Source organism: Tritonibacter multivorans, from assembly GCF_001458415.1.
GTDB classification, from domain to species: Bacteria; Pseudomonadota; Alphaproteobacteria; order Rhodobacterales; family Rhodobacteraceae; genus Epibacterium; species Epibacterium multivorans.
Map to the genome: position 1 here is coordinate 276,184 of NZ_CYSD01000042.1, position 55,399 is coordinate 331,582.

Below are 55,399 nucleotides of genomic sequence, written 5' to 3' on the forward strand. Positions count from 1 at the left end.
GGCCTTTACATCGAAATAACGCTGCTGTTCGGTGCGCGAAATGGTGGCGAGCTTGGGCACCGGCTGGCGGGTGACAAAGTTCGACAGCGGCACAAGCCCTTCGGACGTGCGCAGTTTCAGATTGTCCAATGTGGACAGCACACGCTGGTCTTCCGGAAGGCGCAGGCGGATTTCGATTTCCTCGTCCGAGCTGTCGACCCGCATGGTGTCCAGCAAGATCCCACGGGTGACAAGCTGCACCATTGCCCCAACAGAGGCCACGTCAGAGCCGTAACGACCCGCTTTGGCCACATCGACGTCGATTTCCCAGTCAATGCCGGGCAGGGGGAGGCTGTCTTCGATCTGCACCAGACCGGCGGTCTCCTCGAACTGAGTGCGGGCCGCAACTGTGGCTTCGGTCAGGGTTGCCCAGTCGTCGCCTTTGATGCGCAGATGCACCGGTTTGCCGGACGCAGGGCCACCTGCGATGGCGCGGACTTCGACTTCGAAGCCCGGCAGGCTGTCGACAGCGGCCTGCAGCTGCTCCAGCACCAGATCGCCATCGTAATCGTCTGCGGTCACTTCGCGCGACATCAGACCGCCGAGGATGGGTTCTTCCTGTGTTGGGCGATCTTCCCATGGGATGATCTCGAACTGGACCTGACCAATGGTGTCTGGCGGTGTGCTGGCGCCAGAGCTGTCTGTGTTCAGACCGCCATCGCCCGCAAAGGAGAACACATTGGTGACGGCCTTATGTTCCATGATCAGGTTTTCAGTGGCCCGCACCATGGCGTCTTTTTCGCGCAACGACAGGTTGCCGCGGACGTAAGCCGTGGCCTGTTCGGGTTCCTGTTCGACAAAGAATTCAACGCCATAGTTGTTCTGGCTGAAGGTCTGGAACACGGTGGCAATACCAAAGCCAACAACCGCGAGGGTCACCAGCGGCATGATCGGGTTGCCCGCGATCATTTTGATGATCCAGCCAAAAAGACCCAGGCGATTGCGCGCAGTGACGGTGTTTTCAGTGCGGCGCCATTCGGCCGCGCCCAAGGCCACAGAAGCAAAAAGAGCGGAAAAGATGAACAGGGCGATGCCAGCGATCATCGGGCCGACGCCTTCGGCCTCGGTGAACAGATAGTTGGGGTTCAGCATCTGCATTGCACCGGTAAACATGCACCACAGGGCCAGCGGCACCAGAGCGGCCCGCACGACCCACGGGAGGCTTGCCCGCAATGCGTCCGAGATATAGCCGATGGTGCGCGAGATGCGGCCCGTCACACCGCCCATCACGGGCAGGTAGACCAGTGCCACCACCAGTGAAGCCGACAGAACAAAGATCAGCGTCACCGGCAGCATGCCCATGAATTCGCCCGGAACGCCGGGCCAGAACAGCATTGGCAAAAACGCACAAAGTGTGGTCGCGGTGGAAGAAATAATCGGCCAGAACATTCGTTGCGCGGCCTCGACATAGGCATGCATCGGGCCGGTGCCTTCAGAGATGCGCTTATCGGCGTATTCCACAACCACAATCGCGCCGTCGACCAGCATGCCGACCGCAAGGATCAGGCCAAACATCACGATGTTGGAGATGGAGATATCCATCAGCGCCAGAAGGGCGAAACACAACAGGAAAGAGGTCGGGATCGAGAAACCCACCAGCAGCGCGGCGCGGCTGCCAAGGGCGGCCAGTACAACGATCATCACCAGCGCAATCGCCGTCAGGACCGACCCCTCAAGCTGGCTGACCATCGAGCCAACAACGCGGCTCTGGTCGTTGGAGGTGCCAAGCGTCACGGCCGCCTGAAGCTCCGGCGGCCATTTGGCCTGTGCGGCGGCAAGGGTGGCTTTGACCTCGTCCACGGTGTCGATCAGGTTGAAGCCTTTGCGTTTCACCACCTGCAGTGCCACGGTATCATTGCCGTCAAACCGGGCGGTGCCTTCACGGTCTTCAAAGGTGAAATTGATCTGCGCCAGTTCGCCCAATGTGACCACGCGGTCGCCATTTGTTTTGACGGGCAGGGCATAGATGTCTTCGACACTGTCGAAAGACGAGGGGATCTTGACCGAGAAAGCGCCCTGATTGCTGTCCACTTCGCCCGCGGCGATCAGCTGGTTGTTGTTCTGAACCACGGTGATCAGTTCGAGCGCGGTGACGTTATAGGCCTCGAGCTTCAGCGGATCGATCAGCACTTCGACCATTTCGTCACGGTTGCCCGCGATCCCGGCCTCCAGCACGCTGTCCAGCGCCTCGATCTCGTCCTGTAGGTCTTTGGCCAGACGCGCCATGGTCCGTTCGGGGACCGGACCGGTGAGGTTCACAATGACAATCGGGAACTCGGAAAAGTTGATCTCGGTGATCGAATATTTCTCGGCCCCTTCCGGGAACTCGGCTTCGGCGGTGTCCATCGCGTCACGCACTTCGGCGAGCACGGCAGCCTTGTCCCAGCCAAAATCAAACTCCAGCGCCACACCGGCATAGCCTTCGGCAGCGGTGGCGGACATTTTGTCGAGCCCGTCAAGATCGGCAAGCTCGGTCTCCATCACCTTGACCAGCAGGGTTTCGCTGTCCTCGGCCGAGATGCCAGGGAAAGAGACAGAGATGAAGAGCGCGGGGATTTCAATGTCCGGCTCGCCCTCTTTGGGCAGGCTGACATAGGCGAAACCGCCGACCAGCAGGGAAATGGCGATGAACGCCAGAACCATCCGGGCGCGCGAGGCGGCCCAGTCGACGATGCCCATCATTGGTCAGATCCTTCCGCCAGAGTGCGATAGGTGGCCTCGACCGGGACACCAGCGGTGACAAAATCCTGCCCGACGACGATAACATCGGCTTCTTCCGGCAAGCCGCCGAGCCAGACACCTTCGGCGGTGTCGCGCAGCATCTCGACGGGCACAAAACCTGCTGTCTGGTCGTCGTTTACAATGCGCACACCCAGACGGCCGGCATTGTCAAGGGTCAGGGCCGATTGCGGCAGTTGGTGCGCCTTGGTGCCTTCGGCGCCGATCATGATTTCGGCGGTCTGACCGTCGCGAATGGCAAGATCCGCGTTTGGAACGGTGATTTCGACCTCAAAGGTGCGGGTGTTCTCATCGGCGGAGCGGCTGATGAAGGTCACATTGCCCTGAACCTGCTGGCCGGTGGCCAGACGGGCACCCGCCAGCGACCCCAATGTGACGCGGCTGACTTGGGTTTCAGGCACAAAGCCCACCAGTTTGATGGTGTCCAGCTGGATTACGGTGGCACAGAGGCTGCCGGGCTGCAGCAGGCTGCCAATCTCGGCGGTGTCGCTTTCCAGAAGGCCAGCAAAGGGCGCTTTCAGGACCAGATGCTCCATCTCTTTCTTGGCGGCGGCCACTTCGGCGCGGGCGCTTTCGATGCCGGCCTTTGTGGTTTCCAGACCGCTGAGCCCCGAAGCGATCGATGCATGAGCCGCGCGTTCTGTGGCCTGTGCAGCCGCCAGACGGGTTTCCGACGCATAGCCCCCTTCGGACAGTTTCGAGGCGGCGGTCAGGTTGATTTCCGCCTCATGCAGGCGGGCCTGCGCTTCGGCGATGCGGGCCTGCGCTTCGGGGACGCGGGCTTCGGCTTCTTTCAGGTGCGCTTCGGCTTCCAGCAGGGCCGCAGGGCGGGTGCCGGGGTCCAGCTCGCACAGGATGTCGCCTTTATTGACCGCAACACCCTTGCGCAATGGTTCCGAGATAACGGTCGAAGAGGTCTCGGCGCGCACGTCCACTTCGCGCATCGCGCGGGTCTGGCCCCGCAGGATCACCGCATTGTCGATGTTGCGGGCGCTCGACCGCAGCGCCACAACGCCCACGCGGGAAATCGCCTCTGCCTCGGTCGCGACCTCTGCCTCTGTAGCCGCTGTTTCGGTTTCACCTGCGGAGGCGTCTTCGCCACGGGCAAAGGCCATCAGGCTGTCGCGTTCCATAATCAGGCCGAACAATAGGGCGCTGACCGCAACGGCGGTGAGGGGTGGAATGATACGCATGACGGTCTCCGTCTGAATGACTCGTCTAAATAGACGTCTTTTTCGATCAATACCCTGTGAAGTGCAGGTGATACTGTGATTTAGGTCACAGAAAGGTGACCTTACGTCGCCAATTGCCCTGCGTTTGCGCATTTTCGGCGCGCTCTGGTGTTGGGCGGGCAATGGCAGCGCTGTGCTCTCCCTCTGATATAGGGCGAAGCTGGGCGCGTGCCAAAAGCCCAATGGTCGCAGGCCCGAGAAAGTTTCGAAACATCAGGCAGATGTTTCCGGCGCGCAACGGTTTTACGCAGCAGGACCGCCCAGCAGGACCAGACGCGCGGCAGATCAGCGGTGATCCCCGTTTGCTAAGGCTTGGCTTGCGACGGTCAAGCGGCTATGACAAGCCGGAGATTAAGTTTTTCAGCGCGCCTGCGCGCCGGAAATGAAAGACGTTTGGCGACTGCCAACACGAAGTTAAGGGCCAAAGACATGAGCGATACCGACAGTTTCATCGAAGAGGTGACCGAGGAAGTCCGGCGGGATCGCCTGTTCCTCATGCTGCGGCGCTATGGCTGGATTGGCGTGGCCGGTGTTCTGCTGATTGTGGGCGGGGCCACCTGGCGTGAAATTCAGCGCTCTGCCGATCAGGACGCGGCGCAGGCGCTGGGGGATCAGATGACCGCCGCGCTGGAACAAAACAGCCCCGAAGCCCGCGCCGCCGCGCTGGCCGAGGTTCAGGCCACAGGCCCTGCCGCCCAGGCACTTCTGCGCATGGCGGAAGCGGGCGCCTTGGTGGAAGCTGGCGACAAGGCCGCGGCCGCCGACATGCTGAAGGCGCTGGCGTCAAACGGCGCGCTGGATCAGGTCTACCGCGACCTTGCTGCGTTCAAGGCGCTGGGTCTGCAATCTGATATCCTGAGTGTCGATGAACGCCGCCTTGCCTACGAGGCGCTCGCCCGTCCCGGTGCCCCGCTTTACCTGCTGTCGCAGGAACAGCTGGCGCTCCTTGAGATTGAAACCGGCGACATTGACGCAGCTGTGGCGCGTCTGCGTGAAATTTCCCTCTCGGCTGGTGTGTCTCGGGACTTGCAAGACCGTGTTCGGCAAGTGATTGTAGCGCTTGGTGGTTCGCTGGAAAGCGGGTCTGAGGCAGAGGTCTCTCAGGACGGCTAATACACGCTGACCAGCCGGTCGGAACGGGGGGATTGACGCCCCGCCGACGGCGGATGGGAAGATCAAAAGTAAGGGCAGGGGCATGGCGACAATGTTCGCGGGACAGATTTTCAAAACCAGCGTGAACGCGCGCAAAGGGATGCGGGCGGTGCTGATGGCAACGGCCCTCACGGCACTGGTTGCAGGCTGCGCAGAAGAAGAAGAGATCCTGCGCGGCGTGCGCGAAGAAATTCGCCCCGATGCCCTTTTGGAAGTCGAAAACAAATCCGTTGCCTTCGCCGCTCCGAAACAGGTCGCGAACCGCAGCTGGGCGCAAAGCCCGGGGCAGGCGGATGCGCGCACCGACAATGCCGCCCTGTCGCAGGCCCCGGCGCTGCTGTGGTCGGTGAACATTGGCCAAGGCGACAGCCGCAAACAACGGATCACCGCAGCGCCTATTGTGGCGGGCGGTTTGATTTACACGCTCGACAGCGGCGCGCGGGTGAGCGCGGTTTCCCCCGAGGGGGCGGTGGTGTGGCAGAAACTGGTTTTGCCCCCCAATGACGATGAAACACAGGCCACCGGCGGTGGCATGGCCTATGCGGATGGCGTGATTTACGTGTCTTCGGGCTTTGGCCTGTTGACGGCGCTGAACGCAGAAACCGGCGCACAGATCTGGCAGCAGAAACTGGGCGGTACCGGGTCGGGCCAGCCAACCGTCCACGGCGGGCTGGTGTATCTGGTATCCGGCGATGCCAAGGGCTGGGCAGTCAATACCAAGGATGGCCGCATTGCCTGGCAGATCGAAGCGACCGAGACCCCGTCGAATGTTCTGGGCGCACCAGCACCGGTTGTGACCTCGGATCTGTCGATCTTTGCCTTTGGTTCGGGTGACATTGTCGCGACCTTCAAGCGCGGCGGCTTCCGTCGCTGGGGCGCGGCTGTGTCCGGGCGCCGCGAAGGCAGCGTGATCGCGCAGGTGGGCGATGTCACAGGCGCGCCCTTTGTGCAGGGCAGCCGCATGTATGTGGCCAACCAGTCGGGCCGCACGGTGGCCTTTGATGTGGACAAGGGCACCCGCATCTGGACCGCGCCCGAAGGCGCCACGGGTCCTTTGTGGGCGGCCGGCGACAGCGTGTTCCTGGTCAGTGACCTGAACAACCTGCTGCGTCTGTCGGCGTCGACAGGGGAAATCATCTGGTCCCAGCCGCTGGCGCGGTTCCTGAAGGACAAGCCCGGCAAGCGCGCCGCGATTGTGGCCCATCACGGGCCTATTCTGACCGGTGGTCAGTTGGCGGTGGCCTCGGGCGATGGGGCGCTGCGCTTCTTTGATCCCAAAGATGGCAGCCTGACTCATAGTGTCGCGGTCAAAGGCGGCGCCACCACAGAACCGGTTGTGGCAGGACGCACGCTTTATGTTGTGACCCGCGACGGCGATCTGGCGGCCTATCGCTAAGGGGCTTTGACGGCCCAATAAATTGCGAAATCTCTGGCTCTGCAGCGCAGGTTGCATAGCTCCTTTGTGCAGAAAACACTGGCCCCTTGTCCCGAGATGCGCTATGCGCGCGTCTCAAATCACGGAAAGTCGTACCCATGTCTTTTACCCTCGCCATCGTTGGGCGCCCCAACGTGGGCAAGTCCACCTTGTTCAACCGTCTTGTCGGCAAGAAGCTGGCGCTGGTCGATGACCAGCCCGGTGTAACGCGCGACCTGCGCGAGGGCGAGGCACGTCTGGGCGATCTGCGGTTCACGGTTGTGGACTCTGCCGGTCTGGAAGATGCCACCGACAACAGCCTTGAAGGCCGCATGCGCCGCCTGACCGAGCGCGCGGTGGAAATGGCTGATGTCTGCCTGTTCATGATCGACGCGCGTGTGGGGGTGACCCCAACCGATGAGATCTTTGCCGATATCCTGCGCAAGAAGAACTCTCATGTGATCCTTGCTGCCAATAAATCCGAAAGCAATGCTGCGGATGCAGGCGTGCTGGAGGCCTGGAACCTTGGCTTGGGCGAACCCATCCGCCTGTCGGGCGAACATGGCGAGGGTCTGAATGACCTCTACTCCCAGCTGCTGCCGATCTCCGAGAAGTTCGAAGAAATGGCCGAAGAGACCGGTCCAGAAACCGATGTGAGCCTCGACGACGACGACTTTGAGGATGACGAAGAGGTCGAATACGAAATTCCGATGCCCACCGACCACAAGCCGCTTCAGGTGGCTGTGGTGGGGCGTCCGAACGCCGGGAAGTCCACGCTGATCAACAAGATCCTTGGCGAAGACCGTCTGCTGACCGGCCCCGAAGCCGGGATCACCCGCGACGCGATTTCTTTGCGGATCAACTGGAACGACACGCCGATGCGGATCTTTGACACCGCCGGCATGCGCAAAAAAGCCAAAGTACAGGAAAAGCTGGAAAAACTATCGGTCTCTGACGGTCTGCGCGCGGTGAAATTTGCTGAGGTTGTGGTGGTCCTGCTCGACGCCGCAATTCCGTTTGAACAGCAAGACCTGCGTATTGCGGATCTGGCCGAACGCGAAGGCCGCGCGGTGATCATCGCCGTGAACAAGTGGGATATCGAAGACGAAAAGCAGGAAAAGTTGAAGAACCTGAAAGAGGCCTTCAACCGTCTGCTGCCACAGCTACGTGGCGCGCCGCTGATTACGGTCTCTGCCAAAACCGGTCGCGGTCTGGACCGCCTGCATGATGCGATCATGCGCGCTTATACCACCTGGAACCGCCGTGTGCCGACCTCGGCACTGAACCGCTGGCTCGCAGGCATGCTCGAACAGCACCCGCCGCCCGCGCCGCAAGGCAAGCGTATTAAACTGCGCTATATGACCCAGGCCAAAAGCCGTCCCCCGGGGTTTGTGGTGATGTGTTCGCATCCCGACAAAATGCCCGACAGCTATTCGCGGTATCTGGTCAATGGCCTGCGGGAAAGCTTTGATATGCCCGGTACGCCCATTCGCCTCTATATGCGCGGGCAGGGGGATCAGAACCCCTACAAGGGCAAAAAGAAATCCACGCCCTCGCGGCTGCGCAAGCACCTCGAAGGGCGCAAGTCCTGAACAAGACCCCTCTCGGATGACAATCCGGGAGGGGTTTTTCTTGTGCGCTTGCCCTTTGCGGGATGTTGCGCAACACTTATCTCTGTGTAGCGATTTTCGGCCCCTTTGCACAAAAGGCATAGTTTGTGTTTTCACGACGGTGTCACAGTAGCATTCTAGGGGGGTATTCAGTTTATCAGGGACAGGACATGGATCTAAGGACCTATACCCGTCAATACGCCACGCCCGACAACCGTCTGGCGTCTCTCAGCTATTTTGGTACGTTTGCGGTTTATTTCACCGCGCTAGGGGTGGCCATTTCCCAGTCGGACACATGGTATCTGATGTGGCCTGCGGGGGTGGTTTTTGCCTTTGCGGCGGTGCGGCTTTACGTTTTGCAGCATGACACCGGGCACCACAGCCTTTTTGAAACACGGCGCCAGAACGAATGGGCGGGCCATGCGCTGTCGCCGTTTACCTTTGCGCCGTTCGAGGTGATGAAGCAGAACCACAATCTGCACCATGCCAATGTCGGCAACCTAGAACATCGCGAGACCGGTGAGATCCACACAATGACCGTGGCAGAGTGGGACCGCGCCGGGGTGGCGGAACGTCTGTTCTACCGCTTGTATCGCAACCCTTTTGTGCTGGTACCGCTTGGGGCGGCCTTCACCTATTTCATCCGCTATCGTTGGCCCAAGAACACGGTTCAGTTCGGTATGTGGCAGGTGCTGGCGCATAATCTGGTGATCATTGCGCTGCTTTATGTGCTCTATGTGATTGCAGGCAGCGAAGGGCTGCTGATCTGGCTTGGGTTCTCGTTCCTTGGGGGCATGATCGGCGTTTTCCTTGTCTATCTGCAGCATAATTTCGAGGACACCTACTGGGACCGCCGCCCGGATCTGAAGCCTCAGATCGCAGCCCTTCAGGGGTCATCCTGTCTCGATTTTGGCTGGTTTTTTGATTTCGCCGTGGCCAATATCACCTTGCATGACATCCACCATTTCAACGCCCGGATTCCGTCCTATCGCCTGCGCCAATGTCATCACAATATGCCAGAAGACTGGGGCCTGCGCCGGATCAAATTCGCAGAAGCCATCCGTGCTTTGGGGCTGAAACTTTGGGATGAAGAGGCAAAGCGGCTGGTTCCCTTTCCGAAATAGACAAAGTGTATATACAGTGTTAGATGTATGTATTGATAAACAAAGGAAAAAGAACAGGAAGATTGAATGACCCCAATTCTCAGACTGACAGGTGTAGGCCCGGCACTGGCCAAAGCCCTGCAGAGTAATGGCATCAAAGCCGTTGAAGACATTGCAAAACTTTCCGCTGAGGACCTGTGCAAGGTCCCCGGAATTGGGGTCAACCGAGCGGCGAAATTACTTGCGGCGACTCAGGTTATGATTGGCACTGTGGCCAAGGCGGATCCTGTTGCACCGGCCGCGAAAACCACGCCCGCGGCACGCAAAACCACAAAATCTTCCACACCGTCGCCCAAGACCGCCAAAGCGGTGACAAAACCAGCCGCCAAAGCCGCATCTCAACCCGCTGCCAAGCCAGCCGAGCCAAAGGTGGCTGAGCCCAAACCCACCAAAGCCGAGCTGAAAGCCGCCAAGGTCAAAGCCAAGGCGAAAAAATCTGCAAAGAAAGCGGAAGAGCTGGAAGCCGAATTTGCCGCGGCCAAGGGCAAGGCCAAAGAAAAGGCCAAAAAGAAGAAAGCCAAGGCCAAGAAGGAAATCGCCAAAGAGAAGCTGCGCGAAAAGAAGATCCTTGCGGCGAAAGGCAAAAAAGACGGCAAAGGGAAATCCGAAAAGCCGAAGGGCAAAAAGGGAAAGTAACCCTTACCCTGAATTGAAAAAACCGGCGCTGCGGGATCGCCCGAGCGCCGGTTTTCTTCTGTCTGGCAGGGACGGCGTTTAGGCCAGTTTGCCCTCTGCGGTCAGGGTCAGCTTGCCGCCCAGATAGGGCGCCAGCGCTGCGGGCAGTTTCACCGATCCATCCGCCTGTTGGCCGTTCTCCAGTACCGCAATCAGGCAGCGCCCCACAGCCAGGCCAGAGCCATTCAGCGTGTGCACAAACTCGGGCTTGCCGCCACCTGCGGGTTTGAAGCGGGCGTTCATACGGCGCGCCTGGAATTCACCGGTGGTCGAAACGGAAGAGATTTCGCGGTAGGTGTTCTGACCCGGCACCCAGGCTTCGATGTCATAGGTGCGGCGCGCGCCAAAGCCCATGTCGCCGGTGCAAAGCACGACCGTGCGGTAAGCAATGCCCAGCTTTTCCAGGATACCCTCGGCGCAGCCCAGCATGCGTTTTTGTTCTTCGTCGGAATTGTCCGGGTGCACGATCGACACCATCTCGACCTTCTCGAACTGGTGCTGACGCAGCATGCCCGAGGTGTCCTTGCCCGCAGACCCGGCCTCCGAACGGAAACACAGCGTGTGCGCGGTCATGCGGATCGGCAGGGCGCTTTCTTCCAGCGTGTCACCGGCAACCGAATAAGTCAGCGGCACCTCAGAGGTCGGAACCAGCCACCAGCCATTGGTGGTCTGATAGCTGTCTTCGCCGAATTTGGGCAGCTTGTCGGTGCCATACATCGCCTCATCGCGCACCAGCACGGGAGAGTTCACCTCGGTCAGGCCGTTCTCGTCCACATGGGTGTCGATCATGAATTGCGCCAGTGCGCGGTGGATACGGGCCACGGCGCCCTTCAGCAGCACAAAACGCGCGCCCGAGATTTTGGCGGCGGTTTCAAAATCCATCGCCGCGGCAACGCCAGCGATTTCAAAATGCTCTTTCGGCTGGAAGGTGAATTCGGGCTTTTCGCCCCAGACCTTCACCTCGACATTGTCGTCCTCATCTTCACCCGCGGGCACATCGTCGGCGGGCGCGTTGGGGATCCGTGCAAGCATATCTGTCAGCTTCGCGTCCAGTTCCTTGGCTTCTGTCTGCATGGCAGCGACTTCAGCCTTCTTCTCGGACACAGCGGCCCGCAGGCGTTCGAATTCGGCGTCATCGCCTTTGGCCTTGGCCGCACCAATCGCCTTGGCGGCGCGGTTCTGTTCGGCTTGTGCCTCTTCGGCGGCCTGGATCTTGGCGCGGCGCTGCTCATCAAGGGACAGAACAGAGGACGACAGGGCAGCATCTCCACGGCGGGCGAGGGCTGCGTCAAAGGCGGCCGGGTTTTCGCGGATTGCACGGATGTCATGCATGGGTCTGCTCCTGTGTCATGCAGTTGGTGTTCAATGTGTCTCCTATGCCCCAAGGCGGGGGCGAGGGGAAGGGGAGAGGCCCCTGAAAACCACTTCAAGTGGCAATCTGACGGGGATGTTGCACTCGGGTCGCCGCTTGTCTTGCATTGGCCTGTGTCAACGCATAGGTTCCTCAGCAAAATCCGGGCACAAATCCTTGTGCCTCAATGACGAAAAAGGAACTCGTTTAATGGACGGCAACGCAATCGCCCAGTTTATCCCTCTTATTCTGATCTTTGGTATCATGTACTTCCTGCTGATCCGCCCGCAGCAGAAGAAGATGAAAGAGCATCAGAACATGGTTGAAGCCCTGCGTCGTGGCGACCAAGTCGTGACCCAAGGCGGCATGATCGGCAAGGTTGCCAAGGTCAAGGAAGACGGCGAAGTTGAGGTGGAAATCGCAGAGGGCGTCAAAGTCCGCGTTGTGAAATCCACCATTGCCCAGGTTCTGAACAAGACCGAACCCGCGAAGTAACTTCGCGCGTTAAGCTATTATAAAGGCAGGGTAATGCTGCAAATTGATACCTGGAAAAGGGTTCTCATCTGGCTCGCCTGTGTGGCGGGCCTTTTGGCTGCCCTGCCCAACGCGTTTTATACGCGTGTGGAGCAACACAATGATGCCGTCGCCGCAATCGAACTGGGGGCGGATACGTCCGAGAACCAGGCGATGGCGGGCCAATGGCCAAACTGGATGCCGTCGGGCCTTGTGAACCTTGGTCTGGACCTGCGCGGCGGTGCGCATCTGCTGGCCGAAGTGAAGGTCGAAGACGTCTATGAGGCGCGCATGGATGCGCTCTGGCCCGAGGTGCGCAACAGCTTGCGCGGGGAACGTGCCACCATCGGCACCTTCCGCCGCGATCCAGAGGCCCCGGTGGATCAGATTCGTCTGCGGATCTCCAAACCCGAAGGGCTGGATCAGGCGATGCAGATCCTGCGCGGTCTGGCCAATCCGATCCAGACGCTGACAGGCGCGGGCGCCAATGACATTGAGATCACCGGTTCCGGCAACACCATCACCGTGCAGCTGTCGGACGCGGAAAAGATCGCCACCGACGACCGCACCGTGCGCCAGTCGCTGGAAATCATCCGTCGCCGGATTGACGAGGTTGGCACCCGCGAACCCACGATCCAACGTCAGGGCGCGGACCGCATTCTGATTCAGGTGCCGGGCATTGGCTCTGCGGCGGAACTGAAGGCGATCATTGGCACCACCGCACAGTTGACCTTTAACCCGGTTGTGGGCCGTGCCTCCAGCGCCGAGGAACGCGCAGGCGTCGGCAACAAAGTGGTGCCTTCGCTCGATCAGGTTGGCACCTTCTACGTGATCGAAGCTGCGCCGGTTGTGACGGGCGAAGAACTGGTCGATGCGCAGCCTGCGTTTGACCAGAACGGCCGTCCGGCGGTGAACTTCCGCTTCAACACCTCGGGTGCGCGCAAGTTTGGCGACTACACCCTTGAAAACATCGGCCAGCCCTTTGCGATTGTGCTGGATGACGAGGTCATCTCCGCGCCCGTGATCCAATCCCATATTCCGGGCGGGTCGGGTATTATCACCGGCAACTTCTCGGTCGAGGAAAGCACCAATCTGGCGATCCTGCTGCGGGCTGGCGCCCTGCCGGCCGAGCTGGAATTCCTCGAGGAACGCACCATTGGCCCGGAATTGGGTCAGGACAGCATTGAGGCAGGCCGTGTAGCCACCGCCGTTGCTTTTGTCGGCGTGCTGGTCTTTATGGTGCTGAGCTATGGTCTGTTTGGCATCTTTGCCAATGTGGCGCTGATCATCAACGTCTGCCTGATCTTTGGTGTGCTGAGCACCATTGGCGGCACGCTGACCCTGCCGGGCATTGCCGGTATCGTCCTGACGGTCGGTATGGCGGTGGATGCCAATGTGCTAATCTTTGAGCGGATCCGCGAAGAGATCAAAGCAGGCCGTGGCCCGGCGAAGGCCATTGACGAGGGCTACAACAAAGCGCTGAGCGCGATTGTGGATGCCAATATCACCACCTTCATCACCGCTGTGATCCTGTTTGCCATGGGCTCTGGCCCGGTGCGCGGCTTTGCGATCACGCTGGGGCTGGGGATTGTGACGTCGGTCTTCACTGCGATCTTTGTAACGCGCCTTTTGGTGGTGATGTGGTTTGAACGCCGCCGCCCGAAAACGATCGAGGTTTAAGACATGCGACTGAAACTAGTACCTGAAAAAACCTCTTTCGATTTCTTCAGCCGCTGGAAGCTGTGGCTGGGCCTGTCGGCGGTTCTGATGGTGGTGGGCTTTGTGTCCTTTGCCATTCAGGGGCTGAACTTTGGCATCGACTTCCGCGGTGGCACCACCATCCGGACCGAGGCCACAACAGCCATTGATGTGGGCCAGTACCGTGACGCCATTGCGCAGCTGGATCTGGGCGATGTGTCCATCACCGAGGTCTTTGACCCCTCTTTTGCCGCCGACCAGCATGTGGGCATGATCCGCATTCAGGCCCAGGCCGGTGGTGAAGCCCTGAGCAGCGACGTGATCGCTGCGGTGCAATCGGCACTGGATGCGGTGGCGCCGGGGATCAAATTTGTCTCTGTCGAAAGCGTTGGACCGAAGGTCTCGGGCGAACTGGTGCAAACCGCTGTTCTGGCTGTTCTGCTCGCGATTGGCGCGGTTCTGGTCTATATCTGGCTGCGGTTTGAATGGCAGTTTGCCGTCGGCGCTGTGGTGGCGCTGGTGCACGATGTGATCCTGACCATTGGCATCTTCTCCGAACTACAAATCAAATTTGACCTCGCAATTATTGCCGCACTGCTGACCATTGTTGGCTACTCGCTCAATGACACCGTGGTTGTGTTTGACCGCGTGCGCGAAAACCTGCGCCGCTACAAGAAAAAGCCACTGGCCGAGGTTCTGAATATCTCGATCAATGAAACCCTCAGCCGCACGATGATGACATCTGTGACCACTTTGCTGGCGCTGATCTCGCTTTATGTGCTGGGTGGGGATGTGATCCGGGGCTTTGTCTTTGCAATGATCTGTGGCGTGGTCTTTGGCACCTATTCCTCGGTCTTTGTTGCCTCCACCATCCTGTTGTGGCTGGGCGTCAAACGCGACTGGTCGAAACCCACGACCCCCACCGGCAACCAATTTGCCAATGTGGATGCATAAATGATCAAGGGCCGCGGCGAACACCGCGGCCCTTCTTCTTTTGGCCCAAAAATACTCTGGAGCCACCGGTTTGAAAAACGGGGCAGAGCCTCGCATTTCGCCCCCCAAGATGCTAGGTCGAACAAAAGCCAAAGGAGAGCCCCATGCGCCTGAACGAGGTCCAATACACTGACGCCAAACCAATTGACGGCTATGGTCCGGGGTTCTTTCGTGTGGGCGGGGACCTGTTTGAAGGCGCCATGCTGACCGACACCACCGGCACGCGGGCTTGGGGCGGTTACGGGGATGCTGAGACCCTGCTTGCCTTGGCCGGTCAGGTCGATGTGCTGTTCATCGGCACCGGCGCTGAGATCGCCCATATTCCCGCTGACCTGCGCAGCGCGCTCGAAGCGGCCGGGCTCGGGGTCGAGATCATGAATTCCCCCGCCGCCTGCCGGACTTACAATGTGCTGCTCTCCGAAGGGCGCCGCATTGCACTGGCGGCACTGCCGGTTTGACCCCTTCCAAAGGGCAGGCAAAAATGTGCCTTTTCCTTTGGCCGCGACCTGTGGTTTGATCCAGCGCAAGGAAAGACGCGTCGGTTTCAGCTTTTAAGGCGCTGCAACAAAGGGATAAGCCGGTTTCATGACATTGCAGATCACCGATCTGAGCCTTGCGCGCGGCGGCGTGCCGGTGCTGGCAGGGCTGAGCTTTACGCTCGGACCGGGGCGCGCGCTGATCCTGCGCGGTCCCAATGGTGTGGGCAAGACAACCCTGCTGCGCACCGTGGCCGGGCTGCAGCCGCCCTTGGCCGGCACGATCACCGGGGCCGAAGACCAGATCGCCTATGGCGGCCACTCTGATGGGCTGAAGCTCGGCCTGACTGTGACCGAGAACTTGCGGTTTTGGGCTCAGATTTTTGGGCAGCGTGATTTTGAACCCGCGCTGGAGGCGTTCAATTTGGCTGAGCTGCGCGACCGGCCCGCAGGCGGCCTGTCGGCAGGGCAGAAGCGCCGCCTGTCGCTGGCGCGGCTGATGGTCACCAGGCGGCCGATCTGGGTGCTCGATGAACCCACCGTCAGTCTGGATGCGGCGTCGGTGCAGCTGTTCGCGGCCAGCGTTGAGGCCCATCTTGCAGCGGGCGGTTCGGCGCTGATGGCAACCCATATTGATCTTGGCCTCGACGGGGATGTTCTGGACCTTGGGCCGTTTAAGGCCAAAGCCACAGCGCCCGTGGCCGATGGGTTTGACGAGGTGTTCCTGTGATTGCGCTGCTTCTTCGGGATCTGCAACTGGCGTTCCGGGCAGGCGGGGGCTTTGGCCTTGGGCTGGCGTTCTTCTTGATCGTCACAGTGATGGTGCCGTTCTCGGTCGGGCCAAATTCGACCACATTGGGCACCATCGCTCCCGGCGTCCTATGGCTTGGTGCGCTCTTGGCCTGTCTGTTGTCATTGGACCGACTGCTGGCGCTGGATTGGGAAGATGGCAGCCTTGATCTGCTGGCCACGGCACCGCTGCCGCTGGAGGGGGTGCTGGCGGTAAAAGCGCTGGCGCATTGGATCACCACCGGCTTGCCCTTGGTCCTTGTCGCACCGGTTCTGGGCGTTCTGCTGAACCTCGCACCGGCGGGGTTTTTCTGGATCACCCTGTCGCTCTTGATCGGCACACCGGCGCTGTCGATGATCGGCACCTTTGGCGCGGCGCTGACCGTCGGCCTGCGGCGCGGGGGGCTGTTGCTGTCGCTGCTGGTCATGCCGCTCTATGTGCCGACTTTGATTTTTGGCGCCGAGGTTGCGCGCCGGGGCGCTGCGGGCTTTGCGACGGAGACACCGCTTTTGATGCTGGCAGGTATTACCGCGGGCACCCTTGCGTTTATGCCGTTTGCCGCCGCCGCCGTCCTGCGCGTCAATTTGCGCTAGGGCGGGCATTGAGATGACACTTGGGGAGAGCTAAATAGCCATCATGTCGATCTGGGAATACGCTAATCCGACCAAGTTCCTGCGCACCTCCGCGCGGGTGATGCCGATGCTTTGGGTGGCCTCTGCGGTGTTGATCATTGGCGGGCTGATCTGGGGTTTTTTCTTTACCCCGGATGACTACCGGCAGGGATCCACCGTGAAGATCATCTATCTGCATGTGCCTTCTGCGTTGATGGCGATCAATGCCTGGTTCATGATGCTGGTGGCCTCGCTCATCTGGGTGATCCGCCGCCATCACGTGAGCGCGCTGGCGGCCAAGGCCGCAGCGCCTGTGGGCATTGTGATGACGCTGATTGCGCTGATTACCGGGGCGATCTGGGGGCAACCGATGTGGGGCACCTGGTGGGCCTGGGACCCGCGGCTGACATCCTTTCTGGTGCTGTTCCTGTTCTACCTTGGTTATGTCGCGCTGTGGGAGGCCATCGACAATCCTGACACCGCTGCAGACCTGACGTCGATCCTCTGTCTGGTGGGGTCCGTCTTTGCGGTTCTGTCGCGCTATGCCGTCAATTTTTGGAACCAGGGTCTGCATCAGGGGGCGTCGCTTTCCTTGGACAAGGAAGAGAATGTCGCGGATATTTTTGCCTACCCCTTATGGACTTGCATGGCGGGTTTCATTCTGTTGTTCATCGTTTTGGTTCTGTATCGCACCGGAACCGAGATCCGCCAGCGCCGCATTCAGGCGCTGGTCGCACGCGAAAGGCTGGAAGCATAATGCCGGAACTTGGGAAATACGCTGACACGGTTCTATCGGCCTATGGTGCATCGCTGACGCTGTTGATTGGCCTTGTGGTCTGGACGCTGGTGCGGGGGCGCCGCGTGCAGTCGCAGTTGAAAGAGGTCGAGCAAAGGAGACGCTCTGATGGCTAAGGTGTCGCCACTGATGGCTGTGCCGCTTCTGGTTTTTTCGGGCTTTGTTGGCCTTGCTGTGATCGGCATGGGGCGTGATGACCCGGATGCCTTGCCGTCGGCACTGGCAGGGCGCGCAGCGCCGACCATTGCCTTTGACGCCTTCCCGGAAAAAGCAGGATTTGACGATGCCACATTGCGCAATGGTCAGGTCAAGCTGGTGAATTTCTGGGCCAGCTGGTGCGGTCCCTGTCGGGTAGAACACCCCAATCTTCAGGCTCTGGCGGACGAAGGCATTGCTGTCTACGGCGTCAATTACAAAGACCAGCTGGGCAATGCCGCAAGCTTCCTTGAGGAACTGGGTGACCCCTATGCCGGGCTCATGCGCGACGAAGGCGGGCGACGATCTATTGAATGGGGGCTTTATGGCGTGCCCGAGACCTATGTGATCGACGGCGACGGCAATGTGGTGCTGCGCCACGCCGGGCCTGTGACCCAACGCGTCATTCAGGAAACCCTGCGCGCGGCACTGGAAAACGCGGCGACGAACTGATCGCTTAGCCGCCTTTTTTAACCCGAGTGGTCAGCGCGCAGGCTTCTGCGCTGTCCTGCAGGTCGTCCTGCGCAAAAGTTTTGAACGAGGGCTCATCCATGAGCCATCTCGAAAAGAAATCAAAATCACCGCTGCTCGCTCTGGTTTCGAGGTAGTGGTCAAGCGCCGCGATGCTGTCCCAGTTATGGGTCACGAAAATCTGGTAGCTGCCGATGTCGCGCGTCATAGACGCCCCAAGGCAGCCGGGAAAAACCTTTGTTTCCTCAATCATGTCCGCAATATGCGCGACCACGTCCCCGTAATGTTCGAGCTGGGGGCGCACAGTCACTTCTACAACTTGGGGCAATATTCCGCTTCTCGATGGTTTTACGATGCTGACCTTACCTTATGGTAGGAACAGGCAACACCAATCCAACTTTCGCAGAAAACTGACTCTGTGACTCTTTGGTCAGCTTTTTGCTTACTCAAGGTTGAGTTTAGTCTTCTCCCAAAGGTTCCGGTGCGAAGACCTGCACCTGCATTTCCTGTTCCAGAACGCGGCCCTGATCGGCAAAAGCGCCTTGGTCAATGGCGGCATTCATGAAGGCGTAGAAGGCTTCTTCGTTGGTCCAGGTGCTATAGGCGCGGATCAGACTTTCGTCGCGGTTCGAGAACAGGCGCGTTTCCAGCCGGTCAGGGTTCTTAAGATCCGCCGAGATAAAGGTTTGAATGCGTTTTAGGACATCGTCGAAGCATTCTTTGACCGGATTATATGTGATGTGAAAAGAAACAGTCATTGGATGTAATACTTTGTGGAGGAGGGCGCATCCGGCTTTGAAACGGATAAGGAATCACCGAATGAGCTGGATATATTGTCTTCTTTTGCTAAGTGCACTTACCTTATGACGTTAAAATTCAGTAAAATAGGGGATGTCTTCAAAAATCAATCCCATTCTGAGTGGTTCCAATCAGGAAACAACGCTGTGGTCAGCCGCCCTGTGACAGGCGGGATCACCGGCTCTCAAGAATGATTGATTGGCCAGTGCGACACAGAATGCTTAAACCAGAAGCCCTAACAAAAGGGTAGCAACGCATGCGACGTACTGGACAATCCTTGGGCCTGATTTTGGCAGCGCTGACCGCGAGTTTTGCCGTCCCATCCTGGGCCGAGCCGACGCGTCATGGCCCGGTGGTGGTAGAGCTTTTTACTTCGCAGGGCTGTTCGTCCTGTCCGCCTGCGGATGCGTTGCTGCATGATTTGCAGGACAGCCCCGATGTGCTGCCGCTTGCGCTGCATGTGGACTACTGGGATTACATTGGCTGGAAAGACAGTTTTGCGCGCCCCGCACATGCGGATCGGCAGCGGGTCTATGCCCATCACGGCGGCCGCAATATGATCTACACACCGCAGATGGTGATTATGGGGCAACAGGACGTGGTCGGGGCAGATGTCAGGGCGCTGCGCGCCGCGATAGCGGTCCACGACGGGCAGGCCGCTCCTGTCGCAATGGAGCTGAAGGGCGCCAGCAATGAGCTGCTTCTGACCCCTGCGCCGGGCGCTGCCGCATTGCCGGCTCTGGACGTTGTTCTGGTGCGGTATGCCCGCGCCCAGAGCGTCAAGATCCTGCGCGGAGAGCTGGCCGGCCACGAGCTGAGCTATGCCAATATTGTCACCGATATGGTTCCACTGGCCCGCTGGGATGGGCAGAGCGACCTGTCAGTGGCATTGGAGCCCGCGGCTGATGGGCTGGAAGAGGCCGTTTTCATTCAGGAAGCAGGGGGCGGGCGCATTCTTCTGTCCGCGCGCCGCTGATCGGGCTTAGCCCGCTTTGCGTTGCGCGGCTTTCCAGCGGCGGTGGATCCAGAACCATTGCCCCATATGGTCCCGCGCGACCTCTTCGAGATCCTGAAGCACGGCACGGGTCATGGTTTCAGCGTCCGATGCCGGGACTTCGGCATTCATGCGCACCTCAAAGTCCAGACCGTTTTCCTTGCGGATGCCATAGACCGGGATGAAAGCCGCATTGTACTTGAGCGCCAGCTCTGCGGGCACCAGCGAGGTTTCGGCCGCTTGGCCAAAAAACGGAAGCTCCACCCCGCCATAGGTATGCACATCGGCGACAATGGCGATAATGCCGCCTTTCTTGAGGTGGCGCACCAGCTCCACCATCCCGCGTTTTCCCTGCTCAAACATGGGCTTGCCGGTGGCTTCAATGGCTTCCACGTAATGTGCGTTGAAATAGGGGTTGGCCATACGCCGATACAGCGACCCCATGGGGTGCCCCATCTGCGTCAATTTAGAACGCGCCGCGTCGTAGTTGCCAAAATGTGCCGTCACCAAAACCACAGGACGCCCCGCCGCGCGCGCGGCCTCGAAGGCTGCGAACCCGTCACCGGTGATCTGCGCCTGCGCTGCACGTTTGCGAAAGGGCGCGCCTGCATAGAGCTCGGACAGGGTGCGGCCAACATTGTCGCAGACTTCAGCTGTGATGCGATTGACCTCTGCCGGGCTCAACTGCGGAGACGTCAGCGCAAGGTTTTCACGCACCCGTTTGTCGTAACCCGCAACCGGGGCCGCAAGGCGCATAATGCGTCCCATCATTGGAACACGCCATTCATAGGGCAGCAGGCCAATCCCGCCAATCAAGGTGCGGAGGGCAAGGTTCTCCACATAATAGCGGGCCTTTTCCTTGCGGGTCAGCAGGGCGGGATCTTTGGGCATAGGGACGGCCTGGTTCGTTTGTGAAAGTCAGGCGTTTTTACAGGGCGCGCGTGCCCGGGTTTCGGCCTGTTCAGGGGCTGCACAATAAGCGCAAGCTGTCCGGTGTACAAGAAACCACAGCGCCAATTTTGCGACCTGCGCCGATGTGCGCGCACCACAAAGCCGCGCGCTCCGGACCGCAAGGGCCCGAAGCGCGAGAGGCTTATTCTTCTTCTTCTTCGTCGGACTTCAGTTCGATGTCGCCATTGGTGACCAGTTCGCGCAGCATCGACACGATCATCGCAAAGGCCGCTTCGCCCGTGGCTTTCTTCACCTTGCCCAGCTGGCCTGCTTCTTCGCGCAGGTTGGCGGCCATACGACCCGACATATTGGCCAGCAGGAATTCGCTGGTGGCAATGTCTTCTTCGTCGGTGGCATAGGCAATGGCAGTGGTCAGATCCTGCGGGGTAACCGCGCGGATGACCTTCTGGACGTCCATCTTGTCGACCTTCTTGGCGATCAGCGCATAGGTGAAGACGGATTTGCGCACGTCGGCGGCGAATTCTTCGTCTTCTTCGTCCAGCGCGGTCAGCACTTCTTCGCGCTTTTCCGACTGCGACTGGGTCAGGATCGATCCCAAACGCTGGCCCGGTGTTTCGTCAAAGGCGATGTCAGGACGGGCCTCGACCTGTGCGGCCAGTGCGGTGCCAATCTTGTCGACGGTGTCCGGGCTGACACTGCCGGTCTGGCTGACCGCATAGGTGATGCGGCGGGCAACCGGGCCAGGCAGGGACTGCAGCATCAGGGCCGCTTTGCCGGTGTCCAGTTTGGACAGCATGACGGCGGCAACCTCGGTGCTTTCGGCCATGGCGATTTTGGCCAGTTCTTCGGCATCCAGTTTGCGCAGGCGATCCCATGGGTCGCCAAACTGGCGCACGCCCGCTTCGCGGCGCAGCCGTGAATAGGTGTGGCGCGAGATTTTGCCTTCCATCGCATTCAGCGCACCGGCCAGACCGTCTGGAAAGGACAGGCCCACATTGTCCAGTTGGCTGGCAAATTCTTCGGCAACTGCATTCAGGGTCTGACGATCCACAAGGCGCATTTCGCCCATTTGTTTGGTCAGTTCCAGTTGCAGGTCTTCAGGCAGAGACTCCAATGGAATCTCTGCGCCGTCGTTTAGAAGCAGACGCACGACGATGGCGGCTTTGGCTTTGCCGGAAAGCTGTGTACTGCCACCAGAGGTGGCAGGTAGTCCGGGAGAGGCAGGCGCCAGATCCGGAAGGCCCCCAAGATCGGGGCCCCCCATGGGCAGCGCCAGGGCTGTAGATTGTTCCATTCTTGAACCTTATCCCAAAAAGATTCTCTTTCTGTCAGGGTTCAAGATAGACAGGCAGCCGTAAAGAAAGGCTGAAGTTAGTAGTTAATTGTCTGCCCAGTTTCGATTGCCTGACGCAACGAGACCTCGGCCCAGGTTCCCTCACCGCCGCGGGCGCGAATTTCTTTCCATTCACGCAGGGCTTCGACGTATTTACCTTCGGAAACAAACCCTTGCGCCATATAGCTGCGGGCAAGGATATTGTCGGGGTTCTGGGCGATGGCCTGCTGGTAGAACCCGTTCGCAAGGTCAGTGCGACCCAGCTTTCGGTTGGTAAATCCCCAATAGGTCAGGACGCGGTCATTCTTTTGATCCGGGTGCGCCGCCAGCACGGCCTGGGCGTCTTCGAACCGGTCCAGATAGGCCAGCTCGCGCGCGGTTTCCAGCAGTTCGTCGGCGTTCATCGAGGACTTCTCGGGCTTCACACATTTGCCGAGTTCTTTGTCAAAGACACGTTTGCCCCAGCATTTTTTGGTGTCAGCCGACGGCTTGGGCGGGGTGGAGGTGTCGCCACCGGCGGCAAATACCGGCGCGGCAACAGTCAGCGCGGGCAGGACAAGGGCCAGTGTGGCGGCATGAGCAAAGGCTGAAATACGCATGGGGTCAGATCTCCAATGAGTTATCTAAGTTGCTTGTACTTAGTGAACACGGCAAATTGGAAAAACCAATCATCACGGGTGCGTGATTTCGTAAAAAAACCTGCCGCGTGTGCGGCAGGCTTCTGTTTTCTGGCAAGAGGGGCGAAATTATTCGCCGAACACGCGTTTGAAAATCGTGTCCACGTGTTTGGTGTGATAGCCCATGTCGAACTTTTCGTTGATGCCATCGACACCCAGCGCTTTGACGACGTCTTCGTCACCCAGCAGCTCTTCGCGGAAGTCGGTGCGGAATTCCCAGACCTTCAGGGCGTTGCGCTGCACCATGACATAGGCGTCTTCGCGGGAAACGCCAGCTTGGGTCAGCGCCAGCAGCACGCGCTGCGACATCACCAGACCGGGGAACTTGTTCATGTTGTCGAGCATGTTTTCCGGGAAAACCAGCATCTTGTCGATCACACCGGTCAGACGCGCCAGCGCAAAATCCAGCGTCACACAGGCGTCCGGGCCAATCGCGCGCTCAACCGACGAGTGCGAGATATCACGCTCATGCCAGAGCGCGACGTTTTCCATCGCCGGGATCACGGCTGCGCGCACCAGACGGGCCAGACCTGTCAGGTTTTCGGTCAGAACCGGGTTCTTCTTATGCGGCATCGCCGAGGAGCCTTTTTGGCCCATGGAGAAGAACTCCGCACCTTCCAGAACTTCGGTCCGCTGCATGTGGCGGATTTCAATTGCGACGTTTTCAATAGACGACGCAATCACGCCGAGCGTCGCAAAGAACATCGCGTGACGGTCGCGCGGGATCACCTGGGTCGAGATCGGCTCTGCGATCAGGCCCAGTTTTTCGCAGACGTGCTGCTCAACTGCCGGGTCGATATTGGCAAAGGTGCCAACCGCGCCGGAAATCGCACCGGTGGCGATCTCTTCGCGGGCCAGTTTCAGACGCGCAAGGTTGCGGTCCATTTCAGCGTAGAAACGGGCAAATGTCAGACCCATGGTGGTGGGTTCGGCGTGGATGCCATGCGAACGGCCAACACGCACGGTGTCTTTGTGTTCGATCGCGCGCTTCTTCAGCGCCGCCAGGAGGGCGTCCATGTCCTTGATCAGGATGTCAGCAGAGCGCACCAGCTGCACGTTCAGGCAGGTGTCCAGCACATCTGAGGAGGTCATGCCCTGATGCACAAAGCGGGCTTCTTCGGAGCCTACGTGTTCGGCGAGATGCGTCAGAAACGCGATGACGTCGTGCTTGGTGACCGCTTCGATTTCGTCAATGCGGGCGACGTCGAACTCTACGTCCTTGGCTTTCCATACCGCTTCCGCGTTCTCGCGCGGGATCACGCCCAGATCGGCCTGAGCGTCGCAGGCATGGGCCTCGATCTCGTACCAGATGCGGAACTTGGTTTCCGGGGACCAGATGGCCACCATTTCGGGGCGGGAGTAGCGGGGGATCATGGGTGTAATCACCTCTCTGTGAAGGAACAGCAGATGCGTGGCGTCTTAGAGGTTATGGGGGTAAGGGGCAAGAGACAGCTTTCGGAGGAATTTGAAAATGCGGCTTTTCCTTGCATCCCTTTTGGGTTTCTGCGCCGTTTCCGTCCATGCCGATGACTGGCAACGGTTGGAAGGGGCAGCCATCTCTGCCGCGCTGACCGGGCGCACGGTCGAATATAGCAATGGCGCAACCCAGCGGTTCTCGGAAACGGGCTTTACCGAATACGACCATGGCGAACCCAGCTTTGGCAGCTGGGCCGTGCGCGGCGACCGGTACTGTTCGGTCTGGCCGCCCTCGGATGTCTGGGCCTGTTTTGACGTGGATGTCGCGGGTGAACGGCTGCGGTTCATGGGCGACCACGAAGATGTCACCGAAGGGGTGTTTATTGCGCAGTGACCCTATGCCGGTGCAACAGGCGCAGGCATGGCCATCAGTTTGGTGGCCACCTCTGACTCGCGTTCAAGGGTGCGGTGCACGGGGCATTTGTCCGCGATTTCCAGTAGTTTTCTGTGCTGTTCTTCGGTGATGGCGCCTTCGATATGGATCTGACGTGTAAAGCGGTCCACCTGCGCGGGGCCGGTGGGTTGGATATCCTGCGCGTGGACCTTGTCATGGCTGACCTCGACGCAGATCTTGCCGATCCGCCAGCCTTTGCGGCGGATATACATGCGCAGGGTCATCGAGGTGCAGGCGCCAAGCCCCGCCGCGACGAACCCATAGGGCGACATGCCCTTGTTGGTGCCCCCGTAAGCACGCGGCTCATCCGCATAGGTGTGATGCTGGGGGCCGTGCTGCACATCCTGCAGGAACCCATCAGGGTCGGCTTCGCTGACGCGGATGATGCCCTCTGGCGCGCCGGGCGGCGGCGCGGGGCGGCGCATGGGCACGTAACGGCCGGCCCAGGCGGCAATCACCTCGGCGGCATATTCCGCATCCGCCTGATCGCTGATTAGGTGATCGGCATCATCCAGCGTCACAAAGCTCTTGGGGTGGCGGGCGCATTGAAAAATATCCGAGGCATTGTCGATGCCCACGGTGGCGTCGCGCGGGCTGTGCAGCACCAGCAGGGCGGCGTCTAGATTGTGGATCGCATCGCGCAAGTTCACACTGCGGATATCCTCAACAAAGGGTTTGCCAATCACAAAGGGTCGCCCGCCCAGCGAAACCTCGGCTTGGCCCTCCGCCATGATCTGATCCAGCGCGCCTTCAAAGTGATGCGCCACATGGCTGGGGTCAAAGGGCGCACCAAGGGTCGCCACGGCCTTCACACTGGGCAAACCCGCCCGCGCGCGCAGCACCGCCGCACCGCCCAGTGAATGGCCGATCAGCAGGTCCGGTGCCATGCCGCGCCCGGCCAGATATTGCCCGGCCGCAATCAGGTCTTCGACGTTGGATGTGAAAGAGGTATTGGCAAATTCGCCCTCGGAATGACCAAGCCCGGTGAAATCAAACCGCAGCACAGCAATCCCCATGCCCGCCAGACGCGCGGCAACCCGGCGCGCGGCGGGGATGTCCTTGGAGCAGGTGAAACAATGGGCAAACAGCGCGGTCGCCAACACCGGGCCTTCGGGCAGGTCCAGCCGGGCGGCAAGCTGATGGCCCTTGTGGCCGGGAAAAGAGATCCGTTCGGTGGTGGACATGGCGGTCTCCTTTGAGCTGAGAGAGGGGCAAACGGTGGCGCGGGTGCGGTGTCTGTCCTATAGAGTGGGCGGCCTCTGTGCAGGGTGCAACCTGCGGCTTTGGTTTTGACGAAAAGGTGATAGGCCTGCGCCTGCGGTTCACGAAATTCGCCTTTTGAATCGCACAAGTGTGTGCCTCGATGCGGGGATGGGTTTTTGGCTTGAGAATGCAATGAAAGACATTGAAGAAATTGGATATTTCTCCGCAGATGACGATGCGGACCACAGCCTCTGGGCCGCGCTGTCTGGGTTTGTGGCAACCGCAACGGATCCCTTTGGTCGCGACCCACAGGTGGGTCATGTCACCGGTTCGGCTTTTGTGCTGTCGCCGGATCGCGAGGCTGTGCTGCTGACCCATCACGCAAAGCTCCACATGTGGCTACAGCTGGGTGGCCATTGCGATGGCATTGCGGATGTGCCCTTTGTGGCCCTGAAAGAAGCCTACGAGGAAAGCGGATTGCGCCGGATCCAGCCTGTGGGCGATGCGCGCCGGGTGCTTGATATTGATATTCAGACGATCCCTGCCACAGCAAAAGAGCCAGAGCACCTGCATTACGATGTGCGCTATCTGTTTCTGGCGTCGGATCTGGACTTCACGGTCAGCGCGGAAAGCAACGCGCTGCGCTGGGTGCCGCTGGGAGAGCTGGAGGCTTTCAACAACAGTGAAAGCCTGCTGCGGCTGCGCCAACGCACCCTGGACTTCTTGTGCTAACCCGCCCAGAGGGGCGGGCGCTGTTTTTCATGCTCGCCGTTTAGGTTTCGCCCATCAGCGCCGGGTCAAACGGATAGCTGATCAGGTTCTCATAGCCGTCTTCGGTGATCAGAACCTGCTCTTCCAGTTTGATCGAGAAATCACCGCCGACCTCGCCCACGCAGGCTTCTACGCACAGGACCATGCCGGGCTCCAGCGGGTAGTCATAGGCGCCCGCGACGGCCTCATCCGGGTAGGCAACCAGCGGCCATTCATCGCACAGGCCCACCCCATGCATCAGGCAGCTGTATTTCTGCGCCTGATATTTGTCGGCCAGCACATGGGCGTTTGCGGTCAGATCGGGGATCATGACGCCGGGCTTCAGCATCTCCATATTGGTCATGATGTGTTCGTGGGCGTGTTTCATCGCCTCGACCATATCGGGACGCGGCGCCTGATCGCCGATCCACCAACTGCGCGAAATATCGACACAGATCCCGTAAGAGCCGATCAAATCGGTGTCGAAAGAGATGATCTCATTGCGCTGCACAACCCGCGGGCCGCATTCCTGAAACCACGGATTGGTGCGCGGTCCCGAGGCCAGAAGCCGGGTTTCGATCCATTCGCCGCCGCGACGGATGTTTTCGGCGTGCAGCACCGCCCAGATGTCATCTTCGGTGGTCTGACCATCGCCTGCATTGGCGCGGGCGAAATCCTCCATCGCCTGAACAGCGGCTTCGCAGGCATGAACCGCGCAGCGCATCGCCTTGATTTCATCCACACTTTTGATGGCGCGGGCTTTTTCCGTCAGCTCTTCGCCGGGCAGAACAGTGAAGCCGACGCCCTCCAGCGACCGCAGCCCGTGCAGCATGATCTTGTCGACGCCAAGGCGCATATTGTGGCCGCCGTGTTCGGCGATCAGATCCCGCACCTCTCTGGCAAAACGGTCGGCGGCATCCCCGATTTTATCCCCGCGATCAAAGTAAAACAGATCCGCCCCCGACCGCCGTTCGCGCACCAGCGGGTTAAATTCCGACAGGAAGGGCGCCACCTTATAGTCCCAGATCACCATATGCCCGTCGGCACAGACCAAGAGCGCCCGGAACGGGTTATGCGCGTTCCAAAGCTGCATATTGGTGCTGTCGGTGGCATAGCGAATGTTCAGCGGATCAAACAACAACAGCCCGCCCCAGCCGCGTTCGGCAATGCCTGCCACCAGCCGCTGCCAGCGATAGCGGCGCATGGTGTCCAGATTGGGCAGGTCCAGCCCCACAGCCGCCCATTCGCCAAGCGCCAGCGGCGTTGGCCCGATCTCCACGCGGTCATTGTCATTTGGGCTACCGTCAGCCAGAACCTCTCCGCGCGTTGGGTCAATTTTGCGCCGGTCGCGAAAAGGGGACGGAAAAACTTGCTGCATGGCTCTCCTCCTTTGCCATGGTTGCTGTGTTTCCACACGTCCCCTCAGGGTCAAACAATTGGTGCCATCTGACCAATCCAGCGGCGACATCCGCGGGCTGAATTTATGTCGCAAATGAAACCTAAGCGGCGGTTTCGGGCCCGGATGTCAGGTATTCCATCGCCAAAAAGCGCGCCGCTGACCGCAGTTTGTCGGTTGATTCCCTAACATAAAGCGCAGCAGACGCAAAAAGCGCCCGGTGGGGCGCTTTGAGATTTCGATGTGGGTTTTTGCTGCGCTTACTGCAAGGCGGCCTGGACGATGCCGGTGCCCTGGATCAGGGCCACTAAAGACAGCACCACCAGCATCTGCGCCCCATAGCGCAGGTCGCGGCTGCGCAGCAGGGTGATGGCCACGGTGGTCAGCGCCAACGGCACAGACACCAGCCCCACAACCAAAGTGGTTGCCCAGGTTGCAACCTGATCCAGACGGTTGCCACGGTTTGCCCCAAAGAAAGACGCGCGCAGCGACGTGCCCTGTGTCGGCTCGCCAATTTGGGCCTCTGGCGGCGTCAAAGTGCTGGCCAGTTTTTCGCAATGCGCAGCAAGGTCATTAAAGGTGGCATCCACCGGCGCAAAGCGGGCGCGTTTCTTAGGCTGCTGGACGCGGTCAGTCGCCACTGGCGCCATATCGAGCACCAGCTCTTCGATCTCGCGACCTTCGGCGGCAACGGTATCCACAAAGGCGTCATAAGCTGCGATCGGGGTTGTGTTGTCTTCCAGCAAAGGGGCGTTCGTCTCATCAGAGGCCGCCACACCGGGCGCTTCAAACGCCGACATAAACATGGCGCAATCAATTTCTGCGGCGTTGTCGATCCAGGCAACAGTGGTCGCGGTCTCCATCTCGCAGATCAGATTGTGCAGCATCATAGCCAGCAGAAGTTCGGTGATTTCCTCGTCCAAGTGATCGGGGAAATGGGGGTTCACCAGGATTTCCAGCTGGCTTTTGCAGGCCTCGCCATCCGCTTGACGCAGGGGCGTGGGGCTGCGGCGGTGACGCAGGTCCAGACGGAAGCTGTCACAGTCCAATTCGACCCGGTGACCGGTCCGTGCATGGAACTGATCAACGTCATGGCCGTATTCTTCCAGCGTCCGCATAACAATAGCCGAGGCGACCGAGAGGGTATTCGTGGCCCTATCGCAAAAGCCCAGCTTGACAGAAATTTTGTCAGCGGCGTCGCGTCGCGAGAGCGTTTCAAAATTAGCTTGTGCTTTTGTCTCTGTAGTCACCGCTAGGATCCTCCTTCGGCTGTCGATACAGAGAAACTTAAAATTTGATCGAGTTTAAAGTTGGGCGGCTTTCGTGCAATCGCGGCCATCCTGTGAAAAATACTTTAAAATCCTGACGTCGGTAAAATTAATTTAAAAACAGATGGTTATGGGGATTTGTTGCTGCAAGATTACCGGAATGGGGCCAAAAGGCGGCGGGGGTTTGTCGAAAGCGGCTTACCGAACGGTGAATTCAATACAACAATGGTCAAGATTGCGGCGAGTCAGTCAAATGCGGTTTCCGAGGCAAGCGCAAGACCGTCTGCAACCGCTGTCATTGCGCGCTCGTCCTCCAGATCTGCGGCAGGACACAGGCTGCTGAGCGCCGCGCGTACATCGCCCAAAAGCCCAGAGCCGCCGACCATTACGCAGCGGGTGATGTCTGACGGTGACACTGAGGCCGCGCACAGGGTCTCTGCGGCGTGGCTGCGGATGTCCGCGACCATGGGCGCAAGCGTCCTGCCCATTTTCTGCTGATCCAGCGGCGCAGACAGTCCACGGCGCAGGACAGCAAGATCAATCCCCGTATGGCTGTCAGAGCCATTGGCGCGGATCTTGCCTTTCTCCACCGCAAAGGCGAGGTCATGGCCAAGTTCGTCTTCCAGCACGTCGACCAGCAGGTTCAGCTTGTCCGGCTCTACCGCGTGTTTGGCCAGATCCTGAGCGGTGCGGCGGCCTTCTGCACTGTAGAGAAAGGGGATCATCTGCCATGTGGCCAGATCATTGAAGATCCGGTTTGGCGCGGGCAGGGTGCCACCGCCAAAACTGTTGCGGATGTCACTGCCACGACCCAGCAGGGGCATGGCGTGGTCAATCGACAGCTGCCGGTCAAAATCGGTGCCGCCCAGACGCAGGCCGTGGCTGGACAGGATTTCGGTTTTGCCCTCTGCGTTCTGATGGAAGCAGGTGAAGTCCGAGGTGCCGCCGCCAATATCGACAATCAGCCCAAGACCAGCCCGGGGCCGTGCGGCGCGCAAGGCGGCTTCGGGTTCGTTCATGAACGTCACGTCCTGAAAGCCTGCCTTTATATAACAGGTGCGCAGATCAACCTCGGCCTGTGCATTGCGGGCCGCGTCAGCAGAGTGGAACCGCACCGGGCGCCCCGACAGGGCATGGGTGAATTCCATCCGGGTGGTGTCCTCGGCGCGGCGTTTCACTTCAGCGAGGAAACGCGCGATGATATCGGTGAAATCCAGAAGTTCCCCGCCAAGGCGCCGCTTTTCGTGCAGCAGCGATGTGCCCAGCAGGCTTTTGAGCGCCCGCATAAAGCGGCCTTCTTCGCCATCGATCAACGCGCGCGTGGCGCTGCGCCCGATCCGCAGACTGCGGCGGTTGCTGTCAAAGAAAACCGCCGTCGGCAGCGTGGTTTCGCCGGGTTCCAGCGGCACCAGAAACGGCGTCCCCCCCACAGCCACACCGGCGGCAGAGTTCGAGGTGCCAAAATCGATACCAAGGGTGCGGGGCTGGGTCATTGCAGCATGCTCCTGCGCGGGAAGGGGGAGGCGTGGCGTACCCTATGTCATGTCTTGCTGCAACAGCAAAGGGGCGCCCTGTGGAAGGCGCCCCTAAGATCTCACGTGGTTGGTTTTCGGGGACCGGTACGTGAGTTTTCGTGTGAGTGGTTAGCAGCTTTGCGCCATTAAAGGCCGAGTTGCGCCTTCATGCCACCGATAAAGGCCTCGTCATCGAGGTTTTTACGGTTGGTGAGAAGTTCCTCTGCATCCGCACCGGCACGGTAGCGCAAAGTGGCAGTGCCATCGGTGATCGCCGTCCAGATCACGTCGGACACAACCGACGGCTGAGACACGGTGGTCAGGTTTTCGGGGCTCCAGGCTGCGAACAGTTTTTGCACAACCGGCTGGTATTCGGTCATCGATTCGTCGTTGACGAAGTCGAAGGACCGGCCGCCAAAGTCGGTGGCAATAATGCCGGGTTCAACGATGGCAACTTTGATGCCAGCCGCTTCAAGCTCGTAGTGCAACGCTTCGGACAGGCCTTCAACGGCGAATTTGGTGCCGTGGTACAGGGTGCCCAGCGGGAAGGTCATCTGACCGCCGATGGAGGAAATGTTGACGATGCAGCCGGTGCCACGTGCACGCATGTGCGGCACAACTGCTTTGGTCACTTCCAGCAGGCCGATCACATTGGTGTCGAACTGGCGGCGGATCCGCTCCAGCGGGAAAGCTTCGAGCGGGCCATAAGCGCCGTAACCTGCGTTGTTCAGCAGGGCGTCGATCGCGCCGAACTTTTCGATGCCTGCAGCAACGGCGGCTTCGATCGATGCTGCGTCGGTCACATCCAGACGGGTGACCAGTACATTGTCGAGCTCTGCAAGCTCTGCGCCGTTTTCAACGGTGCGCATGGTGGCAATCACGTTCCAGCCTTTGGATTGGAACAGTTTTGCGGTTTCGCGGCCAATACCTGTGGAGGCGCCGGTGATGAGGATCGTTTGTGCCATGGGAAGCTCCTTTGCGTCTTGAGGAGCAAATGGCGCTGATCGCGGTCAATATCAAACGCAGATCGTGCCAACTGACTTGCGGAGCGTGCCAATCCTGCCGTTGCGGTGCCAGGGCAGGCGCGTTTTTGGCTGAGGACAGCTCGAAAACCGGTCACCTCGCGGCAGAACAAACTGTTCCCCTCACGGTGGGCTTACGTTATCGTGGGGGTGTGTGTTGTTGATGAATTGGGTTTTGGAGTTTTGGAAACAGCAAGTGACATCTCTCTGGCGCTTCTGCGAAACAGCGCGCAACCCTTGATGAATGGCGATTTTGCCAGTTTCTCGGCCTGTTTTAAACTTCCCCAGACCATCACAACCCCGCAAGGCATTCGAATGCTTAAAACAGCCGAAGATCTTCGTGTTCTCTTTGAGGAGGTGCGCGGCTATTTTGACAGCGAAGGGGTGAAGATGATCACCCGCAATTGCGTCAAGGCGGACTTCTCGGGGGAAGGGACCATTCTTTCGGTTCACGAAAGTTATCTGCTCAGTCCCAAAGGGCTGCTGCGTCCGCCCTATCAGGTTTTTTCCATCCTGCAGCGCCATGCCGAAGGCTGGCATATCGCCTTCTCGGACTACGCGCTTGGTGACAGTCTTGAACATTGTCGCGCGCTCAGCACAGCGGGCGGCCCCCCAGAACCGAAGCCAGTCGCACCACATCCCCTCAGCCAGCAGAGCAGACGCTAGGGCGGGCAAAAAATGCGGGCAAAGTCGTCGGGGATAGGGCCAGTTTGTCGAAACTTTCGGTCTAGACGCAGACGGTCGTCGAAAACCTGACCCCAAAGCTGTATCTTTGCGAGATGAATTTTGGTTCCAAATCAACAGGCGATTCAGCGGATGATATTGCGCTCGCGCTTCTCCATCGAAGCGCCGGCCCGTTGATTTCCGGAGATTTTGAAAGCTTCGCGGCCTGCTTCCACCTGCCTCAGGCGATGGCAACGCCGTCTCGAATTCGAATTTTGAAAACCCGCGCGGATCTGCGCGAGCTCTTTGATGATCTGATGCAGTATTATCAGGTCAATGGCACCAAAATGGTCAGTCGCAGGTTGGTCAAAGCAGAGTTTATGGGCGAAGCCAGCGTGATCTCGATCCACGAAAACATCCTGATCGGGAAGACCGGCGTCATCGCGCCCCCCTTGCAGCAGACGTCGGTGCTGCAGAAGAAAAACGGCAACTGGCGCGTGGGCTTCTGTGAATACACCCCGGCGGATGATCTCGATTTCTGCCGCGTTCTGGTCGGTGCGGCGGATGGCATGGCGCGGTCTTCGGCGCTGATGATTTAGGTTTGGGCCCGCGGCCTGACCTGAAAACACATGCGTTTTTCAGGAATTACCTGGGTATTGGCGTCATTCCAGCACTGGTAAAAGTCGCGCAGATGGCGCAAACTTTCACCATTGGTTGTATCGATGACTGTGTAAAACGTGTTGAACGAGTGCGACATGAAGATGAATTTTGGACCGGACAGTGCAGCGGGTATCGCGCGGGGGCTTTTACACAAGAGTGCGGGGCCCTTGATTTCGGGTGATTTCGAAAGCTTCGCCGCCTGTTTCCATCTGCCGCAATCTTTTTCGACACCAGCGGGCATTCGCATTCTGCGCACGCGGGCGGATCTGCGGTTGTTCTTCGACGATCTGGTGGATTTCTATCATCTCAGTGGCGCAAAGGTCATAAACCGCAAGCTGTTGCAGGCGGATTTTCTTGGCGAAGGCAGCGCGGTGTGCCTGCACGAAAACCGGCTGATTGGCAGCCGGGGCGTGATGCAGCAACCGGTTCGGGTGTTTTCGATCATGACGAAATGCGATCAGCACTGGGCTGTCAGCTATTGCGAATACACTCCTGCGGATAATTTGGATTACTGTCGCGCGCTGATGAGCCGACGGGATTTCGCCCTTTGATGCCCTGTGTTGCGCGCGGAGTACAGGGCCGCATCTGGCGCGTTTCGCGCATTTATTGAACGATCGTTTCAAAAAATGTGGTAAGCTTGCCTGTGGCGCGGCCGGATCATGGGGCCTCAGTTGCGGACTGCCGGTGTGTTGTGTGGGGCGTCCCGGAAGGGCGACCTGAAGAGTGAGCGGGAGAGACAAGCCTTGGGGAACATGGGGCAGGGCGACCAGATTGCACAAGACCAATTGGTGAACCTTTTGGAAGGAACAGGCCGTTCCCTCTTGCAGGGCGGTTTTGAAGCCTTTGCTGCGTGTTTCCACCTGCCTCAGACGCTGACGACCACCGATGGGATGCGGATTATCCGAACCCGCGAGGAGCTGGAGCAGCTGTTTTACGACCTTCGCTCCTATTACAGTGAAATCGGTGTCCAGATGCTGACCCGCCAGCCGGTGAAGGCAGAGTTCACCAATGAATTCACCATTCTTGCGGTTCATCAGACCTTTGTCATTGGTCAGCAGGGGTTGATGCGCGACCCCTACGAGGTGCTGACCATCCTGCAATATAAAGAAGGATCCTGGGCTGCGACTTTTTCCGATTATGCGTTGGGGGGCGGGCTTCAGGAGTGTATTGAGCAAAGCCGCCTGCGCGCGCCGGGGCAGCTGCCGGTTTTCAACCCGCCGATCATTCGTGGCGCACGCCGCACGGGCTGACATTTGTGTGCCGGGGCCTTTGCTGGGGCGGCCACTGTCGGGGCCTGTTTCACTGTCTTTGGTCCAACACAAAAGGGCACCCGTTCGGGTGCCCTTCGTCTTTGATCCGCTGGGGATTAGCAGCTGTAGTACAGCTGGTATTCCACCGGGTGCGGGGTGTGCTCGTAAGCTTCGACTTCTTCCATTTTGAGGTCGATGTAGCCTTCGATCTGGTCTTTGGTGAACACGTCGCCTGCCAGCAGGAATTCGTGGTCAGCTGCCAGGGATTCCAGAGCCTCACGCAGGGAGCCGCAAACGGTCGGGATATCGGCCAGTTCTTCTGCGGGCAGGTCGTAGAGGTTCTTGTCCATGGCTTCGCCCGGATCGATCTTGTTCTTGATACCGTCAAGACCCGCCATCAGCAGTGCCGCAAAGCACAGGTAGGGGTTGGAGGACGGATCAGGGAAGCGCGCTTCGACGCGCTTTGCCTTCGGGGATTCGGTCCACGGAATACGAACGCAGCCAGAGCGGTTACGTGCGGAATACGCGCGCAGAACGGGGGCTTCAAAGCCCGGGATCAGACGCTTGTAAGAGTTGGTGGACGGGTTGGTGAAGGCGTTCAGGGTCTTCGCGTGCTTCAGAACACCACCGATGAAGTACAGCGCTTCGTCGGAGAGGTCTGCGTATTTGTCACCAGCGAAAAGCGGCTTGCCGTCTTTCCAGATGGACATGTTCACGTGCATGCCGGTGCCGTTGTCGCCAGCGATCGGCTTCGGCATGAAGGTTGCAGATTTGCCGTACGCGTGTGCCACATTGTGGATCACGTATTTGTACTTCTGCAGCTCGTCCGCTTGCTTGGTCAGGCTGTCAAAGATCAGGCCCAGCTCGTGCTGACAGGACGCAACCTCGTGGTGGTGCTTGTCCACTTTCATGCCCAGACGCTTCATGGTGGAGAGCATCTCGGAGCGCAGGTCCTGGGCTTCGTCGATCGGGTTGACCGGGAAGTAGCCGCCTTTGACACCCGGGCGGTGGCCCATGTTGCCGGTCTCAAACTCTGCATCGGTGTTCCAGGACGCGTCGGTTGCGTCAACTTCATAGGACACTTTGTTGATGGAGTTGGAGAAGCGCACGTCGTCGAACAGGAAGAATTCTGCTTCCGGGCCCATGTAGGCCACGTCGCCGATGCCGGATGCTTTCAGGTAAGCTTCGGCTTTTTCGGCGGTGCCGCGCGGGTCACGCTCGTAGGCTTCGCCGGTGTCGGGCTCAACGATGGAGCAGTGGATGCAGATGGTTTTTTCCGCGTAGAACGGATCAACATATGCGCTGTCGGTGTCCGGCATCAGTTTCATGTCGGAATTCTCGATGGATTTCCAACCTGCGATGGAGGAACCATCGAACATGAAGCCTTCTTCCAGGAAGTCTTCGTCGACCTGATCGGCCATTACGGTCACGTGCTGCAGTTTGCCGCGCGGATCGGTGAAGCGAATATCCACGTATTCTGCTTCTTCGTCCTTGACCAATTTCAGGAATGCTTCTGTAGTCATTTGAAGTTTGTCCTCCGTCAGAAACTTGTAAGTCTTTGTTTTGTGTGTCTTAGAGAGCGTCCGATCCGGACTCGCTGGTCCGGATGCGGATTGCCTGTTCTACAGGGCTCACAAAGATCTTGCCGTCACCAATCTTGTCGGTCTTGGCAGCGGCAATAATTGCTTCAATTGCGGCATCGACCTGGTCATCATCCAGAACAACTTCGATTTTTACCTTGGGCAGGAAGTCCACGACATATTCTGCGCCACGGTAAAGTTCGGTGTGGCCCTTTTGACGACCAAAGCCCTTCACCTCGATAACCGAAAGACCCTGCACGCCTACGTCCTGCAGCGCTTCCTTCACCTCGTCCAGTTTGAACGGCTTGATGATGGCTTCGATCTTTTTCATACCTTGGGCTCCTCGCAACCTTGTCGAAAATGGTCAGATCATCTCTAACTGTTGGCTACAATGTGTTGCGAAACACGGGCGCAATTTCAACCGTGCCTTTCTGGTGATGTGCCTAAAAAATAACACCGCCGCCTAAAAAATAATCAACAAATGAATCCGAGTTTTTAAAATGACTGAACTTCTGACAGCTGCGCAGATGCGAGCGATTGAAAAAGCGGCAATTGAGGCGGGCGAGGTGACCGGTCTGGAGCTTATGGAACGGGCCGGGCGCGCTGTTGTGGAGGCGATTTACGAGGAATGGCCAGAGTTCCGCGGTGATTCAGAAGAAGATGGGGGCGCTGCCCCCCGGCCTGCGGCCGCCCCCCGGGATATTTCTGAAAAGATGAAACGGGCAGTTGTGCTCTGTGGACCCGGCAATAATGGCGGTGATGGGTTTGTGGTGGCGCGCCTGCTTGGGGAGCAGGGCTGGGCGGTGCGGGTGTTTCTGTATGGGGACCCCGACCGTCTGCCGCCGGATGCGCGGGTGAATTATGAGCGCTGGTGTGAAGTGGGGAAAGTGCAGGCTCTTGACGCATATGACCGGCGCGATGGGTGGGGCTGCGACCTCTTGGTTGATGCGCTGTTTGGGACCGGCCTGAAGCGAGCCTTGCCGGAATTAGGTGAGCTGTTTTGGAATATGGAGGACATGGTTTCGTGCTTTCCGGTTGAGATCGGACATGACATTGGGCGTCCGGCCATTGTTGCTGTCGATATACCTAGCGGGGTTTGTTCTGACAGCGGGCGCGTTCTCCCACATGAAGAAAGGGACTATTGGGCCTCTGCGGCCAGTGCGCATTTGACTGTGACGTTTCACGGTAGAAAACTGGGTCATGTGCTGGGGGATGGGGCGAATCATCGGGGCAAGCTCGTGATAAAGAGCATAGGTTTGCCGCGTACTGACGAAATTGGGTCCGTCAGCCGCCAGGCCTTGCTCGATCAATTCGGTGGGAAGCAAGTTGAACGCCTTGTGTGCCGGTATGCAGGTGTATCTGCGTATGATCTTCTCAAGGAAGGCCATGCCCACAAATTCTCTCACGGTCATGCACTGGTTCTGACCGGCGGGGCGGGTAAAACCGGGGCCGGGCGTCTGGCGGCGCGGGGGGCGCTGCGGATTGGCGCAGGGCTGGTGACGCTAGGGTCGCCGCCCTCGGCGCAGATGGAGGTAGCTTGTCAGATTACCGCGCTGATGCTGACGCGCGTTGACGGGGCAGGTGGGCTGGAGGCTGTCCTTGAGGATTCGCGGATCAATGCGCTGTGTCTGGGGCCAGGGCTGGGACAGGACCGCGCGCGGGACTTGCTCCCGGTGGCGCTGCGCGATCCAAAGCGGGCCGTTGTGCTGGATGCGGATGCGCTGTCGGCTTTTGCGGATCGGCCCGCGGATCTGTTTACAATGCTGCACAAGAACTGTGTCCTGACCCCGCATGGGGGAGAGTTTGCGCGGCTGTTTCCGGATTTGGCGGAAAAACTGGCAGCACCTGCGGAAACAGGCCCGGCCTATTCAAAGGTCGACGCGACTCGAGAGGCGGCCGCGCGGGCGGGCTGTGTGGTTTTGTACAAAGGCGCAGATACGGTGATTGCGTCCCCCAATGGCATGTGTTCGGTGCACGCGGCCGTGCGGGGCCGGTCAGCGCCGTGGCTGGCCACCGCCGGGGCAGGGGATGTGCTGGCCGGGTTTATCACCGGGCTAATGGCGCGTGGTTTTTCCCCGCATCACGCCGCAGAGACGGCGGCCTTCCTGCATGTGGAATGCGCCCGCACATTTGGACCAGGTCTGATCGCCGAAGATCTGCCCGAACAATTGCCCGCCGTGCTGCGCGATTTGGGCTGTTAGAAAACGGGACGCAACTGGTCGTCAAACTCATGGGCTGACAGAACTTCCATACCGCCTACATATAATGTGGCCGCAGAGGGAAAGATCAGCCGGGTAAGGCGCAGTTCTTCAATGCCGTCATCGGTAATATATGCCTCGTCAATCAGCGACGCAGAGGGTGCTTGCGCTTCGGGTTTGCCGTGCAGGGCGGTGGCACGCCAGTCGCGCAGGTTGACCAATTGATGAGCCGGCAGGCGGAGCGTGTCGTAAAACCCCGGATCACTCAGCACAGTGCGGGCGAACCGCACCATGCGGGTGCGCACAGTGACATGTTCAACGGATGCGACCGTCTGCAAGCCGCTGTCGCGGGTGATCAGCGATTGGCCGACTTCAATGTCCTGTGCTGGCAGAAAACCGCGGCGGGTCAGAACAGGGGTGTTGCCGGGCAGCCCGCTGACCGGGGCCAGACCGCGCAGACGCGGGCGCTGGGGCGCTGGAAAACCGGCGGCGTCAGCGTCGGGGCTGACAAAGGGATCTTGGTGCTGAAGGGCCATTGCAAAAAGTACCTTTATCTCTGTTCTGGGCAGTGTCGGCGGGCAATCGGGCAGGATTGTGTCGCATGCGCCGACAGAAAAAGGCGGTTCCTTTCAGTTTTAGTCGAAGGCGGATCAGTGGGTTTGAACAGCCCCCTGCAACTTCGAATGAAAAATGTTCATTTTTCCTCTCGCATCCCACAAAAAGCTCTGTTAATTACCGGATCCACGCTGGGGCGGCTTTGTTCTGGCGTATGGTTGCGCGTGTGGCGAAATTGGTAGACGCACCAGATTTAGGTTCTGGCGCCGCGAGGCGTGGGGGTTCAAGTCCCTCCACGCGCACCACTAAAATCAGATCCAGAATATTGATTTAGAACCAAAAAACCCGACCTTGCGGTCGGGTTTTGGTTTTTTGTGGCCTCAGCGCAGAGGCAGGGGCAGGGGGAGGGCGCAGCCTTAGCTGCCGCCAATGCCCAAAAGGGTGTTCAGCTCTGTTCTGGCGCTGTCCAATGCGCCGGATGCGGCCATTGCATCAAAGGCTGCCTGCAGCTGTTGGGCCAGCTCTGCGCCGCCTTCGGCCTTGGTCGAAACCTGCAGGAAGCCCTCGGTTGTGGCCAGAGGCGCTTCCAACGTGGTCAGAGAGGCGCGCTCTTCGGGGGTGAACTGCGTGTTCAGCATGTTCCAGCCGACGCTTTCATTGATGATAAAGGCATCGATGCGGCCGGCGACCAGCTTGCGGAAATTGGCAATGTCATCTTTGGTGGTCTGAACTTTGTAGGTGCCTGCTTCCGCAGCGTCCCAGAACGCCGGGAAATAGGAATAGCCCAGCGTCGCGCCGATGGTGATGTCTGCAACCTCAGCATGCGAGGCAAAATTCGGGATTGGTTTGTCCTTGCGATAGAACAGCACGACCTGATCCTTGGAGACCGGGCCAACTGGCACCAGGTCGTTTTGGTCTTCCAGCATGGACCAATAGCTGGACGCCGCTTTTTTACCCTGACGGGTCAGCTCCAGCCCGCGTTTCCACGGCAGATATTCAAAAGTGATCTCAACCCCTGCTTCTTGGGCAATTCGGGAAACCAGGCCATTGACCAGGCCACCTTCGGGCAGGGCGGCGCCGGTGAAGGGCGCGTATTCGCCGGTGGTGACGACAAGCGGCTCTGCCTGTGCGGCTGCGCCAATGAACAGGGCGGCAGAGGTCAGGGTGGCGGCAAGACGGCTGGTGAGTGTTTTCACGTTGGCTTCCTTTGGGTTGGTAAAGTCTGTGTTGGTTCGCCAAGACGCTTGGTCTTGGGGGGTATCAGCGAGGGAACAGGTGGCGCGTTTTGCGACCTGAACCGAGAACGTCACGGCATCGTCCCCCTGCGACGGGCCGGATCGGATGGGCCGGTGCGGATGGGCCGGTGCGGATGGCCCCGCAGCACGGGGCCAATCCTGCGCGGATCCTGTTTCGTCGGGATCAGAGGGGGCGGATCAAGAGGCCGGAATGCCTGCGGTTGCGCGCAGCGCGCCGTCGACGCGATCCAATTCGCCAGAGGCCTTCAGCGCGTCATAGGCGGCTTGCAGCTTCGCCGCGATCTCTGCACCGCCTTCCATTTCGGTGGACACCTGCAGGAAGCCATCGGCCTCTGTCACCGCGGTTTCGGTGACAGTCAGGGAGGCGATCTCTTCGGCGGTGAACTCGTTCTTCAGCATGTCCCAGCCAACCAGTTCGTTGATCACAAAGCCATCAATGCGGCCGGCCAGCAGCTTTTTGAAGTTGGCAAGGTCGCTTTGGGCGGTCTGGATTTTGAATGTTCCTTCTTCGCCCGCGGCCCAGAACGCTTCGCTATAGGGATAGCCAAGGGTCGCGCCAAAAGTGCGGCCGCTCAGATCAGACAGTTCGGTCCATTCCGGCAGCGGCTTGTCCTTGCGATAGAAGAACACGATCCGACCAGAGGACACCGGGCCCACGGCGATCAGGCCGGTCTGATCGGCCAGTGTGTTCCAATAGCTGGCCGCGCCTTTCTGGCCCTGACGGGTCAGGGTCAGGCCGCGTTTCCAGGCCATATATTCAAATTCGATCTCGACGCCGGCTTCTTCGGCAATGCGGGAGACCAGACCGTTCACAACACCCTGATTGGGCAGGTCGGCGCCTGTCATCGGGGCGTATTCACCGGTGGCAATGACCAGCGGGTCGGCGTGGGCTGCGGTGCCCAGCAGAAGGGCAACAGAGGTAAAGGTGGCGGCGAGGCGGCTGGTGACAGTTTTCACGTCTTGATCCTATTGTCTGGAGGAGGGTGCTGCATGTTCTGCACCGGGTTGGGATCAGGTCCCTTGCGGCCATGTTTCGGCGCAAGTTCTTAGAAAAGTCTGAACGCGACCAAGCGACTCAACCCGCAGGTTTCGATCACATTTTGTTCAACCTGTCGGGAGCTGTCGCAATTTGAGTCCTGCATGGCGGACATGCGCATTTTGGGCGACTTGAGGGGTTGAAATTGCGATTTCCCTCGCAGGCCTAGATGCGAAAACCCGGAATAGACCGGCGCTTTTGATGCAAATTGTGCCAATCTTTTTTTCTTTCCAACATGTCGGTCCAAAATGGATTTCAAGACCTTTCGTCCGGGAATTTTGACGCTATCTCCGAGATACGGACCGGAGCCGAGGGATGGCGGGATACCGGCCGCGACCATGCATGACCATTTGGAGCATGAGACAGATGAAAACCACATTCTCCCCCAAGCTGACCCTGGGCGTCAGCGCTGCAGCTATGACCGTTGCTCTGGCGGCTCCGGCCTTTGCGGGCCCGACCTACACCAATGACAACGGTGGTTCGGTGACCTGGTACGGCCAGCTGAACCCGACGCTTCAGTACTATGATGACGGCGCCGAAGATTTCACCCGCCTGCTGGACAACTCGGCCAGCAACTCGCGTCTGGGTTTCACCATCACGCAGCCGTTTGGTGAAAACACGCTGAAGTTCAACTTTGAAACCGCCCTGTCGCTGCGGGCCTCTGACGGTGTGAACCAGAACGACCAAGGCGATATCACCGACTGGCAGCGCACCGACATCCGCAAGGTCGACCTGTCCTACGAAACTGCGCGCTACGGCACCTTCTCGATCGGTCAGGGCTCCATGGCGGCAGATGGCGTCACTGGCATTGACCTCTCCGGCACCGGCCTTGGCGCAAGCGTTGCGGTTGCAGACAGCGCAGGCGGATACTTCTTCCGCGACAGCACCGGTGCGCTGACCGGCATTGAAGTTGCAGACGCCTTTGCAACCTTTGACGGCTCCCGCCGGGGGCGCATCCGCTATGACAGCCCCAGCTTTAACGGGTTCTCTGTTGCCACCTCTTACGGTGAAGATATCTTGACCGAAGATGCGGACACCACCCAGTACGATCTGGCGCTGAACTATGCCAATGACAGCGTGGGTGACTTCAAAGTCGAAGGTGGGTTGGCCGTGAACTGGACCGAACGCGGCGGCTCTGCGGATCGTCAGGACATTATCGCGTCGGTTGGGGCCCTGCACAAACCCACCGGCCTGTCCGTGGCGCTGGCAACCGGGTCCCGCGACACCGACGGCACCAATGTTGATGGCTCTTATGGCTATATCAAACTGGGCTACACCACCAATCTGATCGCAGCTGGCTCCACCTCTGTGTCGCTGGATTACTATGATGGGTCTGACATGATCACCGCCGGTGACAGCGCGGAATCCATTGGCGTTGCAGCGGTGCAGAAGTTCGACGATCTGAACCTCGAAGCCTACGTCGCCTACCGTCAGTACTCCTATGACGACACCTCCGCGACCAGCTTCCAGGACGGTGACGCTGTACTTCTGGGCGCGCGCTGGAAGTTCTGATCGCACCGCCTATACCCACAGGAACGCCTCCCGATTTCGGGGGGCGTTTTGCATTTGTGACCCGTGCTGACCTCGTAAAACGCGGAAAATTGCCCCTGTTTCCCGGTTCCGGCACGGAATGCGGCTTATGCCTCTTGCACCGCGCGGCGCAGGGCAATAGAAGGCCTCAAATTGACCGGGGGCGGAGCCTGCGCGCCGCCCCGAATCTCTATGGGGAATATGATGCAGGTTACTGAGACGCTGAACGAAGGTCTGAAACGCGCCTACGCGATCACCATCACCGCAGCCGAGCTGTCCGAAAAAGTCGACGCCAAGCTGCTCGAGGCACAGCCCGAGGTGGAACTGAAAGGCTTCCGCAAGGGCAAAGTGCCCATGGCGATGCTGAAAAAACAATTTGGCCCCCGCGTTATGGGCGAAGCCATGCAGGAAGCCGTCGATGGTGCCATGAACGAGCACTTCGAAAAATCCGGCGACCGCCCGGCGCTGCAGCCCGACGTCAAAATGACCAACGAAGACTGGAAAGAGGGCGACGACGTCAACGTCGAAATGTCCTATGAAGCACTGCCGGAAATCCCGGAAGTTGACGTGTCCGGTGTTGCGCTGGAAAAACTGATCGTCAAAGCCGAAGACGAAGCCGTGACCGAGGCGCTGACCAATCTGGCAAGCACCGCTCAAGACTTCGAAGCACGCGACGAAGCAGCCGCAGCCGAAGACGGCGACCAGGTTGTCATCGACTTCGTGGGTTCCGTGGACGGCGAAGAGTTCGAAGGCGGCGCAGGCGAAGCGTATCCGCTGGTTCTGGGCTCCAACTCCTTCATCCCCGGCTTCGAAGAGCAGCTGGTCGGCACCAAAGCCGGTGAAGAAAAAGACGTCAACGTGACGTTCCCGGCGGAATACGGTGCAGAGCACCTCGCGGGCAAAGAAGCGCTGTTCAAATGCACCGTCAAAGAAGTCAAGGCGCCCAAAGCAGCCGAGATCGACGACGAGCTGGCAAAGAAATTCGGCGCAGAAGATCTGGAAGCCCTCAAAGGTCAGATCTCCGAGCGTCTGGAAGCTGAATACACTGGCGCCGCGCGTCAGGTGATGAAGCGTGCCGCGCTGGACGCGCTGGCGGACCTGGTGTCCTTCGATCTGCCGCCGTCCCTGGTGGAAGCCGAAGCCAAGCAAATCGCGCACCAGCTGTGGCACGAAGAAAACCCCGAAGTGACCGGCCACGATCACCCGGAAATCGAAGCCACCGAAGAGCACACCTCTCTGGCAGAGCGCCGCGTGCGCCTCGGCCTGCTGCTCGCCGACATGGGTCAGAAAGCCGAAGTCGAAGTGACCGACGCGGAAATGACTCAGGCGATCATGCAGCAAGCCCGCCAGTACCCGGGTCAGGAACGTCAGTTCTTCGAGTTCATCCAGCAGAACGCTCAGATGCAGCAGCAGCTGCGCGCGCCGATTTTTGAAGACAAAGTCATCGACCTGGTCTTTGAAAAAGCAAACGTCTCCGAGAAAGAAGTCTCCAAAGACGATCTGCAAAAAGCAGTTGAGGCTCTGGAAGACGAATAAGTCTCCGCGCCAAAGCATTTCAGAAAGGCCGCCCCTTGGGGCGGTCTTTTTCGTTTGCACAGTTGACGTTGGGGCAGGGCGCTGAGGGGCTTTGCTCGAATGTCTTTTGCGCACCGGGCCATGGCGTGTATCCTGCGCGCGAAACCAGTTGTATTTTCACGTTTAAAGGTGACCTTAAAGATCTTGGAAACCGAAGGTGGCACAATATGCCCCTTGTTTCTGACCACGCGATTGGCAGGGTTGCGACATTGAACGCCAATTGAATTGGGCCACACGTGCAAGACAGATCTTCCTCTCTTCAAGCGGCACCCGCAGAAGCGGAACCGGTGCGTCGGTTCAGCGGCCTGAAAAGCCCAGAACAGCTCTACCGCGTGCTGGGTGTGCTGTGCATCGTGGTCCATATGCTGTTGATTGGGGACAAGCTGTTCAACGGGCTCTGGGGGCTCGCCGGGCTCGAGGCGCTGATTTGTACACTCGTGCTGATCAACCTCGAAGCGTCCTATCGCGGCCATCGGTTTCCGATCCCGATTGCTGTTGTCCTGACGCTCCTTGCGGTCGACCTGCCTTTTGCAATTCAGGGCCTTGGGGTGCAGGAGGTCTATTGGGCCTTTCCCACCATCGTGGGCTTCATTGCGATCAGCGAAGGGCGTGTCGGCCTCGGGCTCAGCGTTGCCCTTTGTGTCTTATTGCCTGTTGTGCTGGCGGGGATGGGGCAGGACATTCGGTTTCTCGCGCCGCTGACCCTGTCTTTGGGGTTGGTTACGGCCTTTTCCTGGTTCATGGCCCGGCGCATCGGCGACCTGCAAAAGCAGGCCCGCAATATCAAGGCGCTGGACGCGCAAAGCGGCGCATACAGCCGCGGCTATCTCGACTTTCTGTCCAAATCCAACGACTGGGCGCAGACCAATCTGGTTCTGGTGGACTGGCAGCCCAAACAGGGCGTCACGCCGACCGATCTGCAGATGGAAACCCTTGCAGGCCTTCTGGGGGCAGAGCTCGGCGGGCGGGACCTGCTGTTTCGCGTCGACGATCGTTCGCTTCTGGTGCTGCTGCCAGAGGAAGCAGCCCATGTGATGTTTGAACGCGCGCAGGCGTTTCAGGATATCACCGAAGCCAGCGCCCTGTCAGTGGAAGGCCGCGCCCGCTTTGGCTGCGCCTCCCTGCGCGAAGGAGAAGCCTTCTGGGACGCCGTGTCCCGTGCCCGCGACCGGATCCTCACCGCCAAACACCACAGCCAGCGCCGCGTCGTTTGACCGGCCTCCGCAGCCCCGTCCCGAGGGAATGGGGCGCAGGCAGGATCTTCTTTTGGCTCAAAATACTCCGGAGCGCGAGGCAGAGCCTCGCAAAACATCTGCTTTCAAAACCAAAGGCCGCCCGAAAAGGGGCGGCCTCTCTTTTGTTTCATTCAAGCGGACTTAGAGATCGATCTTGAAGCGGGCAAAGCCGTCGGGGCCATCGCCTGCCGCTTCGATCTTCACGCCCGGCACTTCGGCTGCGTAATCCGCCGCCTTGGGGCCGGTGTCGAACAGCACCGAAGTGCCCGGCAGCGATGTGAACTTCCAGTTCGCGTCCGCCTTCGGGCTGATGGTGCCTTGCTCGACGATATAACGCACGATCACGTCGCGGTTTGTATCCGGCGCCTCAAGGATAATGGTGTCGCCCAGAGCGCCCGGGAACTTGCCGCCGCCGCTTGCGCGGTAGTTGTTGGTGGCAATCACGAACTCCTGCGCCAGATCCAGCGGCGCACCGTTGAACATCAGGTTCTTGATGCGGTTAGCGCCTGCGTTCTCCAGCTCGCCCTTCGGGCCGAACATCGACGGCTCGCTGAGGTCGATCTCATAGGTCACACCGTCGATCACATCAAAGTTGTAGGACGGGAAGGACGGGTTCAGCAGAACCTGATCTGCCTTTCCGGCTTCAACCTGATTGAACATGCCGGCCGAGCGCTCCAGCCAGTCTTTGACCTGCTGACCGGTCACACGCACGGCGCGCACGGTGTTCGGGTAGAGATACAGGTCCGCAACGTTCTTGATCGCGACATCGCCCACCGGCACATCGGTGTAGTACTCAGGACCACCACGGCCACCGGCCTTGAAGGGGGCGGCGGCAGACAGGATCGGCAGACCTTCGTGCTCGGTGCCTTTCAGCATCTGCTCGACGTACCAAAGCTGCGCGATCGACACGATCTGCACCGACGGGTCATCCGCCACCAGCGCGAAATAGCTGTGCAGCGGCGCATCGGTTTTGCCAACGGCGCGGCGCACATAGGCCAGTGTTGCATCGTGGTCGGCCTGAACGCTGTCCAGAACCGCCTGATCGCTTTCCACCAGCGCGGTGATCGACCGGTCCTCGTTGCGTTTGGAGATCGGGCGCGCCTCGGACGCATGCCCCACAACGCGCCAGCCAGAGCCGTCACGTTCCAGCATCAGGTCAATCAGACCCATGTGAGAGCCCCAGTAGCCGCCCATGGTGGCAGGCTTGCCGTGGATGGTGCCTTTGTCCGCGTCCACACCAGCGAAATCCGCGAATGCCGAGGACGGAAACACAAGGTGGTTGTGGCCGGTCATGATGGCGTCAATGCCTTCAACCGCTGCCAGCGGCACAGAGGCGTTTTCCATGCCTTCGACCTCATTCGCGGCGCCAATGCCCGAATGCGACAGGGCGATAATGATGTCTGCGCCTTTTTCTTTCATCTCGGGCACATAGGCACGCGCGGTGTCAACGATGTCACGCGCCTGCACATTGCCTTCCAGATGGCGGCGGTCCCAGTTCATCACCTGCGGCGGCACAAAGCCGATGAGGCCGATCTTGATCTGGTGGCTGTTGCCTGCGCCATCGGTCACGGTGCGGTCCATGATCACGTAAGGCGGCAGCAGGGTTTTGTCGTCGCGCGGGGTGGCGCCCATTTCTTTAGAAACGTTGGCGCAGACCACGGGGAAATTCGCACCCGCCAGCGACTTCATCAGAAAGTCGAGGCCATAGTTGAATTCGTGATTGCCCAGGGTCGAGGCATCAAAACCCACCGCATTCATCGCGGTGATCACCGGGTGCTCGTCGCCTTCCTTCATGCCGCGCTCATAAGCGATGTAATCGCCCATCGGGTTGCCCTGCAGGAAGTCGCCATTGTCCAACAGGATGGAGTTCGTGGCTTCGGCACGGATGTCGCGGACGATGGATGCGGTGCGGGCCAGACCCACGGTGTCGCGCTCTTTGTCGGCGTAATAATCATAAGGGAAGACATGGACGTGCAGGTCCGTGGTCTCCATCAGGCGCAGGTGCACCTGATTGGTGGCCGCCTGAACGGAAAATGGGTGCAGTGCGATAAAGCCTGCGGTGCTCGCCAGAAAAGAGCGGCGATCCAGTTTGAAAGACATGGGAGGTCTCCTGTCGTTTGTTTTTTCATGCGAATACACGCTTATTCGAAACAAGCTGATGACAGTTCGGGGTTTTGCCAAGCGAAATTTATCAGCCGGTCAAATTTGGCGTGAAATTGCATGAGAAAATCCGGGTTCATGTCATAAAATCAGCATTCTGCGCGTCCTTGCGTCTTGAAACGGTGCTGATCCTACGGGGGGAAGCCCCTCGATATTCCCCTTACTGCAAGGCCCAAGGGCCTGCACTCTTGACCATAGAGGGCCGATGCGCCCAAGGCCAGTTCTTTTGGAATGGCCGTCTGTGTCCTTGCACAGCGCATTGGTTCGTTCGTCATGGAGGGAATGTTCAAATGATGAAAAGACTTATGGCAGAGGGGTTTGGCACCTTTTGGCTGGTGGTGGCCGGGCGGTTCGAGGCCAAGGATCTGCTGCCGTACTGGCTGGCGCAGGTGGTGGGCGCGATCCTTGCGGGGCTGGTGCTCTATCTCATTGTGTCCGACACTCCGAACTTTGTGGGCGCAGGCGGCTTTGCCTCCAATGGTTATGGCGCGGCCTCGCCGCAGGGCTATGGTCTGCTGGCCGGGCTGGTGACGGAAATCGTCATGACCGCCGCCTTTCTGGTGATTATCTTGGGGGCGACTTCAAACCGGGTGCCTGCGGGCTTTGCCCCGATTGCGATTGGTCTGGGGCTGACGCTGATCCATCTGATTTCGATCCCCGTGACCAATACCTCGGTGAACCCGGCGCGGTCGACAGGTGTGGCGCTGTTTGCCGATGGCCCGGCGCTGGCGCAGCTGTGGCTGTTCTGGGTGGCGCCGCTGATCGGCGGCGCGCTTGGGGCGGTGATCTGGAAGCTGATCGACCCCAAAGACGCATAAAGACAATAGCGGGGCCGGTGAGGCCCCGCACTTGATTAAGGCGCCCAGGATTTCGGGCGCCCAGGGGCTTTGGGGCGCAGAGCGTTTAGGGCACCAGCCCGGTTTCTTTCAGCATCCCGCGTCGCTTGGCTTCGTGCCAGTACCCGCGCGAGTAATGTTTGACCGCCTGATCCTGCGACCCGTCCGAAATCAGCCAGGCCCCGCGCAGGTATTTCCCGGCAAATTCCAGATTGGTGCCGGCGTCCAAAAGATCCTCGGGTTTGCCGTCAAATCCCATCGACCGGGCGGTGGCGGGCAGGATCTGCAACAGCCCATAATAGGGCCGGTTCACCGCCCAGGGACGATGGGTGCTTTCCCGAATGGCCAGACGGTGCACCAGACTGCGGGGGATCTCGTAGTGATCGGCCCAGTAATTGATCTGGCGGCGCAGCTCGGGTGTCTCGTTGGGATAGAGGGGGGGATCAAAGGGGGCAGGGGCGTCGGCGGTGGCGGGGCTGTCAGCGCAGGCAGACAGGCCAAGGACCGCAAAAGCGGCGGTCAGCGCGGTAAAGTGGCGGCGGTGCATTGGGGCTCCGGTGTCCATAAACAGTCAAATCGATCCTATCGTGCTGCGGGTGCAGCGCAAGTCAGGGTGGCAAAGCTTTGCCCATGATCTGGGTCAAGGTGGAACGGTATGCCGAGCGTAAAATCGACAGGGTGCTGTGGGAAAGAAGAGGCAATTTTAGTCATCTATGTTCTTGTTAACCTGTCATTAAATTGGAGGGGCCATAGTGAGCGGGCATTCAGAATGTGATGCCGCTGAAACAGGGACAGCGGGGCAGTACGTCTCAGAGTAAATGAGAATTCGCAGGAGAATTCGGTCCAGAGCGCGCCACGACAGGCTGTGCGAGGCCGGGGATGCTCCTTTTGGGGGACGTACCATGTCAAGCATACTTACAAACTACGGCGCCATGGTCGCGCTGCAGACGCTAAATTCGGTGAACGACGACATGTTGGACACCCAGACCTCTATCTCGACCGGTAAAGAAGTCGCGACCGCCAAGGATGACGCGGCCAAATGGTCGATCTCCAAGGCGATGGAATCCGATATTGTCGGGTTTGAAGGTGTTGAGGAAAACATTGCCATGGCCGAAGCCACGGTATCTGTGGCCTCTGCCGGTGCTGAAATGATCGTCGATAAGATGGTTGAAATCAAAGAGCTGCTGATTTCCGCCTCGGCCGAAAACGTTGATCACGGCAAAATTCAGGATCAGATCACCAATAAGGCTGCGCAGATTGATGAGATCATCAATACCGCGTCCTTCAATGGGGTGAACCTGTTGCAGGATGATGTGAATGGCGCGGGCGACAGCAGCATTGATGTTCTGATTTCTATGGATCGCAGCGGGCCGGGTGGCACGCCGACGGCGACCACCCTGACGGTGAACAGCGCAGGCATTGAAGACGCAAGCGGGTATGAGACCTCTTTCGCCAATCTGGTGACGGATGCGGACACCGCGCGCACCAGCCTCAACAATTTTGAGGCCACTATGACCACCATGATTGATGCAACAACCGCTCTTGGCGCCACCGCTGCGCGCCTTGAGGACCAGTCGGATTTTGTCGGCACGCTGGTGGATGCGATGACGCAGGGTATTTCGGCCATGGTGGACACCAATATGGAAGAGGCCTCGGCCCGCCTAAATGCGCTGGAGACCCAGCAGGAACTGGCGGTGCAATCCCTGGGGATCGCCAATGATGCGCCGTCGTCGCTGATGCAGCTGTTCCGCTAGCAGGGCCGTTTAAGCCGCTGAAAACAAACAGGCCGGATGCAGATGCGTCCGGCCTGTTTGTTTGGTGTGACAGGATGCGTCGCCCCGCCTGGGGGGGGCGAAGGCTTAGCAGTCCAGTGCGACAATGTAATCGGACCCGGTGCCATTCTGACCCCGGCTGCGCCAGACGCGATCGGCACGCCCGCAGGGGGACAGCTGTGTTGCAGCGCTCAGCACGGCGGCGGTGCGGTCCGGTTCAGCGCCATAGCCCGCTGTGGACAGCCCGTCCTGAAACACCAGAAAACTGTGCCCCTCCAGCGTCACCTGCGCCATGCGCATCTGCCGGCCTGCAACCGAAACCGCGGTGCCACCAAGGTTGCGCGCCATGCCAAGCGCCTGACGCGACAGTGCCTTCTGGCGGTTGTCCGCAGACGGGGCGCTCTGCCCGCTGTCACAGGCCAGCGGATAACAGGCAGAGGCCGTACGGGCCTTTTGCACATGGCTGTCACATCCCGCAAGCACAGCAAGCGGAAGGGCGAAGGCAAAGGCGGGTAGCAACAAACGCATGAGGGACTCCAGTGTTCTGTAAGCTTCTTCTGTGCCGCAGGAAGCGGGCAGAATTTGGACAGGGGCAGGCCAAAGCTATGAAAACTGGACGGGATGGCCGCACAGAAAAAGGGCCGCCCAGACAGGCGGCCCTTTCTTGAAATCTCAGACGTGATCAAACGATCAGGCCATGGATTAAGATTGCGCTTCTTCTTCGCCAGCGTCAGCTGCCGGAGCGTCGTCTTCGTCGGAGGCTGCGCCACCGATATCGTCGAACAGCTCCTGGATTTCGAACTCAGCAGCGGCTTCTTCTTCAGCAGCCAGCTCTTGGATCGATTTGCCAGAGGCTTGCAGTTCAGCTTCTTCGGTGGAACGTGCAACGTTCATCTGGATCTGCGCCTGAACTTCCGGGTGCAGGTTCACAGCAACAGCATGCAGGCCCAGCTCTTTGATCGGAGCGATCAGAGCAACCTGTTTTTTGTCGACGGTGAAGCCAGCCTCAGTCGCCGCTTCAGCTGCGTCACGCGGGGTGACAGAGCCATAAAGCGCGCCAGCGTCGGAAGCGGAGCGAATCACGATGAACTGCTGACCGTCCAGCTTTTCAGCCAGAGCTTCCGCTTCTTTCTTGGTCTCCAGGTTGCGTGCTTCAAGCTGCGCTTTCTGGGCTTCGAAAGAGGCGATGTTCGCGTCAGAAGCGGTTTTTGCTTTGCCCTGCGGCAGCAGGAAGTTGCGGGCGTAGCCAGCTTTTACGTCAACTACGTCGCCCATTTGGCCCAGTTTGGCCACGCGCTCAAGAAGGATAACTTGCATCTGTCAGGTCTCCTTACTTCACAGCGTAGGGAAGCAGAGCGAGGAAGCGTGCGCGTTTGATCGCACGGGACAACTCGCGCTGTTTCTTCGCGGAAACTGCGGTGATACGGGAAGGCACGATCTTGCCACGCTCAGAGATGTAGCGCTGCAGGAGTTTGGTGTCTTTGTAGTCGATTTTCGGCGCATTGTCGCCCGAGAACGGGCATACTTTGCGGCGGCGGAAAAACGGTTTGGCTGCCATGATTTAGCGTCCTTTTCTCAAGCTTCGATCAGCGGCGCTCGCGACGGTTGTCGCGTTCGTCACGTTTCTGCATCTGGACCGAGGGGCCCTCGACGTGCTCTTCGACCTTGATGGTCAGAACGCGCATTACGTCGTCGTGCAGGCGCATCAGGCGTTCCATTTCCTGAACCGCAGCAGAAGGCGCGTCGGTTTTCAGGAAGGCGTAGTGGCCCTTGCGGTTTTTGTTGATCTTGTAGGCCATGGTCTTAACGCCCCAGTACTCCTGCTCAACCAGCTTACCGCCGTTGTCGGACAGAACAGCACCGAAGTGTTCAATGAGGCCTTCAGCTTGCGAGTTGGACAGGTCCTGACGCGCAATCATTACATGCTCATAAAGGGGCATGTGAACTCCACTTTGTGTCTAGGCGCATTTCATAGGCGGGACCAATAATCCTTCCACGGCCCTGCCACGAGAGTCTGCGCGGATCAAATCGTTTGCGGAAGGAGGCTTCCCTTTAAGCGAAATACCCAGATCTGGCAAGCACCTTGACGCATGGCGCGCATGTTACGGGCGCAAGGTTTGCGGCGTGGCTTGCGGCGTGGCGTGCGGCGTGGCGTGCGGCGTGGCGTGCGGGGTGGCTTGCGGTATGGAGTGCCGGGTTGGCGGCTGCCCCGCGGACAACACGGCAGGCGGTCACTCTGCGGCGGTCGCATCAAGCCCCTGTCGGAGGGTATAGAGGCGCTGTAACACGGCGGTGCGTTTGGCGTCGAGCTCGGCTTGCAGGCGGTCAATATGCGCCAGTTTCTCGGTTAGTTTTTCAATGCCGCCACTACAGGGGCCGCTGCCGTCATCAGACAGGCAGGCGCGCATGGCATGGATTTCGCGGGTGGAAAATCCGGTGGCAATAAAATCGCGGATACGGGCGGCGCGGCGCAGGTCAGAGGGGCTGTAGCTGCGATAGCCATTGGTGCCGCGGGCAACCTGCATCAGACCTTCGGCTTCATAATGGCGCAGCATCCTTTGGGTGATGCCAAGTCGGGCCGCGGCGTCTTTTGATTGCATGACGGGTCTCCTTTGCGAGATCGCATAAAGATGTGGTGGCGGCTTGTGCGGATCAAGGCGCGCCGGCAGCAGGCCGCCGGCGCGCGTGGCGCTATCCGCGCAGCGACCAGCCGCCGTCGATGGTCAGCACCTGACCGGTCAGCCATGCGTTCTCTGGGCTGCCAAGGCGCAGGATCCACGGCACAATGTCGGACGTCACTCCGCGCCGCCCAAGAGGGATTTCTGCGGCTTCCTGAGCTTCGACCTGGGCTGCCACCTCGGGTGGCAGGCCCATCATCCCGGTCAGCGCGCCGCTTTTCACCGGCCCCGGAGCAATGGCATTGACACGAATGCCGTCCTTGGCAAGTTCTCCAGCCCAGGCTTGGGTGAGATGTTCCAGCGCGGCTTTGGTCGCCCCGTAATGGGCCAGCATGGGCGCCGGGTTGCGGGACACGGCGGTTCCGATGTTCACAATCGCGCCCTTGCTGTCCCGGAGCGCAACATGTGCGGCTCTAACCAGCTGCGAGGGCGCGATGATGTTGACCGCAGTCATGGCAGCCATCACCTCCGGGTCATAGCCCTCGAGCGGCATTGGCTGACCTGCGCCTGAATTGTTGACAATCAGATCCACGCGCCCCCATTGGGCCAGCGCCTTCTGTACGATCTGCGTGCCGCTGTCCGGATCAGCGCTGTCAGCCTGCAGCGAGTCGATCTGATCGTTCTGTGCCGCCACAGAGGCCAAGCGGTCCGGCCTACGCCCGGTGATGAGAACCTTTGCGCCCCGCGCGACAAGGTCCAGCGCGGTGGCCTGCCCAATGCCTGAGCTGCCGCCCGTGACAATCGCGACTTTGTTCTGCCAAACGTCTGATGCTGTCATTCTGTCATATCCTATCTTTGGTGGTGATAGGTCACAGGCTTACAGCCTTGACGCTAATGTCAGGGTCAATGGGTTTTTGCATGCTGACTGCGGTGTCACGGTGGTTTTCATGGTCTGCAGGGGCGGCGCTGGATTGCGAACCTGTTGGCATCGCCGGATTTGAATTTTTGTCCGGGTCTTTCCGCCTTCCTGCCACATTCGCGCCTCAAATGAAGGCGATCACTTTCTTAACGGATGGTTAACGACTGTTGGTCCGCAGCACTTTGAGAAACGTTAAGGTGTTTGCGATATACAGAAAACCACCTCCGGTAGAAACGGACCTTTGAGGCGAGGGCAGAATGTCATGACTGCGATTGATCACAATACAGCAAACTACATCCGCGTTGCCCCAATGGAGGGTCCTTTGCAGGGCATGCAGACCGTCGCGTCCGGCGTGGCGCCCGCCGCTGATCCCATGTGTCTTCCGTCCTATTGGTCCCCGCGCGCGCTGATCCTGCGTCTGCTGGGGGGCTGTATGGTGCTGGCCTCTACGGGGCTGTGGCTGGTGGACGGGGCAGGGGATGACCCGGAACTTGCCCTGATCCGCATTGGCGCGTCTGTGATGCTGCTGTTCTTTGGTCTGGTGCTGATGCTGCTGAATGATCCCGCCGCCCAGCCCGAGGTGGAATTTGACACCGCAGCGGGGGAGCTGCGCATTCTTGAAAGCGCGCGCCGGTCCACAAAGCTGGTCTCGCGCCATTCCTTTGCAAGCCTTGCTGGCGTGCAGTTCACCAATGGTGCGCTGATGGTCTATGATCTGCAGGGCCATGTGGTTGTTGCTGTGCCGTTGGTCGATGCCAAAAGCCGCCGTCTGATCCAGACCCAGATCGCAGGTCACCTGGCGCATTTGGCCTAAGGGCTGCGCCCCCCCGCGGGCCGCTGAAAATCAAACGAAGCCTCAAAAGAAGTCTCTGAAACAACGCCTTAAAGATGCGGTTCGCCCCTTTGGGGCTGTGCGGCCTTCACATTCCCGCGAGACGGGCGTGTTTTTGTACGAATAAATTTGCACGTTGCAGTGTTTGTATATTCACAGACCCTGTTGGCAAATGCGGAATGGCTTTGCGCCCCCCGTTCGCCCACATTCTGGTCATCCAAACGTCTAACGGAGCAGAGTTCCATGAAAAATCTCCTTCTTGCTGCCGCCCTGATCGGCGCCACCGCGACCACCGCATCCGCCGCCGCCGAGAAATATGTGCTGGATGCCAGCCACTCGCAGGTGATCTTCAGCTACAACCACCTTGGGTTCTCCACCACCTACGGCATGTTCTCGGGCTTTGAAGGCGAGATCATGTTTGACCAGGAAAACCCGGCCGCGTCTTCCGTGTCCGTCTCTATGCCCGTGATGAGCATGTTCACCGGCTGGGAAAAGCGCGAAGGCCACTTCATGTCCGAAGATTTCTTCGGCGCGACTGAGGCCGACATGGTGACCTTCACCTCCACCGGTATCGAAGTGACCGGCGAAAACACCGCCAAGATCACTGGCGATCTGACCCTGAACGATGTGACCAAATCCGTGGTTCTGGATGCGGTTCTGAACAAGGTCGACACCCATCCGATGGCGAAAAAGCCCTGGGCCGGGTTTGATGCCACCACCACCGTGGTGCGCAGCGACTTCAACCTCGGCAAGTTTGCGCCGTTTGTCTCTGATGAGGTCGAAGTGAACATCTCGATCGAGGCGATGAAAGCCGAATAAGCAGGCAATCTGCTACGCAGCCTGCGCTGCACTGACGTTGCAAGCCGCCACTGGTCCGCCAGTGGCGGTTTTGCGTTTGCGGCTTTGGGTTTTCCTTGACAGACCTGCCGCTCCGGCGCGAGGTGCAGGGAGAGTTATTTCGGATCAATGCCTTGCCCTATCTTCCACGTCTTCGTCTGATGGCCGACCACCTGATCCTGTGTTGCGGCGTCGCCTTTATGTGCGGCCCTGTGGCGTATCTGCTGTGGCA

56 protein-coding genes, 1 tRNA gene and 1 pseudogene (2 of these 58 running past the window's edge) are annotated in these 55,399 nt (G+C 59.4%); 31 read left to right on the plus strand and 27 right to left on the minus strand.

Annotation, left to right across the window (positions count from 1 at the left end; genetic code table 11):
- Together TRM7557_RS17065 and TRM7557_RS17070 are read right to left on the minus strand one after the other, a co-directional pair.
- Positions 1–2,721 carry the 5' portion of an efflux RND transporter permease subunit gene (locus TRM7557_RS17065; protein ID WP_058291417.1) on the minus strand. 1,077 nt of this gene lie to the left of the window's left edge, so 2,721 of the gene's 3,798 nt are visible here — the first part of the coding sequence; it begins with the start codon at positions 2,719–2,721; its stop codon lies off the left edge, out of view.
- Positions 2,718–3,971 carry an efflux RND transporter periplasmic adaptor subunit gene (locus tag TRM7557_RS17070; protein ID WP_058291418.1) on the minus strand — a complete coding sequence of 418 codons (1,254 nt, stop codon included), beginning with the start codon at positions 3,969–3,971 and terminating at the stop codon, positions 2,718–2,720. Before TRM7557_RS17070 ends, TRM7557_RS17065 begins: the two co-directional genes overlap by 4 nt.
- Positions 3,972–4,439: 468 nt before the next feature.
- Here TRM7557_RS17070 and TRM7557_RS17075 point away from each other — a divergent pair, with 468 nt between their 5' ends.
- The 5 genes from TRM7557_RS17075 to TRM7557_RS17095 all read left to right on the plus strand — a co-directional run bounded on the left by TRM7557_RS17075 (position 4,440) and on the right by TRM7557_RS17095 (position 9,985).
- Positions 4,440–5,123 carry a hypothetical protein gene (locus tag TRM7557_RS17075; protein ID WP_058291419.1) on the plus strand — a complete coding sequence of 228 codons (684 nt, stop codon included), beginning with the start codon at positions 4,440–4,442 and terminating at the stop codon, positions 5,121–5,123.
- Between the two features lie 91 nt (positions 5,124–5,214).
- Entirely contained in the window at positions 5,215–6,558 is a 1,344-nt protein-coding gene (locus TRM7557_RS17080; RefSeq protein ID WP_235811509.1) for a PQQ-like beta-propeller repeat protein, read from the plus strand.
- A gap of 137 nt (positions 6,559–6,695) precedes the next feature.
- Positions 6,696–8,168, plus strand: a complete 1,473-nt coding sequence (der, locus tag TRM7557_RS17085) for a ribosome biogenesis GTPase Der (RefSeq protein ID WP_058291420.1) — start codon at positions 6,696–6,698, stop codon at positions 8,166–8,168.
- A gap of 188 nt (positions 8,169–8,356) precedes the next feature.
- On the plus strand, positions 8,357–9,310 hold the full coding sequence (locus TRM7557_RS17090; protein WP_058291421.1) for a fatty acid desaturase: 954 nt from the start codon (positions 8,357–8,359) through the stop codon (positions 9,308–9,310).
- A gap of 66 nt (positions 9,311–9,376) precedes the next feature.
- Positions 9,377–9,985, plus strand: coding sequence for a helix-hairpin-helix domain-containing protein (locus tag TRM7557_RS17095; protein WP_058291422.1), 609 nt, complete (start codon positions 9,377–9,379; stop codon positions 9,983–9,985).
- Between the two features lie 78 nt (positions 9,986–10,063).
- On the opposite strand, the gene serS is transcribed toward TRM7557_RS17095, so the two are convergent.
- Positions 10,064–11,356, minus strand: a complete 1,293-nt coding sequence (gene serS, locus TRM7557_RS17100; protein ID WP_058291423.1) for a serine--tRNA ligase — start codon at positions 11,354–11,356, stop codon at positions 10,064–10,066.
- Positions 11,357–11,585: 229 nt separating this feature from the next.
- Between serS and yajC the strand changes: the two genes are divergently transcribed.
- From yajC to TRM7557_RS17145, 9 genes are all read left to right on the plus strand, one after another.
- Positions 11,586–11,870 carry a preprotein translocase subunit YajC gene (gene yajC / locus TRM7557_RS17105; RefSeq protein WP_058291424.1) on the plus strand — a complete coding sequence of 95 codons (285 nt, stop codon included), beginning with the start codon at positions 11,586–11,588 and terminating at the stop codon, positions 11,868–11,870.
- 33 nt (positions 11,871–11,903) lie between these two features.
- Positions 11,904–13,568 (plus strand): protein translocase subunit SecD, encoded by a 1,665-nt coding sequence (secD, locus tag TRM7557_RS17110; protein ID WP_058291425.1) that lies wholly within the window; start codon positions 11,904–11,906, stop codon positions 13,566–13,568.
- 3 nt (positions 13,569–13,571) lie between these two features.
- On the plus strand, positions 13,572–14,540 hold the full coding sequence (secF, locus tag TRM7557_RS17115) for a protein translocase subunit SecF (RefSeq protein ID WP_058291426.1): 969 nt from the start codon (positions 13,572–13,574) through the stop codon (positions 14,538–14,540).
- A 143-nt stretch (positions 14,541–14,683) separates the two neighbouring features.
- On the plus strand, positions 14,684–15,037 hold the full coding sequence (locus TRM7557_RS17120) for an Mth938-like domain-containing protein (protein WP_058291427.1): 354 nt from the start codon (positions 14,684–14,686) through the stop codon (positions 15,035–15,037).
- Between the two features lie 127 nt (positions 15,038–15,164).
- Positions 15,165–15,785, plus strand: coding sequence for a heme ABC exporter ATP-binding protein CcmA (gene ccmA / locus TRM7557_RS17125; protein ID WP_058291428.1), 621 nt, complete (start codon positions 15,165–15,167; stop codon positions 15,783–15,785).
- On the plus strand, positions 15,782–16,438 hold the full coding sequence (gene ccmB / locus TRM7557_RS17130; protein ID WP_058291429.1) for a heme exporter protein CcmB: 657 nt from the start codon (positions 15,782–15,784) through the stop codon (positions 16,436–16,438). The genes ccmA and ccmB overlap by 4 nt, the downstream gene beginning before the upstream one ends.
- A gap of 43 nt (positions 16,439–16,481) precedes the next feature.
- A complete protein-coding gene (locus TRM7557_RS17135; protein WP_058291430.1) occupies positions 16,482–17,213 on the plus strand; it encodes a heme ABC transporter permease in 732 nt (243 codons plus the stop codon).
- Positions 17,213–17,368 (plus strand): heme exporter protein CcmD, encoded by a 156-nt coding sequence (gene ccmD, locus TRM7557_RS17140; protein ID WP_058291431.1) that lies wholly within the window; start codon positions 17,213–17,215, stop codon positions 17,366–17,368. The genes TRM7557_RS17135 and ccmD overlap by 1 nt, the downstream gene beginning before the upstream one ends.
- Positions 17,361–17,900 (plus strand): DsbE family thiol:disulfide interchange protein, encoded by a 540-nt coding sequence (locus TRM7557_RS17145; protein ID WP_058291432.1) that lies wholly within the window; start codon positions 17,361–17,363, stop codon positions 17,898–17,900. Before ccmD ends, TRM7557_RS17145 begins: the two co-directional genes overlap by 8 nt.
- A 4-nt stretch (positions 17,901–17,904) precedes the next feature.
- Here TRM7557_RS17145 and TRM7557_RS17150 read toward each other — a convergent pair whose 3' ends face one another.
- Together TRM7557_RS17150 and TRM7557_RS17155 are read right to left on the minus strand one after the other, a co-directional pair.
- On the minus strand, positions 17,905–18,228 hold the full coding sequence (locus tag TRM7557_RS17150) for a putative quinol monooxygenase (RefSeq protein WP_058291433.1): 324 nt from the start codon (positions 18,226–18,228) through the stop codon (positions 17,905–17,907).
- 148 nt (positions 18,229–18,376) lie between these two features.
- The gene (locus tag TRM7557_RS17155; RefSeq protein ID WP_058291434.1) at positions 18,377–18,676 is read right to left on the minus strand and encodes a hypothetical protein; all 300 of its coding nucleotides are present in this window, start codon (positions 18,674–18,676) and stop codon (positions 18,377–18,379) included.
- Positions 18,677–18,972: 296 nt separating this feature from the next.
- Here TRM7557_RS17155 and TRM7557_RS17160 point away from each other — a divergent pair, with 296 nt between their 5' ends.
- Positions 18,973–19,692, plus strand: a complete 720-nt coding sequence (locus TRM7557_RS17160; protein WP_074941821.1) for a DUF1223 domain-containing protein — start codon at positions 18,973–18,975, stop codon at positions 19,690–19,692.
- A gap of 6 nt (positions 19,693–19,698) precedes the next feature.
- Here the strand turns inward: TRM7557_RS17160 and TRM7557_RS17165 are convergent, their stop codons facing one another.
- The 4 genes from TRM7557_RS17165 to purB all read right to left on the minus strand — a co-directional run bounded on the left by TRM7557_RS17165 (position 19,699) and on the right by purB (position 24,006).
- Positions 19,699–20,601 (minus strand): lysophospholipid acyltransferase family protein, encoded by a 903-nt coding sequence (locus tag TRM7557_RS17165; RefSeq protein WP_058291435.1) that lies wholly within the window; start codon positions 20,599–20,601, stop codon positions 19,699–19,701.
- A gap of 202 nt (positions 20,602–20,803) precedes the next feature.
- The gene (locus TRM7557_RS17170; protein ID WP_058291436.1) at positions 20,804–21,916 is read right to left on the minus strand and encodes a flagellar motor switch protein FliG; all 1,113 of its coding nucleotides are present in this window, start codon (positions 21,914–21,916) and stop codon (positions 20,804–20,806) included.
- Between the two features lie 77 nt (positions 21,917–21,993).
- Positions 21,994–22,554, minus strand: a complete 561-nt coding sequence (locus TRM7557_RS17175) for a tetratricopeptide repeat protein (RefSeq protein WP_058291437.1) — start codon at positions 22,552–22,554, stop codon at positions 21,994–21,996.
- 147 nt (positions 22,555–22,701) lie between these two features.
- Entirely contained in the window at positions 22,702–24,006 is a 1,305-nt protein-coding gene (gene purB, locus TRM7557_RS17180) for an adenylosuccinate lyase (RefSeq protein ID WP_058291438.1), read from the minus strand.
- 97 nt (positions 24,007–24,103) lie between these two features.
- Here purB and TRM7557_RS17185 point away from each other — a divergent pair, with 97 nt between their 5' ends.
- On the plus strand, positions 24,104–24,442 hold the full coding sequence (locus TRM7557_RS17185) for a hypothetical protein (protein WP_058291439.1): 339 nt from the start codon (positions 24,104–24,106) through the stop codon (positions 24,440–24,442).
- A 2-nt stretch (positions 24,443–24,444) separates the two neighbouring features.
- Here TRM7557_RS17185 and TRM7557_RS17190 read toward each other — a convergent pair whose 3' ends face one another.
- Entirely contained in the window at positions 24,445–25,686 is a 1,242-nt protein-coding gene (locus TRM7557_RS17190; RefSeq protein ID WP_058291440.1) for a bifunctional alpha/beta hydrolase/OsmC family protein, read from the minus strand.
- 211 nt (positions 25,687–25,897) lie between these two features.
- On the opposite strand from TRM7557_RS17190, the gene TRM7557_RS17195 reads away from it, so the two are divergent.
- Positions 25,898–26,437: an NUDIX hydrolase gene (locus TRM7557_RS17195; RefSeq protein ID WP_058291636.1), complete on the plus strand. Its 540-nt coding sequence runs from the start codon at positions 25,898–25,900 to the stop codon at positions 26,435–26,437.
- A 40-nt stretch (positions 26,438–26,477) separates the two neighbouring features.
- Here the strand turns inward: TRM7557_RS17195 and dddP are convergent, their stop codons facing one another.
- The 4 genes from dddP to TRM7557_RS17215 form a co-directional block, all read right to left on the minus strand.
- On the minus strand, positions 26,478–27,833 hold the full coding sequence (dddP, locus tag TRM7557_RS17200) for a dimethylsulfonioproprionate lyase DddP (RefSeq protein ID WP_058291441.1): 1,356 nt from the start codon (positions 27,831–27,833) through the stop codon (positions 26,478–26,480).
- A 278-nt stretch (positions 27,834–28,111) separates the two neighbouring features.
- Positions 28,112–29,101 (minus strand): hypothetical protein, encoded by a 990-nt coding sequence (locus TRM7557_RS17205; protein WP_058291442.1) that lies wholly within the window; start codon positions 29,099–29,101, stop codon positions 28,112–28,114.
- Positions 29,102–29,364: 263 nt separating this feature from the next.
- Positions 29,365–30,612, minus strand: coding sequence for an Hsp70 family protein (locus tag TRM7557_RS17210; protein ID WP_058291443.1), 1,248 nt, complete (start codon positions 30,610–30,612; stop codon positions 29,365–29,367).
- Between the two features lie 167 nt (positions 30,613–30,779).
- Entirely contained in the window at positions 30,780–31,598 is an 819-nt protein-coding gene (locus TRM7557_RS17215) for an SDR family oxidoreductase (protein WP_058291444.1), read from the minus strand.
- Between the two features lie 105 nt (positions 31,599–31,703).
- Between TRM7557_RS17215 and TRM7557_RS17220 the strand changes: the two genes are divergently transcribed.
- The 4 genes from TRM7557_RS17220 (at position 31,704) to TRM7557_RS17235 (ending at position 34,228) form a co-directional block, all read left to right on the plus strand.
- On the plus strand, positions 31,704–32,321 hold the full coding sequence (locus TRM7557_RS17220) for a hypothetical protein (protein ID WP_131727569.1): 618 nt from the start codon (positions 31,704–31,706) through the stop codon (positions 32,319–32,321).
- A 272-nt stretch (positions 32,322–32,593) separates the two neighbouring features.
- A complete protein-coding gene (locus TRM7557_RS17225; protein WP_131727570.1) occupies positions 32,594–32,917 on the plus strand; it encodes a hypothetical protein in 324 nt (107 codons plus the stop codon).
- 156 nt (positions 32,918–33,073) lie between these two features.
- Positions 33,074–33,529, plus strand: a complete 456-nt coding sequence (locus tag TRM7557_RS17230) for a hypothetical protein (RefSeq protein ID WP_131727571.1) — start codon at positions 33,074–33,076, stop codon at positions 33,527–33,529.
- Positions 33,530–33,730: 201 nt separating this feature from the next.
- Positions 33,731–34,228 carry a hypothetical protein gene (locus TRM7557_RS17235; protein WP_058291448.1) on the plus strand — a complete coding sequence of 166 codons (498 nt, stop codon included), beginning with the start codon at positions 33,731–33,733 and terminating at the stop codon, positions 34,226–34,228.
- A 116-nt stretch (positions 34,229–34,344) separates the two neighbouring features.
- Here TRM7557_RS17235 and glnA read toward each other — a convergent pair whose 3' ends face one another.
- Together glnA and TRM7557_RS17245 are read right to left on the minus strand one after the other, a co-directional pair.
- Positions 34,345–35,751: a type I glutamate--ammonia ligase gene (gene glnA, locus TRM7557_RS17240; RefSeq protein ID WP_058291449.1), complete on the minus strand. Its 1,407-nt coding sequence runs from the start codon at positions 35,749–35,751 to the stop codon at positions 34,345–34,347.
- A 49-nt stretch (positions 35,752–35,800) separates the two neighbouring features.
- Positions 35,801–36,139: a P-II family nitrogen regulator gene (locus TRM7557_RS17245; RefSeq protein ID WP_058291450.1), complete on the minus strand. Its 339-nt coding sequence runs from the start codon at positions 36,137–36,139 to the stop codon at positions 35,801–35,803.
- Between the two features lie 169 nt (positions 36,140–36,308).
- On the opposite strand from TRM7557_RS17245, the gene TRM7557_RS17250 reads away from it, so the two are divergent.
- Positions 36,309–38,009 carry a bifunctional ADP-dependent NAD(P)H-hydrate dehydratase/NAD(P)H-hydrate epimerase gene (locus TRM7557_RS17250; RefSeq protein WP_058291451.1) on the plus strand — a complete coding sequence of 567 codons (1,701 nt, stop codon included), beginning with the start codon at positions 36,309–36,311 and terminating at the stop codon, positions 38,007–38,009.
- Here the strand turns inward: TRM7557_RS17250 and TRM7557_RS17255 are convergent.
- Entirely contained in the window at positions 38,006–38,542 is a 537-nt protein-coding gene (locus TRM7557_RS17255) for a Hint domain-containing protein (RefSeq protein ID WP_058291452.1), read from the minus strand. The genes TRM7557_RS17250 and TRM7557_RS17255 overlap by 4 nt on opposite strands.
- 239 nt (positions 38,543–38,781) lie before the next feature.
- On the opposite strand from TRM7557_RS17255, the gene TRM7557_RS17260 reads away from it, so the two are divergent.
- Positions 38,782–38,866: transfer RNA gene (locus TRM7557_RS17260), tRNA-Leu, on the plus strand.
- Positions 38,867–38,977: 111 nt separating this feature from the next.
- Here the strand turns inward: TRM7557_RS17260 and TRM7557_RS17265 are convergent.
- Positions 38,978–39,757 carry a substrate-binding periplasmic protein gene (locus TRM7557_RS17265; RefSeq protein WP_058291453.1) on the minus strand — a complete coding sequence of 260 codons (780 nt, stop codon included), beginning with the start codon at positions 39,755–39,757 and terminating at the stop codon, positions 38,978–38,980.
- Between the two features lie 237 nt (positions 39,758–39,994).
- The gene (locus TRM7557_RS17270) at positions 39,995–40,774 is read right to left on the minus strand and encodes a substrate-binding periplasmic protein (RefSeq protein ID WP_058291454.1); all 780 of its coding nucleotides are present in this window, start codon (positions 40,772–40,774) and stop codon (positions 39,995–39,997) included.
- 445 nt (positions 40,775–41,219) lie between these two features.
- Between TRM7557_RS17270 and TRM7557_RS17275 the strand changes: the two genes are divergently transcribed.
- From TRM7557_RS17275 to TRM7557_RS17285, 3 genes are all read left to right on the plus strand, one after another.
- Positions 41,220–42,365: a porin gene (locus tag TRM7557_RS17275; protein ID WP_058291455.1), complete on the plus strand. Its 1,146-nt coding sequence runs from the start codon at positions 41,220–41,222 to the stop codon at positions 42,363–42,365.
- 222 nt (positions 42,366–42,587) lie between these two features.
- The gene (tig, locus tag TRM7557_RS17280; RefSeq protein WP_058291637.1) at positions 42,588–43,919 is read left to right on the plus strand and encodes a trigger factor; all 1,332 of its coding nucleotides are present in this window, start codon (positions 42,588–42,590) and stop codon (positions 43,917–43,919) included.
- A 275-nt stretch (positions 43,920–44,194) separates the two neighbouring features.
- Positions 44,195–45,172 carry a hypothetical protein gene (locus TRM7557_RS17285; protein WP_074941825.1) on the plus strand — a complete coding sequence of 326 codons (978 nt, stop codon included), beginning with the start codon at positions 44,195–44,197 and terminating at the stop codon, positions 45,170–45,172.
- 162 nt (positions 45,173–45,334) lie between these two features.
- Here the strand turns inward: TRM7557_RS17285 and TRM7557_RS17290 are convergent, their stop codons facing one another.
- Positions 45,335–47,293 carry a bifunctional 2',3'-cyclic-nucleotide 2'-phosphodiesterase/3'-nucleotidase gene (locus TRM7557_RS17290; protein ID WP_058291457.1) on the minus strand — a complete coding sequence of 653 codons (1,959 nt, stop codon included), beginning with the start codon at positions 47,291–47,293 and terminating at the stop codon, positions 45,335–45,337.
- Between the two features lie 392 nt (positions 47,294–47,685).
- Here TRM7557_RS17290 and TRM7557_RS17295 point away from each other — a divergent pair.
- Positions 47,686–48,171 (plus strand): annotated as a pseudogene (locus tag TRM7557_RS17295) (aquaporin); the annotation flags it as partial.
- A gap of 85 nt (positions 48,172–48,256) precedes the next feature.
- On the opposite strand, the gene TRM7557_RS17300 reads toward TRM7557_RS17295, so the two are convergent.
- Positions 48,257–48,736, minus strand: coding sequence for a lytic transglycosylase domain-containing protein (locus TRM7557_RS17300; RefSeq protein ID WP_058291458.1), 480 nt, complete (start codon positions 48,734–48,736; stop codon positions 48,257–48,259).
- 355 nt (positions 48,737–49,091) lie between these two features.
- Here TRM7557_RS17300 and TRM7557_RS17305 point away from each other — a divergent pair, with 355 nt between their 5' ends.
- Positions 49,092–49,943 (plus strand): flagellin N-terminal helical domain-containing protein, encoded by an 852-nt coding sequence (locus TRM7557_RS17305; RefSeq protein WP_058291459.1) that lies wholly within the window; start codon positions 49,092–49,094, stop codon positions 49,941–49,943.
- A 105-nt stretch (positions 49,944–50,048) separates the two neighbouring features.
- On the opposite strand, the gene TRM7557_RS17310 is transcribed toward TRM7557_RS17305, so the two are convergent.
- The 6 genes from TRM7557_RS17310 to TRM7557_RS17335 all read right to left on the minus strand — a co-directional run bounded on the left by TRM7557_RS17310 (position 50,049) and on the right by TRM7557_RS17335 (position 53,417).
- Positions 50,049–50,489 carry a hypothetical protein gene (locus TRM7557_RS17310; RefSeq protein WP_058291460.1) on the minus strand — a complete coding sequence of 147 codons (441 nt, stop codon included), beginning with the start codon at positions 50,487–50,489 and terminating at the stop codon, positions 50,049–50,051.
- Between the two features lie 174 nt (positions 50,490–50,663).
- On the minus strand, positions 50,664–51,278 hold the full coding sequence (gene rplI, locus TRM7557_RS17315) for a 50S ribosomal protein L9 (protein ID WP_058291461.1): 615 nt from the start codon (positions 51,276–51,278) through the stop codon (positions 50,664–50,666).
- Between the two features lie 13 nt (positions 51,279–51,291).
- Positions 51,292–51,519, minus strand: coding sequence for a 30S ribosomal protein S18 (rpsR, locus tag TRM7557_RS17320; RefSeq protein ID WP_058291462.1), 228 nt, complete (start codon positions 51,517–51,519; stop codon positions 51,292–51,294).
- Between the two features lie 28 nt (positions 51,520–51,547).
- Complete coding sequence (gene rpsF / locus TRM7557_RS17325; protein ID WP_058291463.1) at positions 51,548–51,901, minus strand: 30S ribosomal protein S6; 354 nt, start codon at positions 51,899–51,901, stop codon at positions 51,548–51,550.
- 291 nt (positions 51,902–52,192) lie between these two features.
- On the minus strand, positions 52,193–52,561 hold the full coding sequence (locus tag TRM7557_RS17330; RefSeq protein WP_082626645.1) for a MerR family transcriptional regulator: 369 nt from the start codon (positions 52,559–52,561) through the stop codon (positions 52,193–52,195).
- A gap of 91 nt (positions 52,562–52,652) precedes the next feature.
- Positions 52,653–53,417, minus strand: coding sequence for an SDR family NAD(P)-dependent oxidoreductase (locus tag TRM7557_RS17335; protein ID WP_058291464.1), 765 nt, complete (start codon positions 53,415–53,417; stop codon positions 52,653–52,655).
- Positions 53,418–53,760: 343 nt separating this feature from the next.
- On the opposite strand from TRM7557_RS17335, the gene TRM7557_RS17340 reads away from it, so the two are divergent.
- The 3 genes from TRM7557_RS17340 to TRM7557_RS17350 all read left to right on the plus strand — a co-directional run.
- Positions 53,761–54,312 carry a hypothetical protein gene (locus TRM7557_RS17340; RefSeq protein ID WP_058291465.1) on the plus strand — a complete coding sequence of 184 codons (552 nt, stop codon included), beginning with the start codon at positions 53,761–53,763 and terminating at the stop codon, positions 54,310–54,312.
- A gap of 261 nt (positions 54,313–54,573) precedes the next feature.
- Positions 54,574–55,149 (plus strand): YceI family protein, encoded by a 576-nt coding sequence (locus tag TRM7557_RS17345; RefSeq protein WP_058291466.1) that lies wholly within the window; start codon positions 54,574–54,576, stop codon positions 55,147–55,149.
- A gap of 95 nt (positions 55,150–55,244) precedes the next feature.
- A protein-coding gene (locus TRM7557_RS17350; protein ID WP_235811505.1) for an ABC transporter permease subunit crosses the window boundary here: on the plus strand, positions 55,245–55,399 show its 5' end (the start). The gene runs 700 nt beyond the window's last position; the window shows 155 of its 855 coding nt (coding positions 1–155); its start codon is at positions 55,245–55,247; its stop codon lies beyond the right edge, outside the window.

Bases quoted from the DNA above. Each gene is read 5' to 3' on its own strand.
- TRM7557_RS17070 (WP_058291418.1), bottom strand. From the start codon at position 3,971: ATGCGTATCATTCCACCCCTCACCGCCGTTGCGGTCAGCGCCCTATTG.
- TRM7557_RS17075 (WP_058291419.1), top strand. From the start codon at position 4,440: ATGAGCGATACCGACAGTTTCATCGAAGAGGTGACCGAGGAAGTCCGG.
- TRM7557_RS17080 (WP_235811509.1), top strand. From the start codon at position 5,215: ATGTTCGCGGGACAGATTTTCAAAACCAGCGTGAACGCGCGCAAAGGG.
- der (WP_058291420.1), top strand. From the start codon at position 6,696: ATGTCTTTTACCCTCGCCATCGTTGGGCGCCCCAACGTGGGCAAGTCC.
- TRM7557_RS17090 (WP_058291421.1), top strand. From the start codon at position 8,357: ATGGATCTAAGGACCTATACCCGTCAATACGCCACGCCCGACAACCGT.
- TRM7557_RS17095 (WP_058291422.1), top strand. From the start codon at position 9,377: ATGACCCCAATTCTCAGACTGACAGGTGTAGGCCCGGCACTGGCCAAA.
- serS (WP_058291423.1), bottom strand. From the start codon at position 11,356: ATGCATGACATCCGTGCAATCCGCGAAAACCCGGCCGCCTTTGACGCA.
- yajC (WP_058291424.1), top strand. From the start codon at position 11,586: ATGGACGGCAACGCAATCGCCCAGTTTATCCCTCTTATTCTGATCTTT.
- secD (WP_058291425.1), top strand. From the start codon at position 11,904: ATGCTGCAAATTGATACCTGGAAAAGGGTTCTCATCTGGCTCGCCTGT.
- secF (WP_058291426.1), top strand. From the start codon at position 13,572: ATGCGACTGAAACTAGTACCTGAAAAAACCTCTTTCGATTTCTTCAGC.
- TRM7557_RS17120 (WP_058291427.1), top strand. From the start codon at position 14,684: ATGCGCCTGAACGAGGTCCAATACACTGACGCCAAACCAATTGACGGC.
- ccmA (WP_058291428.1), top strand. From the start codon at position 15,165: ATGACATTGCAGATCACCGATCTGAGCCTTGCGCGCGGCGGCGTGCCG.
- TRM7557_RS17135 (WP_058291430.1), top strand. From the start codon at position 16,482: ATGTCGATCTGGGAATACGCTAATCCGACCAAGTTCCTGCGCACCTCC.
- ccmD (WP_058291431.1), top strand. From the start codon at position 17,213: ATGCCGGAACTTGGGAAATACGCTGACACGGTTCTATCGGCCTATGGT.
- TRM7557_RS17145 (WP_058291432.1), top strand. From the start codon at position 17,361: ATGGCTAAGGTGTCGCCACTGATGGCTGTGCCGCTTCTGGTTTTTTCG.
- TRM7557_RS17155 (WP_058291434.1), bottom strand. From the start codon at position 18,676: ATGACTGTTTCTTTTCACATCACATATAATCCGGTCAAAGAATGCTTC.
- TRM7557_RS17160 (WP_074941821.1), top strand. From the start codon at position 18,973: ATGCGACGTACTGGACAATCCTTGGGCCTGATTTTGGCAGCGCTGACC.
- TRM7557_RS17165 (WP_058291435.1), bottom strand. From the start codon at position 20,601: ATGCCCAAAGATCCCGCCCTGCTGACCCGCAAGGAAAAGGCCCGCTAT.
- TRM7557_RS17170 (WP_058291436.1), bottom strand. From the start codon at position 21,916: ATGGAACAATCTACAGCCCTGGCGCTGCCCATGGGGGGCCCCGATCTT.
- TRM7557_RS17175 (WP_058291437.1), bottom strand. From the start codon at position 22,554: ATGCGTATTTCAGCCTTTGCTCATGCCGCCACACTGGCCCTTGTCCTG.
- purB (WP_058291438.1), bottom strand. From the start codon at position 24,006: ATGATCCCCCGCTACTCCCGCCCCGAAATGGTGGCCATCTGGTCCCCG.
- TRM7557_RS17185 (WP_058291439.1), top strand. From the start codon at position 24,104: ATGCGGCTTTTCCTTGCATCCCTTTTGGGTTTCTGCGCCGTTTCCGTC.
- TRM7557_RS17190 (WP_058291440.1), bottom strand. From the start codon at position 25,686: ATGTCCACCACCGAACGGATCTCTTTTCCCGGCCACAAGGGCCATCAG.
- TRM7557_RS17195 (WP_058291636.1), top strand. From the start codon at position 25,898: ATGAAAGACATTGAAGAAATTGGATATTTCTCCGCAGATGACGATGCG.
- dddP (WP_058291441.1), bottom strand. From the start codon at position 27,833: ATGCAGCAAGTTTTTCCGTCCCCTTTTCGCGACCGGCGCAAAATTGAC.
- TRM7557_RS17210 (WP_058291443.1), bottom strand. From the start codon at position 30,612: ATGACCCAGCCCCGCACCCTTGGTATCGATTTTGGCACCTCGAACTCT.
- TRM7557_RS17215 (WP_058291444.1), bottom strand. From the start codon at position 31,598: ATGGCACAAACGATCCTCATCACCGGCGCCTCCACAGGTATTGGCCGC.
- TRM7557_RS17230 (WP_131727571.1), top strand. From the start codon at position 33,074: ATGAAGATGAATTTTGGACCGGACAGTGCAGCGGGTATCGCGCGGGGG.
- TRM7557_RS17235 (WP_058291448.1), top strand. From the start codon at position 33,731: ATGGGGCAGGGCGACCAGATTGCACAAGACCAATTGGTGAACCTTTTG.
- glnA (WP_058291449.1), bottom strand. From the start codon at position 35,751: ATGACTACAGAAGCATTCCTGAAATTGGTCAAGGACGAAGAAGCAGAA.
- TRM7557_RS17245 (WP_058291450.1), bottom strand. From the start codon at position 36,139: ATGAAAAAGATCGAAGCCATCATCAAGCCGTTCAAACTGGACGAGGTG.
- TRM7557_RS17250 (WP_058291451.1), top strand. From the start codon at position 36,309: ATGACTGAACTTCTGACAGCTGCGCAGATGCGAGCGATTGAAAAAGCG.
- TRM7557_RS17255 (WP_058291452.1), bottom strand. From the start codon at position 38,542: ATGGCCCTTCAGCACCAAGATCCCTTTGTCAGCCCCGACGCTGACGCC.
- TRM7557_RS17275 (WP_058291455.1), top strand. From the start codon at position 41,220: ATGAAAACCACATTCTCCCCCAAGCTGACCCTGGGCGTCAGCGCTGCA.
- tig (WP_058291637.1), top strand. From the start codon at position 42,588: ATGCAGGTTACTGAGACGCTGAACGAAGGTCTGAAACGCGCCTACGCG.
- TRM7557_RS17290 (WP_058291457.1), bottom strand. From the start codon at position 47,293: ATGTCTTTCAAACTGGATCGCCGCTCTTTTCTGGCGAGCACCGCAGGC.
- TRM7557_RS17300 (WP_058291458.1), bottom strand. From the start codon at position 48,736: ATGCACCGCCGCCACTTTACCGCGCTGACCGCCGCTTTTGCGGTCCTT.
- TRM7557_RS17305 (WP_058291459.1), top strand. From the start codon at position 49,092: ATGTCAAGCATACTTACAAACTACGGCGCCATGGTCGCGCTGCAGACG.
- TRM7557_RS17310 (WP_058291460.1), bottom strand. From the start codon at position 50,489: ATGCGTTTGTTGCTACCCGCCTTTGCCTTCGCCCTTCCGCTTGCTGTG.
- rplI (WP_058291461.1), bottom strand. From the start codon at position 51,278: ATGCAAGTTATCCTTCTTGAGCGCGTGGCCAAACTGGGCCAAATGGGC.
- rpsR (WP_058291462.1), bottom strand. From the start codon at position 51,519: ATGGCAGCCAAACCGTTTTTCCGCCGCCGCAAAGTATGCCCGTTCTCG.
- rpsF (WP_058291463.1), bottom strand. From the start codon at position 51,901: ATGCCCCTTTATGAGCATGTAATGATTGCGCGTCAGGACCTGTCCAAC.
- TRM7557_RS17330 (WP_082626645.1), bottom strand. From the start codon at position 52,561: ATGCAATCAAAAGACGCCGCGGCCCGACTTGGCATCACCCAAAGGATG.
- TRM7557_RS17335 (WP_058291464.1), bottom strand. From the start codon at position 53,417: ATGACAGCATCAGACGTTTGGCAGAACAAAGTCGCGATTGTCACGGGC.
- TRM7557_RS17340 (WP_058291465.1), top strand. From the start codon at position 53,761: ATGACTGCGATTGATCACAATACAGCAAACTACATCCGCGTTGCCCCA.
- TRM7557_RS17345 (WP_058291466.1), top strand. From the start codon at position 54,574: ATGAAAAATCTCCTTCTTGCTGCCGCCCTGATCGGCGCCACCGCGACC.